Here is a 57243-nt window from a genome sequence, read left to right on the forward strand (position 1 = left end):
GTATCTCCGGGGGTTCCGTGTACTCGAAGAAGTGTCGCCACTCGCCGTCTTCGGTGAGCATGATCTGGGTGTCTTCCTCGAACAGCTGTTCGCCGTCCTCGGCGATTTCGGTTTCGACGGCGACTAGCGCGGCCTCCTCGCCCTCGAGGTGTTCGTCGAGGTCGACGTCCTCGAACCAGAACTCGGCGTACGGGTGGTCGTGGACGTCTTCGGGCTCGTACGCTTCGTCCGCGAGTTTGACCTCGTAGTCGACGATCTGGTCGCCCTCGAACGTAAACGTGGTGTCCTCGTCCTCTTCGGCCGCTTCGGCCATTTCGAGGGGATCGAACGGATTCGCCGTGTGCGTCAGTTCGGACACGGTCTCCAGATCTTCGTCCTGGGCGGCGTCCATGTACGACTCGAATGCGCGCACGGCGTCGTGTTTCTCGTCGCCGGTCCCCTCGTCGTCCGTCCCGTTCTCGTCGCCGTTGTCATCGTCGCCGTTACCGTCGTCACCGTTTTCGTCGTCATCGCCCGTTCCTAGCTCGCTGACACAGCCTGCGAGCGCAGTTGCAACAACGGTTCCGCCGACCGCAATGTATCTTCGACGGTTCATATTTCGAACCAGTTCGCCTTCCACTGTAAGTATTATCTTGTGAGAAATTAGGAGTTTGCAACTATCGATAGTATTGTTACTATCGAAACTATCATGGGTATCTCGCGGGCTATCCGTCAGTTCGAATCCTCTTTCTGTCCTTCACCGTGGCGAGAGCCCGACGCCCTCGGCCAGCAACTCGTGTGACCGCAGCGTGTCGTCGGGATCCGCGATCTGGCTCTGGACGACCACTTCGTCGACGTCGACGGCGAGCTGATCGGTGAGTTCCTCGAGTAGCTCTCGAACCGTCTCCGGGCTCCCCGAAATCGCTCGCGGCCACTCGCCGGGTTCGATCGGCAGCCGCGTCGGTTCGGGGACGCCGCCGAGGAAGTCGATCGCTTCCTCGACGGAGCGGACTGGCAACCGGTCGATCCGGCCGCTGCGGAGCAGTCGCGAGGAGGCTTCGGTCGTCGCGCGAAGCCGGGCGGCCTCCTCGTCGGTCTCGGCGCAGGTGACGTTCATCGACAGCATTCCCGTCGGCTCGTCGGGGCCGGCGCCGTGTGGCGAGGATTCGAAGTGGTCGCGATACGTTTCGAACGCCTGGACGGCCGGCTCGGGGCGGATGAACGCGGCGAAGCAGTACGGCAGCCCGAGTTCGCCGGCAACCTTCGCGCTGGCGGGGCTCGAGCCGAGCACCCAGATTTCGGGGACCGACTCCGCGGAGCGGGTGATCTCGAGGTCGGCAAAGGGGTGGTCGTCCGCGAAGCCGCCGTGGAAATACTTCACGACCTCCTCTATTTTCTCGGCGTGATCGGTGCCGGTGCGTCGGCGCTCGCTGCGGTCGTCCTGCAAGGCGAGGTCGCTCGCCGGATTCCCCGTCGCGCGGCCGAGACCGAGATCGATCCGGCCGGGCTCTAGGGCGTCGAGGACGCCGAAGGTTTCGGCGACCTTGTAGGGGCTGTAGTGGTTGAGGAGGACCGTCCCGGAGCCGACGCGGATCGCGTCGGTTTCGGCGGCCACGTAGGGGATCAGCGCCTCGGGGGTCGTGCTCGCGACGGAGTCGGTGAAGTCGTGGTGTTCGGCCACCCAGAACCGCGAGTAGCCGAGTTCCTCGGCCCGCTGTGCGCGTTCGACCGTGTGTTCGAACGCCTCGGTCGCGGAGCCGCCTTCGGGGACCGGTGCGAGGTCGACGATCGAGAGGTCCATACCGACGGAAGGGACTCGGATGGGAAAGGGATAGTCATCCGGATTCGACCTCGATCACGGGCCCAACCTCGAGTTACTTCCGGCGCGAGTCCGCCGGCGAGCGCGCTCATGACGGGCCAGCCTTCACCACGCTGGCCGACGGCAGTCAACGTATGACCGACACCACCCTCGAGGACGTCGAACGAAACCTCGACCGCGCGACCGATCTCGAGACCGAGGAGGCCGTGTCCGTGCTGCGAACGACGCGCCAGGACGTCGAGAATCTCGCCACCGACGCCGACGTCGACGAGCAGCGCCGCACGGAACTCGAGGAACGCCTCGACCAGCGAATTCGAGAGGTGCAAAACCGCGACGCCTACGACAGCGGCCTGGGCGCGGCGATGAATCCGGAAGACGGCGACGCGCCGTAGCCGTATCGCTGTTTCAGTAGCGAAAGACAGTGACGAGACACCGACCTGACCGCCGGCGACGTCCGAAAACCCGGCGAGAACGGCCGGGCTCCATCCCTTTTATTCGGGTGCCGTCCTGAGAGACTGGTATGCGCATCGCACTCATTGGCGGCACCGGAGACATCGGCCAGGGACTGTCCCTGCGTTTCGCACACGACACGGACCACGAAGTGCTCATCGGCTCTCGAGACCCCGAAAAGGCTCGAGACGCGGTCGAGACCTACGAGGAGGAGCTCTCGGAGCGCGGCGTCGAAGCGTCCGTCAAGGGCTTCGCCAACGAGATGGCGGCCGACCGCGCGGACGTCGTGGTGCTGAGCGTTCCGCCGTACCACGTCGCCGATACGGTCGAATCGATCGAGGGGAGGCTCGACTCGGAGACGATCCTCGTCACGCCCGCGGTCGGCATGCAGGGCGACGAGGACGGCCTGCACTACCACCCGCCGGGGACCGGTAGCGTCACCGAACTCGTCGCCGAGCGCGCCCCCGACGAGGTGCCCGTCGTCGGCGCGTTCCACAACCTCGCGGCCGACGCGCTCTCGAACCTCGACAACGACCTCGAGCTCGACACCCTCCTCGTTGCGGACGACGACGACGCGAAAGAGACCGTCCGCAACCTCGCGAACGAGATCGAGGGGCTGCGCGCGCTCGACGTCGGCCCGCTGGCCAACTCCGCGGAGGTCGAAAGCGTCACGCCCCTCGTGATCAACATCGCGAAGTACAACGAGGACCTCCACGACGTCGGCGTCACGTTCCACTAACCAACCTTTTGCGCTGTCGTTCGAGAGAGCGAAGCTCTCTCGTGATGACGAGACGCCTTCGGCGTCTCGAACCACGTGCGGTCGCTTCGCGATCGCACTCGGCAAAACGTTGATGAAAAGCACTCCTCCCTCCCCTCGGCTCGCGGCCTTCGGCCGTCTGCTCACGGGCACGAAGCGCCCGTTCGCATGGTCCGCGGGACCTTCGGTCCCGCGCTACTCGCCTATCCGCGGCGCGTAGCGCCGCGCTCTCCGGGTCGGTCGTCGGCCCGCTCGCTCCCTTCGGTCGCTCGCGGTGAGTACCCTCGAGCCGGCGGTTTTTGACCCCGCGACACCTACCACAGAGCATGCGAATCGTCACGACGCTCCCCTCGGCGACCGAGACCGTCGCCGCGCTCGGCCTCGAGCCAGTCGCTACCTCCCACGAGTGTGATTACCCGCCCGGCGTCGAATCGCTGCCGTCGGTCACCACCTCGAGGATCGACGCGAGCGCCTCGAGCGGCGAGATCGACCAACAGGTCCTCGACGCGACGGAAAACGAGGACGGCGTCTACGACGTCGACACCGAACTGCTCGAGGCCCTCGAGCCGGACCTGATCGTCACGCAGGGGATGTGTGACGTCTGCGCGGTCGACGAGGTCGTGATGGCCGAGGCCGTCGACGAAATCGATGCGGACCCGGAAATACTCACTACCGACCCCCACGGCGTCGCCGACGTCCTCGACGACCTCGAGCGGATCGGCCGCGCCACCGGACGGGAGGATCGCGCCCGCGAGGTACGCGCGGACCTCGAGTCCCGAATCGATGCGATTCGGGAGCGAACTGCTGACGCCGATCCCGGCGGCTCGAGCGCCGATCGCCCACGCGTCGCCATCTTCGACTGGACCGATCCCGCCATGATCGCGGGCCACTGGACCGCCGACCTGGTCGCGTGGGCCGGCGGCGAGTACGGGCTGGCCGCGTCGGGCGAGCGCTCGCGGCCGCGCGAGTGGGGCGAAATCCGCGAGTACGACCCCGAACTGATCGTCGTCGCCCCCTGTGGCTTCGGTCTCGAGCAGACCGCCGCGAACCGAACCGACCTCACCGAACGCAACGGGTGGGACGACCTCGCCGCCGTCTGCGAGGGTCGCGTCTGGGCGATGGACGGCCACCACTACCTGAATCGGCCCGGCCCGCGGCTGGTGGACACGCTCGAAGCGCTGGCGCCGATCGTCCGACCCGAGCTGTTCGACGAGGCGACGCCGTCGGTCCCGCTCGAGGAGGTCGCCGCGCCGCTCGAGACGCTGTCGGACCGCTTCGAGGGGCGTCCAGAGCCGGAGCCGTGACCGGTTCGACCGCCGAACTCGTCGTCCCCGAAGCGATCCGCGACGAGATCCTCGAGCGCGCCCGCGACGGCCGACCCGAGGAGATCTGCGGGATTCTCGGCGGCGAGTACGACCCCGCCCCCGACGGTCGGAGCCGCGTTCGGTCGCAGTACCCCGCCGAAAACGTCGCCGAGACGCCGCGGACCCGCTATCGGATCGCCCCCGAGGAGCAACTCGAACTCTTCGAGCGACTCGAGGGGCGAGGCGAGGAGATCGTCGGCTTCTACCACTCCCATCCGCGGGGGCCGCCGCGACCGAGCGAAACGGACGCGAAGCGGGCGACGTGGCCCGATCGGTCGTACCTGATCGTCTCGCTCGAGCCGCGCGCCGTCTCCGCCTGGCGGTGGCGAGCGGGATCCGAGTGCGACGCGACGGCGTCTCGATTCGAACGCGAACGGATCGTTCGCCCGGATCGGCGCCGCTGACGACATCGCCGTCGCCCGGCGGGCGGGTTGTTTGGTGGCCGTTTTGCGGCTGTTAGACGGCCGACGGCGCGCACGGAACGACGACCGTAACCCGGAATCGCGTTCGAGCGTCCTGGCTCGAGCCGACGGTGTGGGACGAGACGAAACGGGACAGCATGGGAAATACCCTTTATGCGGCGGGCCCTACGCTGTCGATAATGAGCGGTGGCGCGTTACGAAGTGATGTTGCGGGCGCGGCGCGGGCTCGAAAACAGGCGACCGACGAACGATACCGATTCCATGGGTACTAGACGCGAAACCGACGAGTCGACGCGGACGGACACGATGGCGAGACCGATCTCGAGTCGCACCGACGGAGGCAGGACGTACCGATGCGCGTAACCCTCCTCGGCACCGGCGATACGACCGGCACGCCCACGGTCGGCTGTGACTGTGACACCTGCGAGGCCGCCCGCGAACGCGGGGTCGAGCGGACGCGCTTCTCGGTCCACGTCGAGAACGAACACGTCGACGAGTCGCTGCTGATCGACTTCAGTCCCGACTTTCGTACCCAGTTCCTCCGGGAGGACGTTCCGCTTCCCGACGCGGCGATCGTCACGCACATTCACTTCGACCACCTCGACGGGATGGGCAACGTCTTTCGCGTCTTCGACTCTCTCGACGTCTACGCGGCCGACGAGACCGATCCCAAAACGGGCAAGAGCGTCGCCGAGACAATCAGCGACGACTACCACTACCTCGAGGCGATCGACGTCGAGCCGACGACGCCACTGGAGACGATTCACGTCAGCGGATTCAACGTCACGCTGGTCCCGGTCGAACACCCGCCGCTGGTCTGTTACGGGCTGGCGATCGAGGATCCGGCGACCGGCGCGAAACTCTCGATCACGGGCGATACGAGCTACAACGTCCCCGAGGAGTCCCGCGCGGTGCTCGCCGATCCCGATCTGTTGCTCGCCGACGCGATCGTCCCCGCCCACCTCTGTGAGTACCATCCCATCGGCGGCCGTCACGAGGGCGACGACGGCGTCCCCCGGACGTTCGGGACGAAACACATGACTCGAGAGGGGGCGCTCGCACTCGCCGACGAGTTGGGCGCCGACCGAACGCGACTGGTCCACGTCGCTCACTACTACCCGGCCGACGAGGCGTTCGAGGAGCCGTTGGCGGTCGACGGCGAGACGTACGAACTCTAGTGGCGGTCCAAGCCTGAACTGATGGGGCGAATCATGCGATGTTGTCCGATTCGCCCCATCAGTCGACGGTTGAAACGGTACTAGTAGCTTCCCAAGCCTGCACTGCTGAGCGAACTCATGCGGTGTGGTTCGATTTCGTTCAGCAGTCGACGCTTGGGAGGGTACTATAGTCGCCACTGCAAGTCAATGCACCCTGATCGCAGTACAGCGTTGCGATCAGTGTGTAAATCGTTTCAGTGGCTACTATATTGTGGTGGTTGTTTTCCGACAGCTGTCCTTCAGCGTGATAGTCACCGATAGCGGACTGTTAGCGGGCTCTCTCCCGACACGATAGGGATGAATTAATAACCGGGTGACCCATGGTGGAGTGTATGGATTATCGCGTCACCCCGATCAGTAGCGGGGTCGATGGTCTCGACGCACTTCTCAACGGCGGATTCGCCGCGGGCCGGATGTATCTCATTCAGGGGCAGCCGGGGACCGGAAAGACGCTGCTCGGAATGCACGTTCTCGAGGAGGGGCTGGCGAACGACGAGACGGTACTGTTCATTCACGGCGAGGAATCCAGAGACGAGATTCTCGCAAACGGCAGGGCAGTCGGAATCGACATCTCGGACGCCGAATTTCTCGACCTCGGGCCCGATTCCGACTTCTTCGTCGAAGACTACTCCTACGATCTGGTCGATCCGAGCGATATCGAACGCGACCGGTACACGCAGGACATCCACGAGGCGGTTCGAGATATCGACCCCGACCGGGCCGTCGTCGATCCGATCACGCAGCTTCGGTACGTCGAAGCGAACGACCACCAGTTTCGGAAACGTATTCTCTCCTTTATGCGGTTTCTCAAGCAGCGCGAAGTAACCGTCGTCACGACGGCAACGTCGTCGCCCGACCAGGAGTACGACACGGAGATTCGCTCGCTAAGCGACGGGATCATCGAACTCGATCGCGGCGTCGGCGGTCGACGCATTCAGGTGACGAAACACCGGGCGCTCGGCCAGATGGACGAGGACCACGGGATGGAGATTCGCACCGAGGGTATCGAAGTCTATCCGCAGCTGATCCCCGACCAGTCGAGTCACGACATCAAGCGAAACCAGATCTACTCCGGCATTCCCGAACTCGACGAGCTGATCGGCGGCGGCTTCGACCAGCGAACCGTGACGTTCATCAGCGGTCCGACTGGCGCCGGGAAGACGTCGACCGGGACGCAGTTCCTCCAGCAGGCGGCGGAAAACGACCTCACGTCGGCGATCTATCTCTTCGAGGAGGACCTGAAAACCTACGAGTACCGCTCGGAATCGATCGGCATGCCCGTCTCGGAACTGCGCGACGAGGGGGTGCTCTCGGTCACCGAAGTCGAACCCCTCGCGCGCTCGAGCGAGGAATTCTCCCACATGGTCAAAACGCAAGTCGAAGAACAGGACGCCGACGTGGTGATGATCGACGGAATCGACGGCTACACCGTCTCGGTTCAGGGAAACGAGACGGAACTGATTCGGGACCTCCACGCGCTCTCTCGCTACCTGAAGAGCCGCGGCGTGACGGTCCTGATCACGAACGAGATCAACGAGATCACGGGCATTTCCCGGGCGACCGACAGCAACCTGAGCTACGTCGCCGACAACATCATGTTCCTCAGCTACGTCGAAATGGACGGGAGCTTGCGGAAGGTCGTCGGCGTTCTGAAGAAACGCACCGGCGGCTTCGAACACAACCTTCGCGAGTTCGAGATCACGGGCGACGGCATCCACGTCGGCGAGTCGTTGACCGGTCTCTACGGGATCCTTCAGGGATCGCCGCGAGCGGGTGAGTACGCCGATATCGACCTTCACCGCGACGTCTGAGCACTTCGATCCAGTTTCACTCAGTATCCGCAACTCATGAGAGCCACCGAAGACCTGAGCACCGTCCAGTTACTCATCACCGAAGACGGGAACCGAGCCGCCGTCCGAGAGCTGCTGACGGGCTACTACGACGTCGAGACCGAGCAAGCCGTCGGCGAGGCCGATCTCTACCTCGTCGACGAACGTTCGCTGCCGGAATACCACGACGCTCTCCGCGAGCGCGTCGAGTCGAGCGATCCGGTGTTCTGTCCGGTCGTCCTCATTCGTCGTCGGGATAGCGCGCTCCGCATCAACCTTCCCGACCCCGGCGAACGCGAACCGCCCCTCCTCATCGACGACATCGTGGACGCCCCCCTCAACCCCCACCTCCTCTTTCGGCGCATGAACACCCTGCTCGTCCGTCGAAACCAATCCGAAGACCTCATCCACTACCTGACGAAACTCGAGGAGTCGAACCGATCGCTCGAGCAGTTCGCCTACGCCGCCAGCCACGACCTCCAGGAGCCCCTGCGGATGGTCTCGTCGTACCTGCAGCTGATCGACCAGCGCTACGGCGACGAGCTCGACGACGACGCCGACGAGTTCCTCGCGTTCGCGATCGACGGCGCCGAGCGAATGCGGCGCATGATCGACGGCCTGCTCGCCTACTCTCGAGTCGACGAGGAGGGCGCCCCCCTCGAGCCGACTGATCTGAACGCGGTCGTCGAGGACGTCCTCGACGATTTGCAGGTGCAGATCGACGAACAGGAGGCGGTCGTCTCCGTCGACTCGCTGCCGCGGGTTACGGGTGATTCGGACCAGTTGCGACAGCTGTTTCAGAACCTGGTGAGCAACGCGATCGAGTACAGCAGGGATCGGCCACACGTCGATATCGAGGCCGAACGCGACGGGACGGAGTGGCAAATATCGATCCACGACGACGGAATCGGCATCGAAGACGGCGATCAGGAACGGATCTTCGACGTCTTCCAGCGCCTGCACAGCCACGACGAACACTCCGGGACCGGCATCGGACTGGCACTCTGTAAGCGCATCGTCGACCGCCACGGCGGGCAGATCTGGGTCGAGTCCGAGCCCGGCGACGGCTCGACGTTCGTCTTTACGCTTCCCGACTCGAGCGTGGCCGACGTCGATCCCAACCCCGAAACCTGATCCGTCGTCGTACCAACCGGCGTCTCTCGGCGGCCGTCGACGCGTTCCTCGCCGGGACGACACTCATGCGCCTCGAGGCCGCACGGACGCGTATGGACTGGACCAGACGGCGGCTCCTCGCGAGCGGTGGGACGGTCGCGGTGGCGGCCGTCGCCGGCTGTCTCGACGATGGCGGTGACGGTGCGGACGCGGACGGCAGCGACGATACAGACGCCGACGACGGCGGCGGTGCGGACGCAGGTGATAACGGCGGTGAAACAGACGTCAACGGAGGCGACGACGGTGGCGAGAACGACGACGGTGCAACCGACGCCACCGATGTCGACGCCGCACTCGAGAACGCCGACATCGAGGACTACACCGGCCGGGACGAGGTCGAGATCACGGTCGATCCCGAGGACGGCTTCGAGCCCGAGGCGGTCGAAATCGAGACCGACACCGTCGTCCGGTGGAACTGGACGGGAACGAGCACGGAGGTGTACCCGCTGGATATCCCCGACGAGTGCGTCTGGGACGAGGAGGTCGACGCGGAGTCGGCCGTGGAGAACTCGAGCGGCGACGACGCGGACCGTCTCTTCTGGGCCGACGGCGCCTACCTGTACGGCAGCCGAAACGCCGACGACGGGGCGTTCACCGGCGTCTTGCTGGTGACCGAACGGGGACAGGAGGACAACGAGAACGGCGAAGACGACACTGACGCCGACGAGAGTGCGTGAGCGTGGCGACTGGCGACGGGAGAATCGACGAGCCGAACCGAGTCCCCGGCGCGCTCACTCGAGCAGCGAACAGACGAGGACGCACCATCAGCGCCCGCCTCGAGCGAGTGCGAGCAGCGGCTCGAACTCCCGCGTCGACGGGTCGTTGCTCGCACGATCCGTTCGACGCGCGGGAACACGAAAACATCCCTCCATTCAGTCGCTCGAGCGTGAGGCAACGAGACGGAACAGAAGGTGGCTGGAATCAGAATGCGAAGGAGACGGACCGAATCAGGAGTCGTCGGACTCCTCGAGCAGCGGCCGCGCGGAGTTGCCGACGATCGCCGCCGCGCTGATCACCAGCGCGGCGGTCGTGAGCAGCGGGCTCAACAGTCCCGCCAACGCGATGGGGATCACGATCGCGTTGTAGGAGAGCGCCAGCCGAAGGTTCCGAACCAGTCGCCGGCGGGCGGCGCGCGCGAGCGCGAACGCTCGTTCGACGGCGGCGAGGTCGTCCTCGACGATCGCGAGGTCCGCCGCGTCGGCGGCCAGCGCCGTTCCGCCGCCGAGCGAAATCCCCAGATCGGCCGCCGCGAGCGCCGGCGCGTCGTTGGTGCCGTCGCCGACCATCGCGACCCGGTTGTCGGCTCCCAGCCGTCGCACCGCGGCCGTCTTGGCCGCCGGCGAGGCGTTCGCGAAGACGCGACTCACGTCGGAATGGGCCCGAAACCGTCGCGCCGCCGCGTCGTCGTCGCCGGTGAGCACGACGACCTCGACGCCGGTTTCCGACAGCGCCGACACCGTTTCCGCCCAGTTCTCGCGCGGCTCGTCGCCGACGATCACGACCCCCTCGACGCGACCGTCACGCCCGACGAGCACCGGGAGTCGCCCGGTCGCTCGAGCCTCGTCGATTCGTGCGTCGAGGGAGTCCTCGTCCTCGAGCGTCCACCCCCGTTCGCGAAAGAGGTCGGGATGGCCGACGAGGACGCGCCGACCGTCGACGGTGGCCGAAGCGCCCATCGCGTGGCGCTCGAACTCGCGGATCGACCGTGGAGACGGCGCCTCGGTCGAGCGATCGTCGGCGACGCCGCCGTCGGGTTCGGGCCGGATCGAGGACGCGCTCGAGTCGCCGTCGGCAGCCCCCGATTTCGCGTAGGCGTCAGCGATCGCCGCCGCGGCCGGGTGCGAGGCGCGTTGCTCGAGCGCGCCCGCGGCCCGCAGCACGTCGTCGGGCGCGTCGGCCTCGAGGACGCGCATCTCGCCCGTCGTCAGCGTCCCCGTCTTGTCGAAGACGACGACGTCGACGCCGCGAAGCCGTTCGAAGACGCTCTCGTCGAAGACGACGATCCCCGACTCGAGGGCGTCGCGGACGCTCGAGGCGATCGAACACGGCGTCGCGAGGCCGAGCGCCCACGGGCTGGCGACGAAAAGCGCCAGGAGGACGACGCTGGCGGTCTCGAGGGCCGTTGCGCCGAGAAGAACCGAGCCGCCACCGGCGAGGAGGGCCGCCGCGGCGACGAGCGGTACGAATGTCCCGGCGAGCGCGTCGGCCCGACGCTGAACGCCGTGGTCGACGCTCTGGAGGTTCCAGACCGTCCGCGTCAGGTCCTCGATGCTGCTCGCCGTCCGGTCGGCCACGTCGACGACGGCGGCGTCGCCGGTGACGATCGAGCCGCCGACCACCGCGTCGCCCGCGCTCTTCGAGACTGGCAGCGACTCACCGGTGACGACCGCCTCGTCGACCGTACACGCCCCTTCCGCGAGCGTCCCGTCAACCGGGATCCGCTCGCCGGCGCGGACGAGCAGCCGGTCGTCGCTCGAGACGTCTTCGATGGGTTTCTCGGCCGTCGTCCCGTCCTCCTCGAGGACGCGGGCCGTCCCGACCTGCGAGACGGTGAGGTCGGTTAGCCGGTTCAGCGCGCGGCGCTTGATCGTCTCCTCGTAGAAGACCGCCGCCATCACCGTCGCGGCGACGAGGATCGTCAGGTCGTAGTAGATGTCGGGTCGCTGGGCGACGAAAGCGAGCGTGCCGTAGGCGTAGGCGGCGACGATCGTCGTCGCCGCGAGCAGGTGCGTACTCGGCCGCCGCAGCTTCAGACTGATGTACGCGCCGCGCAACAGCGGCATCCCGGCCAGGTAGAGCACGACGCCGGTCAGAGTGAAAAACAGCGGCAGGAACAGGTAGCCGTCGAACGTCGCGAACGTCTCCTCGTAGAGTCCGAGCAGCCAGTAACTGGAGTAGTCGGCGAGGTACACCGGGTAGAACACCGTGAGATACGGCACCAACAGAAACGAGCCGAAGACGATGCCGACGACGTACCGGATCTCGAGGACGTCCTCCGAGCGGCGCTTTCGCATCCCGCGCATCTCGCGGGCGCGAGCCGTCGCACTCGCACTCGAGTCGGCTGCGGCTGTGGTCGAGTCGCCGACTGCACCCGCGCCATCAGCTTCGTCCGCGGCATCCTCGCGCCGGTAGGCCGTGTAGCCGGTCCGGCTCAGCGCGTCCTCGAGTGCGGCCGCAGACGTGCGTTCGGGATCGTAGTCGACGCGGATCGCCTCCGTGACGTAGCTGGCCGCCGCGTCCGCCACGCCGTCGCAGTTCTCGGCGAGCGACTCGAGGTACCCCTCACAGAGCGCCGAGTGCATGCCGTCGACGCGGAAGAACGTTCGCTCGAGTGCGTCTGCGTCGTCCTCAGTTGACGTCGACGCGTCGTCGCCCGTCGGTGGCGCGTCCGCCGGCGCGCCGAGCGCGGCGGCGATCTCGCGACAGCCACACGAGCAGAACGGTCCGCCCGCGTCCGACTCTTCGGCCGTCGCGGCCCCGTCGGTGTCCGTCGCAGGCACGCCCTCGAGGTCGTCGCCGGCGGCGTTTTCGGCGGGGTCCGGGGCACCCGCCGAGTCGAGAGCCGACCCGCAGAGCCGACAGCACTCGTCCGATCGGTCGCGCTCGCTCACTAGATTGTCTTCTGTCGGCGAGCAGTATAACAGTGGTCCGGCGGACGTTCGGGCGAGCCATCACGCGCACTCGAGGACGGCCCCCGACTCGCCCACCGCGACCGTCCGATTCGCCTCGAGCGAGACCGCGAGCAGCGGGGCCTCGAGTTCGACCGCGGATCGGTTCCAGTCGACCGCCGCTCCCTCGCGCTCGTAGACCCGGCCGTCGTCGGCCGCCGCCGCGGTTCGCTCGCCGTCGCGGGCGATCCCCGAGAGCGCCCCCTCGAGGACCCGTTCGGGCGTCCACGTCGTCCCGTCGTAGCGGTGGACGACGCCGTCGTCCGCGCTCACCAGACAGTTGCCGCGACCCGTCGTCGCGACGCCGGTGAGCGTTCCGTCGGCGCCCTCGAGACCCACGCGCTCGAAGGTCTCTCCGCCGTCGACCGTCTCGTAGACGCCGTCGTTGGTGTCACAGCAGTAGCCGACCGCGGTCTCGCCGTCGCCGCCGCCGTCACCGAACAGCGCGATTCCGCTAAAACTCGAGCCGCTGCCGGGTTTGTCGGGTCCGGTCCACTCGAGGTCGCCGTCGCGGTACTCGCCGCGCAGGACGGCCCCGGAGCCGTTGATGACGAGAATCGTTTCCGCGCCGCCGGCACCCGCGACGGCGACGCCGAGCCAGTTGTCGGTGACGTCCGCGGGTGCGGTGTAGTCCGTGTGGCGACCCGTTTCGGTGTCGATCCGACCCAGCGCGCCGCTGTCGCCGGCGACCCAGACCGCCGCGCCGTCGTCGGTCGCGTCGACGCCCCGAAGATCGTTCGACCCGGTAGCGGGGCCGTCCTCGAGGACGACCGTCCATTCGGGGTCGCCGTCTTCGGGACCGTCGCCATCGCCACCGTCGTCGGCGAGGACGGCCCCGCCGTCGCCGACCGCGTAGGCTCCCGTCGGTCCGGCGACGACGTCGCGAAGCGTCGCGTCGGTTGGAACGTCCACGGCGCGCCACTCGGGAGGCTCGACGTCCGGCGTCGGTGCTGCGTCCGGCCCGCCGTTCTCGTTTTTGCCCGGCTCCTCGTCTCCGTCTGGCGAATGCTCGACCTCGACGGCCGGCTCCTCGGCGCCGTCGTCCGGTTTCGCCGTCGTCGCTTCGGCGTCACTCCGTTCCGCATCATCGGCCGGTTCGTCGACGGCGCTCGAGTCGCTCCCGACGGATTCGCCAGTCGACTCCGAACCCGCCGTCGACACCGATTCGGACGGTTCCGGTTCCGCTTCCACCGGATCAGCCGTTTCCGACGTCGATTCCGCCGATTCGGACGGTTCCGGCTCCGATTTCGCCGTCCCGTTTCGATAGCGCAGGTACAGCGCGACCGGCGGCACGACGTACGACGCCAGCGCCAGCGCGGCGAACCAGTTGTTGACGAACGTCAGCGTCCCGAATGCGGTCAGGCCGGCCGTCGCGACGGCGTGGATCCACGTCCGCGTGTAGGAGCGAAAGAACGGGCCGAACCCGTCGGTCTCGAGTCGGGACTCGAGGGCCGTCATCGGCGGGCATCACCGACTGCGAGTCGCGACATCGAACGGTCCTGGGATCGGCGGGCTCGGTTCGACAACTCGGGCTATCGTATCGGACTGGCGGCCAAAAACGTGCTGCAGGCACGCGCTCGACTCGAATCGGGGTCAGAAGCCGTGCTCGCCGTCGTCGATCAGGACCGGTTGCGTCCGGTCGACGACGTCGTCCCGCGTGTAGTAGTCGTCACATCGAGGCGCCTCGTCACATCGAGGCGCCTTTCGACGGACGGGCGGATCACTCACTGGCCTGCCCGTGATGTGGGCTCCTCACGGTCTCCGATCCGGGGCTACGACCGACGGACGTGAACGCGGGGAACCGTCTCGAGCGAGACGCTGAGGACGCCGTTGTTGTAGACGGCGCGGCGGTCGTCGCCGAAGGCGCGCCGATCGGGCGCCGAGAGCGTTCGCTGGGCGCGCTCGCCGCCGCGTCGAACCGTCAGTCTGAGGCGACTCGCGCTTGCTTCGACGGTGAGTTCGTCGACGTCCGCGGGGAGGACGTCGACGGCGACCTCGAGTCGGTCGGCCGCGCGGTCGTGGACGAGTCGAACGGGGAAGGGAAACGCCGCGCCGTCGGCGCCGGAGGGACTGGTCGCGGACATACCGCGGCGTTTCGACTCGAGCGGGAAACGCGTCCGCGTGTACGACTTGTCGTTTGATAGGCACCCTCACTGTGTCGGCCGGAGAGGCAGTAACGGACCGCTCTAGAGGTAACCCAGATCCGCGAGCCGATCTTTGGTTCCCTCGCGCATCTCGACCGACTCGGATGCGCCGGCCGTCTCGAGCGGCTCGAATCGGTCCTCAAGCCGGGCGCGAAGCTCGCTGACCCGCTCTGGCTTGCGGTCGGAAATATCCGTCCACTCTTCCGGATCCGATCGAACGTCGTGGAGGCGCTCGAAGCCGTCGTCGCCGCGGACGTACTTGTACTCGAGCGTGCGGACGGCCCGAAGCCGGCGGTCGTAGTCGTAGACGTGATCCGGAATCGTCTCGAAACGCGCCTCGAGTCGGTCGATCGAGGGCTGGGGGGCGACGTACTCGGCGAAGATCGCGTCCCGCGGCTCGGCGTTCGCCGTCGACGCCGGATGAAGCGAGCGGCCGGCGCTTTGCTCGCGGAGTTTTGGGTCGTCGATTCCGGCGGTCTCGAGCAGCGTCTCGGGGAGGTCGAGCAGCTGGACGAGGTCGTCTCGACGGTCGCCGTCAGCGAACGGCCCGCCGTGAACCACCAGCGGAACGTTGATCAGCGTGTTATAGAGGTTGTACTGGTGACCGAAGAACCCGTGTTCGCCGATGTGCTCGCCGTGGTCGCCACAGACGACGAACAGGGTGTCGTCCCACTCGCCGCTCGCCTCGAGGGCCGCGCGAAGCTCGCCGAGCTGGTCGTCGACGTAGGCGAGTTCGGCCCGGTAGAGCCCGCGGAGCATCTCGAACTTCCGGTCGGTGATAGTGTAGTCCTCGCAGTCGTAGGCCCGCGGATCCTGGCGTATCGCGGTCGCGTCGTCGTAGGTCGCGCCGTCGGGGAGGAACCGCTCGGCGTACTCCCGCGGTGGATCGTACTCGACGTGAGGCTCGATGAAGTTACAGAACAGGAAGAACGGATCGTCCCGGTCGCGCGTCTCGAGCCAGTCGCCGATCCAGTCTGTCGATCGGTCGGCGCCGTCGTCGCCTGCGGGCTGGAGTACCTCGCTGTAGAGGATGTTCGCGGCGTTGACCAGCGGGTTCCCCTCGAAGAGTCGGTCGCGGGTGGCCTGCAGTTTCTCGCGGACGTCCTCGCCGCGGACGACTGCACCCATGTCCGCGTCCGACTGGATGTACTGCCAGCCTTTCCGCAGATCCTCGAAGCCGCGGTCGAAGCCGAACTCTTCGGTGATCCAGGTGTTGTTCGAGACGCCGATGGTCTCGTAGCCGGAGTCAGCGAACGATTCGGGCAGCGTCCGTAGCTCCTCGTCGAGGTACGTGTAGCCGCCGTGGGCGCCGTGTTCGGAGGGGTACGTGCCGGTAAACAGCGAGGCGTGAGAAGGAAGGGTCCACGGCGCGGCCGCGTACGCGTTCTCGAACGCCGTTCCCTCCGACGCGAGTCGGTGCAACGTGGGCGTCGTCTCCGGGCCGCAACTCGTCGCTCGAGCGGTGTCGAGAACGACGAGGACAACGTTTCGAACGGTCGAACTCGAGTGTGAGTCCGAATCACGCTCGTTATCTGACGCCGCCGAAGTATCGGTGGATCCCGCCATGTCTGGCCCTACCTCCACCCCTTGGGACCATGGTCACGGCCCCCGATTATGCAGGTGAGTCATCGCGTTGTACACTCCGAACGGAACGATAGTCCGGACTGAGAGAGACTCACCGTCCTGAATCACTGCGAACGCTTACTCCCGTCGTCGCCGTACCACGGGACCATGGAGCCGCCGAACATCGTCCTCGTTCACTGTCACGATCTGGGGACGTACCTCGGGTGTTACGGAGCCGCCGTCGAGACGCCGCGAATCGACGCGCTCGCGGCCGACGGCGTTCGGTTCGACAATCACTACGTCACCGCGCCGCAGTGTTCGCCGAGTCGCTCGAGTCTCATGACCGGGCGCCACCCCCACCAGAACGGGATGCTGGGACTCGCCCACGCGGAGTGGGAGCTCGGCGACGACGAACGCGTGCTCCCCGACCTCCTCTCGGCGGCCGGCTACGAGACCCACCGCTTCGGACTCCAGCACGTCACCGAGTACCCCGAGCGGCTCGGCTACGATCGGCTCCACAGCGAGGAACCACTCACAGCCGACGCCCCGCCGTCCGTCCACGAAACCGCCCGCGCTCGAACCGTCGCCGACGACGTCGCCGCGATGCTCGAGTCGGGCGACCACGACGACCCGTTCTTCGCCTCGATCGGATTCTTTGAACTCCACCGCGTCGAGGAGGACGACGGCTACGGCTTCGAGGCCAACCGCTACGAGACGCCAGACCCGGAGACGGTCGAGCCGCTTCCGTTCCTCCCCGACCGACCCGGAATCCGGTCCGACATCGCCGAGATGCACGGGATGGTTGGAGCGATCGACGACGGCGTCGGAACGATCGTCGACGCCCTCGAGGACGCCGGACTCGCCGAGGACACGCTCGTCGTCTTCACGACCGAACACGGGCTGGCGATGCCCCGCGCCAAGGGCTGTTGCTTCGAGGCCGGCATCGAGGGCGCGTTGCTCGCCCGCTGGCCCGGCGTCCTCGAGTCGGGTCGAACCGTCGACGACCTCGTGAGTAACGTCGACGTCTTCGCGACCCTGCTCGAGATCGCTGGCGTATCGATACCCGACGTCAACGAGGCTGACGGCGACATCGCCGGCCGGAGCATCGCTCCGCTGTTGCTCGAGGATGCGGCCAGCGGAGGCGAGTACGAGCCCCGCGAGCGGCTCTTCGCCGGCATGACCTGGCACGATCGCTACAACCCCGTCCGGGCGATCCGCACCGAGCGCTGGAAGTACGTCCGCAACTGCTGGCATCTCCCCGGCGTCTACATGACGACAGACGTCTACTGCAGCGCGGCCGGCCGGGAGGTCTGCGAGGAGTTCTACGGCGAGCAGCGACCCTACGAGGAGCTGTACGATCTCGCGAACGATCCCCTCGAGCAGCGCAACCTGCTCGGACCGAACGTCGGCGCGATCGTCGACCGAGAGCCGTCGCCGACCGGCGTCGATCCCGAGTCGGCGTCGGTACCGGAACCCGACGAGGCCGAGATCGAGGCGGTTCACGGACGCCTCCGGGAGGAACTGTGCGACTGGATGCGCGAGACCGACGATCCGCTGCTCGACGGGCCGGTCCTTCCGAGCGACTGGGACGTGGTCGACGTCGTCCCGGGCGACGGCCCGGACTAGTCGCCGACCGTTATTACCGTGGCCCCCGAAGCGCGACACGAAACGCGATGCCCGACGTCGTCAGCTTCGGGAGCATCAACGTCGACCGCACGTGGACGCTCTCGACGGACCGGATCGGTGTCCTTGAGCAGCGCTACAACTGGTTTCCCGCGGCCGGGGAGACCGTCCGCGTCGACGGCGACGACCGGACCGAACTGACCGCACTCGAGGAACGCCTCACAGCAACCCTGTCCGCGGACCGTCAGCGAACGACCATCGGTGGAAAGGGTGCGAACCAGGCCGTCGCCGCCGCTCGAGCGACGGGCAAGGGGGCGGCGATGTTCGGCTGCGTCGGCGCCGACGCGGCCGGCGACCGCGCCCGCGAGGCCCTCGCGGACCGCGGCGTCGACGCCGATCGAATCGGCGTCACCGACCGACCGACCGGAACGGCGTCGATCTTCGTCGACGAGGTCGGCGAGTCGCGGATCGCGATCGTCGGCGGCGCCAACGACGCGGTCGATTCGGACTACGTCGACCGCCACTTCGAGCGACTCCGGCGGGCGGACGCGCTCCTCCTCCAGAACGAGATTCCGGTCGCGACGGCGACGTTCCTGCTCGAGCGGCTCGCGGACCGAACTGACGGCAGTCGGCGGCGGCCGACGGTGATCTGCAATCCGGCGCCGGCCGACGGCGCCGCGTCGCTGCTCGCACACCAGTCCCCGCTCGTCGACGTCGTCGTGGTCAACGAAACCGAGTACGCGACGCTCGAGCGCTCCGTCGACGCGTTCGACGGCACCGTGATCCGAACGCAGGGTCCCGACGACGTCGTCGTGCGCGGCGACCGATCCGATCGCGTCTCGCCGCCGACGGTCGACCCCGTCGATACGACCGGTGCGGGCGACGCCTTCTGTGGCTACCTCGCGGCGTTTCTGGCCGACGGCGTCGGTCTCGAGTCCGCGCTCACGGCCGCGACCGTCGCCGGTTCGCTGACGACCGAGACGGTGGGTGTCCAGGAGGCGATTCCGGACCGGGAAACGGTGCTCGACGTACTCGAGCGATAGTGCAACTACCGCAGTCGTCAGGCTCGCAGCGGCTCACTTCTCGCTTTCCGCCCGCTCGCTCTCCGCCCGTTCACGAAGCCGCCGTTTCTGGCGTCGCTCCGTGACGTGATCGACGCCGTCGGCCAGTTCGTCCCGGACGTCGTCCTCGAAGCCGTCGACCGACGTGAGAAACTCCGTCGAGAACTCCTCGACGAGTTCGAACGTCCACTGGTCGCTGATCGCTCCGGCGGGGAGGTGTTCGTCGCGCAGTTCGTCGGCCCACTCGTCGTGTCCGGCGTCTCGAAGCGCCGCCTCGGCGTCGCTCATCCGGTCCATCGCGTGGCCCAGGTCGTGGTGGAACTCGAGCAACGTACCGTAGGCCCGGTGGACGTACTCGATGCCCAGCTGTAGCTCGTGGAGTGCCTGTTCTTCGGCGTCGCTCAACTCGAGGTCGTCGGGATCGGTCGACATAGCGATAGCTGGCGGTCCACGATTACGAAAAAAAGCCTTGCAAGTGCGCTACTGACCGCCGATTCTCGAGTGCGATACTGGGGCCACAACACTCTCGTCGGTCGACTGGAAACCGACTCGTGAAGCGATGGCGATACTCGACGACCTCTCCGGCTACGAGTTCGAGGATCTGATGGAGGACGTGTTTCGACACCTCGGCTACGAGAACGTACGACAGTCCCGACGAACGGCCGACGAGGGCCGAGACATCCTCATGGAGGAGGTCGTCGACGGCCGCCGCCGCGCCGTCGTCGTCGAGTGTAAACACACCGAGACGGTCAGTCGCCCGGTCATCCAGAAGCTCCACTCGGCGGTCGCCACCTACGACTACGACGGCCCCGTCAGGGGGATGGTCGCGACGACCGGCCGCTTTACCGACCCGGCCCGGGAGTACGCCGCCGATCTGGGCGCGAACCGGGACGGCGGCGTCGAACTCCTCGACGGTCGGGACCTCAGAGAGATCGGCGACGAGATCGGTATCGACCTCTACAACGGCCGCATCGAGATTCTCTGTACGGAGGCGCTCCGGCCAACCCACCCCACCGCCGGCCGCGACGGCCCCGTCTTCGAGGCCGTCGGCGAGATCGACAACCTCGAGCCGGCGACGATTCCGACGCCCGAGACGGGCGTGTCACTCGAGCCGACGGTGACCGTCCGCGCCGAGACCGACGCGACGTTCGAGACCTCCGTGGGCGTCATCCACCGGATCGACGAGGCGAACGAACTCGTACTCCACGCCGATCGGGACGCGCCACGAGTCGCGGACGGCGAGGTTCGAGACCTCGTCACGACGCCGGCCGCGACTCGGATCGATCTGGCGGACGCCGACCTCGAGTCGACGTTCGACAGCGTCGAGCGGCGCCGATTCGGGCAGACAGAGACCGAGTACAAGGAGTGGGCGATCGACCGCCTTCGACAGGCCCACACGACGACGGTCCACTACACGGGCGACAACAACGTCGACTACGAGAAGACCTGCCAGCCGTCGCGCTCGGACGTCTCGATCCGCGAGATCGACCCCGTCTACGTTCCCCACGTCCGGTCGCGGCTCTCGCTCGGCGAGCACGACTACCGGTACGCCTACTACGCCGCCGGCCCCTCGCGGACGACCACGACGAACGACCTCCACGAGTGCGTCCACTGCGACGCCGCGGGGACGAGCGAGACCGTCACCTACTGCGACAACTGCGGCAGCATCAACTGCGAGGAGCACACGAAGACGGAACGTCTCGAGGGCGACCCCGTCTGTACGGGCTGTGCCGTCACCGAGCGCTTCGCCCTGAAGATGAAGTACTTCTACGACCGGGAGAACCTCGAGGCCTTCCGCGCGGAGTACGACGAGATGGCGATCCACGAGAAGGCGATGGAGAACGTGCCGCTTGCGGTCGGAACGGTGCTCTGTGTGGTGTTCGCGCTGTTCGTTATCGCGAGTTCGGTCGGAGTCGTCTAACGCTCGACTCCCACACTGAAAACCGTGAGTGTGAGTCCGTTGCCGACGCGACTCGAGAACTGAAACGGAGCGATCGTCGTCGCTATTTTCCGGTCGGCGTCACGTTGTTGCTGACGGCCTGTTTGACCTGCAAGGCGGCGCTCGCGGCTAGTCCGCGGGCGACCTCGTCGCGTTCGTCGTCCGTGATGAGGTCCTCGCCGGCCACGAACTCCTCTACGTCGGGCGTGAAACCGGCGCTGACGGCGTGGCCGACCGGCGGCCGAACCGCCACGGTGACCTGCGGCCCGGCCATTCCCTGCGAGACGTCGGCGTCGACGGCGTACTCGTCGGGGAGAAACTCCCGGGTCCGGGCGGCGATTCGCGAGACGTCGCGGTGTAAGGTTCGCTTCTGAGTCCTCGAGAGGTCCGGAACGTCCGCCGCGGCACGCTGACCAGCACCCGTTTCTCCCGGCAGCCCGGCGTACGGCGTATTTCCGTTCATGAGAAGTGTGTACCCACTATAACGCACTGACGCATCAAAAGGGTTCGCTTTCGGGAAATATTACACGCAATCAACAGATCGGCGTGCTCTCGCCGTAGACGGCCAGAACGACCGCGGTCGTGTGTTCGCCCGACTCGGCTTGCTCGCTCTCGACGACGACGTTCGACTCGCCGAACTCCCAGTCCCGAAGCTTCTGACCAGCTTGCAGCCCCTCGCGGACGCGCCGCTCGACGTCCGCCCGGTCGGTTTCGCCGGAGGTTTCGTAGAACAGTCCCGGTCCGTCGTCGACCGATTGTGACCACGCCAGCGCAGCGCTGACCTGTCCCGGGCCGACGGTCGTGGCTCGAGCCTCGACGACGGTCAACCGTTCGCCGGCGGGGCCGAGATCGGGCGCGGTGCCGACGGCCTCGACGGCGGTGTCCGCGGGAACGACGGAGGAGACCGAGACGAGATTGTAGTTCTCGACGCCCGCCTCCGCGAGCGCGGCGTCGTAGGAAGCCATCTCGGTCGGCGCCGAGGCCGACCCCCAGACGACTCGAATCGTGCTCATAGTCGCGTTCGGGGACCGAGCGCGTAAGGGCTTGCGATCCGCGGCCGAACCGGTTGGTGTCGTATTCGAGTGTGTCATACGTGGCGTTCGTTAGCGTCCCGCCAGCGTCCATGTTCGAACACGAGTCGCCGAGCACGCGCCACCTCGCGCGGATCGCTCGTCGTTCGTCGTTCGTCGCTCGTCGCTCGGATCGTCGACGCCGACCGACTCGAGGCGTCCAGCTGCCGCTCCGAACCGGCACGATCCAGTTTCGAACCGAATTCACCGCAGAATACACACTCCGACGGCAAGTAACCGAAACCGATCCCGCGCTACTGGTAGAAGTATCCCGCCGACGAAATCACGTCGCTCGAGTCGTCTTCCTCGATCTTCGCTAAGGCTTCCACGAAGTCCTGGTGAGTGACCTCGTCGCGGTCGTTACGGATGGCGAACATACCGGCCTCGGTGGCGAGGCTCTCGATTTCGGCGCCGGAGTAGCCGTCGGTGTCGTCGGCCAGGTCGCCGAAGTCGACCTCGTCGGCGACGTTCATGCCGCGGGTGTGAATCTGGAGGATCTGCTCGCGGCCGTCGCGGTCGGGTTCGGGAACCTCGATGAGGCGGTCGAACCGGCCCGGACGAAGAATGGCGCGGTCGAGCATGTCGAAGCGGTTGGTGGCGGCGATGATGCGGATCTCGCCGCGGGCCTCGAAGCCGTCCATCTCCGACAGCAGTTGCATCATGGTGCGCTGGACCTCGGCGTCGCCGGAGGTCTTGGACTCGGAGCGCCGCGTCGCGATGGCGTCGATCTCGTCGATGAAGATGATGGCCGGTTCGCGCTCGCGGGCCATCTCGAAGAGGTCGCGGACGAGCCGCGAGCCCTCGCCGATGAACTTCCGGACGAGTTCGGAGCCGGCCATCTTGATGAACGTGGCGTCGGTCTCGTGGGCGACGGCCTTCGCGAGCATCGTCTTGCCCGTCCCGGGCGGCCCGTAGAGGAGCACGCCGCTTGGCGGCTCGATGCCGACCTCGTCGAACAGTTCGGGTTCGGCAAGCGGCTGCTCGACGGCCTCGCGGACCTCGCGAACCTGCTCGTCGATGCCGCCGATCTCGCCGTAGGTGACCTCGGGGCGCTCGGTGATCTCCATCGACTGCGCTCGCGCGTCGGTCTCGGCGTTGAGCACCGTCTGGATCGCAAAGGAATCGTTGACCGCGACGCGGTCGCCGGGCTCGACCTGATCGACGATCCGCGGCGAGACCTCGGTCAGCACTTCCTGGTTGTTCCCGTGCTGTTTGACGACGACCTCCTCGCCGTCCATGACGTCCTCGACGGTGGCGATGTACAGCGAGGAGCTCTTGAGCGTCTCGTTTTCCCGCTCAATGCGGTCGACGCGCTCGCGGAGGCGCTGGCGGCGGTCCTCGGCCTCCTCGAGTTGCTGCTCGAGCTGTTCGTTGACGTCCACGAGGTCTCCGTGGTGGCCGCGAAGAGCCTCGAGTCGCTCATCGTCGGGGAGATCGGGATCGATATCGCGATGAGGTCGGTCGGGAATAGACGGGCTTCGAGACATCCTGACGTACGTCGGTAAGTCCCCGACGATAAATGTGCCTTTGGGTCCCGGTCGGTTTTCGTATCCACGTCTCATAAGGTAACGCTCGCGGTATACGGGTCACTGGCCCCTCGAAAGCGGCGGTGGCGACGTTGGTACCGGACGATTTCAGGCGGGACGGACTCGACTCTTCACCGATCGTGACGTCGAACGATCCCGTATGAGCCAGTTTCAACGCCGGACCGCGCTAATCCTCGGATCGGACTGCTCGTCTTCGCCGGCGCGTTCGTCGTGGTCACACCGGTCGCGGTCGTCTCGATCGTGATTGATACCGCGATCGCCGTTACCGTCTCGCAGCGATCGCTACGGGTTGATCGAGTCTCTTGAACGCGTACCGGCGATCGAAACTCACCGATCGGAGCGGAATCGAGACGGCGAAAATGAGGGGACAGTTCGGGACACGCCCGGTCTCGCGACGAGAGCCTACTGCATCAGGGCGTCCATCTCCTCGAGTCGCTCGCCGTAGCTCTCGAGGGCGCGATCGATCGGGTCGGACGTGCTCATGTCGACGCCGGCGATCCGGAGGAGTTCGAGCGGGTACTCCCGGGAGCCCCGGCGGAGGAACTCGAGGTAGTCCTCGGCGGCCTCGCGGTTCGGCTCGCCGCCGGCGCCCTCGGGGAGAACGTCGTCGACGATGGCCAGCGCGGCGGAGATGCCGGTCGCGTACTGGTAGACGTAGAACGCGCGGTAGAAGTGCGGAATGCGCATCCACTCGCGGGCGATGCGGTCGTCGATCACGGCGGGCTCGTAGTACTCCTCTTTGAGTCCGCGGTAGACCTCGTCCAGTCGGTCGGCCGTCAGCGGTTCGCCGTCCTCCTCGAGTCGGTGGGCCTCGTGTTCGAACTCCGCGAAGAGAGTCTGCCGGTAGAGCGTCGAGCGCACGCGCTCGAGGAACTCGTTCAAGACGTGCTTGCGGAACTCGGGGTCGTCGACGGTCTCGAGGAGGTGACTCGTCAACAGGGCCTCGTTGACCGTGCTGGCGACCTCGGCGACGAAGATCTCGTAGCTCGAGTAGACGAACGGCTGTTCGTCTTTCGTGAGTTCGGAGTGCATCGAGTGGCCCAACTCGTGTGCGAGGGTGTACATCGATGAGATGTCGTCCTGGTAGTTCATCAGGATGAACGGTTGGGTGTCGTAGGTCCCTCCGGAGTAGGCGCCGGACTGCTTGCCCTCGTTCTCGTAGACGTCGACCCAGTTCGACTCGAGGCCGTCGGCGACGCGGGACTGGTACTCCTCGCCGAGCGGGGCGAGGGAGTCGACGACGTACTCGGTCGCCTGACCGTACTCGACGTCGGGGCCCTCGTCGCCGGTCAGGGGCATGTAGACGTCCCACATCTGGAGGTCGTCGACCTCGAGCGCCTGCGCTTTGAGCTCGGTGTGGTGGTGGAGTTTGTCGAGGTTGTCGTGGACGGTGTCGACGAGCGTGTCGTAGACGTCGACGGGGACGTTGGGACCGTCGAGGGCGGCCTCGCGGGCCGTGTCGTAGTGTCGCGCCTGGGCGGTCTTGACGTCGGCTTTCACGCTGTTCTTGTAGGCCGAGGCGACCGTGTTACGAAGCGAGGACCACTCGTCGTAGTAGTGCTCGTAGACGCGCTGGCGAAAGTCCCGGTCGGGGCGTTTGAGCAGGTTGACGAAATTGCTCTGGGTGATCTCGACCGCCTCGCCGTTGGGGTCTTCGACGGTCGGAAACTCCATGTCCGCGTTCGAGAGCATGTTGTAGACTTCGCCCGTTGCCCCCGTGACCTCGCTCAGGTCCGCCAGCAGCTCCTCGACCTCCGCCGAGCGCGTGTGGGGTTTCATCCGCAACACGTCGTCGACGTAATGCTCGTAGGTCTCGAGTTCGGGTTCGGTGTCGACCAGTTCGTCGAACTCCTCGCGGCTCAGCTCCTGGAGTTCGGGTTCGATGAACGACGCCGCGGATTGGGCGTCGGCGGCGAGCGACTGCGCGCGGGCGGTCAGCGCCTGATACTGCTGGTCGGTCGTGTCCTCGTCGCGGCGCATCCGCGCGTAGGCGGCGACGGTCGACACCTCGCGCATGATCGCGTCGCGAAGCGCAAACACGTCCAGAAGGGTCGCCGCGTCGTCGGTCACCTGTCCCTCGTAGGCGGCGAGTTCGTCGACGCGCTCGGCGACGGCCTCGTAGGCTGCCTCCCAGTCGTCGTCGGTCGCGTAGATGCTCTCGAGGTCCCAGGTGTACTCCTCGTCGACCTCGGAGCGTTCGGGTACGGAACTCATACCACGGCGTTCGGAACGGAGGTGGTAAAGCGTGTCGGAGGGAGAAATCGCCCGAAACGGCGGCCGCTGGGGGGTCCCGCGGTCGTATCGTCCCGTGTATTGTGGCCCCGATACCTATCCTTTTCGAGTCCGAATCGGGCGGTATGGAACGCGGGGACGCGGACGAGAACGAACGCACGGACGGATTCGACGAGCGCGAGCGACGACTCGAGCAGGCGCTCGGACGCGCGTGGACGGACGATCGGCCGTGGCGGCTGCTGACGCGACTGACCGAACTCCCCCACCGGATGGGGGGATCGCCGACGGAGCGGCGGGCGGCCGAATTCGTCCGCGAGGCGTTCGCGGACGGCGGACTCGAGGACGTGCAGATACGCGAGTTCTCGATGCGGTACTGGGAGCGCGGCTCGACGGAGTTCGCCGTTGTCGGCGGCGAGACGACCGGCCCGAGCGGCACCGACGCGGCCGACGCGACGACGGGCGACTCGAGTCGCATCGACCGATCCTTCGAGGCGATCGCGCTGCCGTACGCGCCGGCCGGCGACGTCGAGGGCCCGCTGGTCGACGTGGGCCACGGAACGCCCGCGGAGATCGCCGAGGCCGACCTGCAAGGGGCGATCGCCGTCGCCTCGACCACGACGCCGCCGGGACAGCGGTTCGTCCACCGGATGGAGAAGTTCGGCCACGCGGTCGCCGCGGGGGCGCAGGTGTTCGTCTTCGCCAACCACGTTCCCGGCCAACTGCCGCCGACGGGCGCGCTGAAGTTCGACGCCGAGGCGGCCGTCCCGGGCGTCGGCGTCAGCGCCGAAACCCACGACTGGTTGACCGAGTACGCCGACCGCGGGGCGCGGGCTCGGGTCCGCGTCGACGCGACGACGGACGCCGGCTCGAGTCAGAACGTCCACGGCGTCGTCGGCCCCGAGACGGACGAGGAGCTGCTCGTCGTCGCCCACTACGACGCCCACGACATCACGGAGGGCGCCCTCGACAACGGCTGTGGCATCGCGACCGTCGCGGGCGCCGTCCCGATTCTTCGCGCGCTCGAGGACGACCTCGCGTGTCGCGTTCGGATCGCGGGCGTCGGCTGCGAGGAGATCGGTCTCCTGGGTGCGGAGGCCCTGGCCGAGGAACGCGACCTCGAGTCGATCCGCGCGGTGGTCAACGTCGACGGCGCGGGTCGGTTCCGGAACCTGACGGCGATGACCCACGGCTCGGAGCGACTCGCCGAGATAGCCGCAGACGTGACCGACGCGGCGGGCCAGCCGGTCGTCCACGAACCGGACCCGCACCCGTTCAGCGATCACTGGCCGTTCCTGCGGGCGGGCGTGCCGGCGCTGCAACTCCACAGCGAACCGCCGGAGGGCGGCGAGCGCGGCCGCGGCTGGGGCCACACGACGGCCGACACTCGCGACAAGGTCGACCCGCGCAACCTGCGCGAGCACGCCATGCTGACGGCGCTGCTAATTCGGGAGCTGACGCGGACCGACGTTCCGCGGATCGACGACGGTACCCTGCGCGAGCAGTTGCGAGATCAGGAGTACGAGCCGGGGATGCGCGCGGCCGAAATCTGGCCGGACAGCTGGGACTGAACGGACCGGGAGACGGAAGAACGGACGGGGAGTCGCTCGAGCCGGTCGGTTCGGCGATCAGAACGGCACGTCGTCGGAGATGTGGCGGTTCGTCCCCTCCGAGAGGCCGTCGAAGCCCGTACTGACTGCGACGGTGTCGATCGCCTCGACGTCCCGCGGGAGTCGCTGTTTGATCGCTTCCGTCGTCATCGAACTGACGCCGCAGCCGTCGCAGGCGCCGCTCAGCGTGATCGCGACGTGGCCCTCCTCCAGATCGACTTCGGTGATCGAGGAGTCGCCGCCGTGGGCCTGGATCTGCGGGAAGTTCCGCTGGAGGAACAGCGATACCTCCTCTCGGACCGCGTCTTCCTGCTCGTCGGTGGACTGGGCGGACTCGCTCATGTGCGGGACAAGGGAGTGGACGGATATATCTCTGTTCACCGCGGGGGCGCTACCCAAGGCGATCCCCTCGAGCGGTTACCCCCGCATCTCGGCGTCGACGGCGGTCCGCACGGCGCGAGCCACGCCGATCATCGCGACGTAGGTGCCGGCGAGGATCAACGCGAGTAACAAGAAGACCGCGATGCCGATCGCGCCGACGGTCGGTCCCGACAGCAGCGGCGAGAGGAGTCGGTAACCGAAGACGACGATCGAGACGCCCGCCGCGACGAAGATCGACGATCGCCAGTAGGCTCCGTACTCCTCGGGTGACAGTTCCATCGTCCGACGCATCGGTCGCGACCCTCAAAAGCGCTCCTCCCGGCGTCGGTGGTTCCCCGCGCTCGAGTGTGAACGAATCCCGTATCCCGTCGCTGCCGCCGCCAGCGAGACGACCGCTGGTTGACAGGAATACGACCGGTCGCGGAGGCAGTACGTTTTTTATGGTGTGACTGGCTACGGAAGGACGATGGCCCTTCGATGTTCGCTGCTCGGACACGACTACGGCGAGGCCGAAGTCGAACGCGAGCGCGAAGAACGGGGCAGCGAAGTCGTCGTGACCGTACAGGAGTACGAGGAGTGTGCCCGCTGTGGCGACCGCCACGTCATCAGCGAGAACACGGAAGTAACGAGTATCTCCGCCGAGACGGCCGCCGACTCCCTCCCCAACGACACCGGACTCGAGACCGAACCGCGCGACAGCGACGCTGTCGAGCCACCGACCGCCGACGGCGCCCCCGCCGCGACCGAGGTCGACTACGACGAGGGCGACGTCGGGACCGGCGTCGACACCGGCACCGACGCCGCGTTCGCCGACTCGGACGACGAAGCGACGGACGAGCCCGACATTCCGACCGACGAGAACGGCGACCCGATCACCGACGATGGCGAAATTCTCGAGGACGACGACGGCGACGAACCGGTCGATCGCGACCGCGACCACGGCGAGTGGCCCGACTCAGACGACGTCGGACCGCCGGTCGGCGCCGAGAACGAACCCGCCGGGTGGCCCGACTCCGAGTCCGGAGCCGACGTCGACGCCGGTGCGACTGGGAACGACGTCGACGACGCGGATACCGAGTTCGTCGACGCGGACAGCGACGCGGAGTTCATCGACGCCGACGACGGTGACGAGCCGGTCACCGACGATGCAGTCGTCCTCGAGGACGATTCCGGTGGGGCGCCCGAATCCGGGGCAGCCGCGGATGCCAGAGCCGGGACGGCGACGTCGATCGGCGCCGAGTCGGACCAGCACTCGACCGGTGCGGACCCACAGGCGACCGCCGAGAGCGACGACGCCGCGGGAACGGGAATCGAACGAGCCGGATCCGCCCCCGCGCCCGGCCAACACGACGGGCCGCGCGACGACACGCCCAGCGAGTTCTACTGTCCGCGCTGTGAGTTCGTCGCGACCGGCGACCGCGGCTCGCTTCGCGCCGGCGACATCTGTCCCGACTGCCGGAAAGGGTATCTCGGCAAACGAGAGCGTCGCTGAGACGGTCCGTCGCATCGACTTGGGGACGATCGCGACCGTTTTTCGGTTCGACGGTGAAGACCCACAGCGGTCAGTTCTCGAACACTCTCAACGCCGACCTCGAGCCGTCTGTCGGCTGCGTACGACGATGGCTATGAAAAGAGGTAAACACTCCCCCGTGTATCTCCAAGCCATGAAGGAGTACAAGATGCGCCGCGGTGAGTATCTCGAGGAGCGAATCCCTGATATGGAGTCGACGGTCGAAGACTACTTCGGCCCGATTACCGATACGGAGGAGTTCAAGGGAAGCGATCTCTTCGTCATCGGCGAGCCCGACAACCCCGTCTTCGAAAAGGTCGTCGTCGGGACCGTCGAGTACTCCGGCAAGAAGGACAAACTCGCCGTCGAGTTCTTCGAACGCGATCCGACCGAGCTCGGCCCCGACGAACTCGAGGCCGCCGCGGACGCCGTCGACGCGAAAAACGACTTCCTGCTCGAGGCGACGGGTCGAGACGCCAAGGCCCGCCGCGATTCGTTGAAACGCTCCGTCGAAGACGATCCGGACCACGACTTCTAACGCATTCGCGTCGCACCGTTTCGTCGATATCCGCTCGGCAGCGACCAGCTCGCGTCTGTTTTCGACTCGAGAGCGGCGCCATCGTCTCGCGTCCCGCTCGAGTCCGTCTCACCGCGATCCCACTTCGAGTGCGATCGACGACGGCAACGCGACGAGCGACCGCAACGCCGGCGTGACGCCGGTGGTGCCGTCACTCGCGTTCGTCGCGGTGTTCGTGGACGGACATCAGTCCGGCGCCCGAACTTCGGGAAACGATGTCGGCGATATCGCCGACTTCGACCTCGTTGAAGTCGTCGCGGAGGAACGTCGTAATGTCGCAGTCGCCGCCCCCGTTCGGCTCGCAGACTCGAATTCGGTAGCCGACGATTTCGTGGTTGGCGTCCAGCCGATCGTGGAGTTCCTCGGAGATACTAAGCGGCTCGTCCGGATCGAGGTACTCCTCGAGGTCCCGATGGTACTCCTCGGTGATCGATCCGCTGTCGGGATCGTACCGTCGGACCGCCGCTTCGAACGGTTCGCCGTCCCACGGATGGATCCGGACGGCCTTCTCGACGACCTTGACGCGGTCGGCGAACCCGAGCCGATTCGCACACCCCGCTATCAGAACCGATAGCGTCGCGCCGAGGAACGCGCGTCGTTTCACTACACGAGCATTACGTGGACGATACACCTGTACTTTTTCCCGCCGGCAGTTTCGTCAGCGATTAACAGATCGGTTTTCGGGAGAGTCCAGCCTGAACGCATATATTGTCATGAATTAGATATTAGACTGTTGGCAGTGTTTTTCGTGCTATGGGGAAGCATATCAATCGACGGCGCGTCATCGCGATCGCTGGGAGCGCTGGAGTCGTCTCGGTTGCAGGCTGTATCGGCGAGGACGCCGAGGAAGGACCCGACGAAGAAGACAACGGTGACCTCGAGGAGGCCGAACCCGAAGAAGGGGGCGAGGTGCTTGCCCTCCACGCCGGCGGAACCGAGGGAACGTACTATCCGTTGGGCGGCGACATGAAGTCCATCGTCGAGGCGCACACGCCCCACGGGATTCAGGTGCAGTCGACGGGCGCAAGCGTCGAGAACGCCGCCAGCCTCGGGCGGGAAGAGGCGGAACTCGCGTTGATCCAGAACGACATCGCCTACTTCGCCCACAACGGGGTCGAACTCGAGGAGTTCGAGGACCAGCCACAGGAGAACATCCGCGGGATCGCCTCGCTCTACCCGGAGACGATCCACATGGTCACGCAGGAAGACTCCGACATCGAGTCCGTCGAGGACCTCGAGGGCGCCTCGGTCAACACCGGCGACCTGGGAAGCGGCACGCAGGTCAACGCCCTGCAGATCCTCGAGTCCGCGGGGATCGACGACTTCAGCGAATCGAACACCGACTTCGGGACGGCGGCAGACCAGATCGCCGACGGCGACGTCGACGCCGCCATCACCGTCGGCGGCTACCCGCTCGGCGCCATCGAGGACCTCGCGACGACCCAGGACATCTCCTTCGTCGAAGTCGACGGCGACGTCCGCGAGCAGTTGCTCGAGGACGCGGAGTGGCTGGCCGAGGACACCATCCCCGGGGGGACCTACGACGGGGTCGAAGACGACGTCGAGACGATCTCGGTGCAGGCGATGCTCGCGACCTACGAGGCGATGGACGAGGCCGTCATCGAGGAGGTCACGGCGGCCATGTTCGACAACGTCGACGACTTCACGACCCAGTCCGAGTACATCGACCTCGAGACCGCACAGGAGGCGATGCCGATCGACCTCCACGCTGGCGCGCAGGCGTACTTCGACGACGTCGACGAGGCGGAGCCCGACGAGGACGAAGACGAGGACGCCGAAAACGGCGACGAGGACGACGAAGACATGGAGAACGGCGACGAGGACGCCGAAAACGGCGAAGACGAGGAGAACGGCGACGCGGACGACGAATAGCGCGATCCGACTCGAGCGACCGGAGCCACCGGTCGCGCCACTCCGCACCGACCGCTGATTCACCACCGTGGTATCACTCACCAGACGCCGACTCGTCGCCTCCGCCTTCGCGGCGTTCGGAGCGACCGCCGTCGCGGCCACGGCCGCGAGAAGCGACGAGCTGCTGGTCGTCGCGGACGCCGAGACGGGCGAACGCCTGCTCGAGGTTCCCGTCGAGCAGGGCCAGGAGGTGACGCTCGCCTACACGCACAGCGTCGAGCGAACGCCGGTCGAGGACGTCTACGTCGTCGACGGGGACGAACTCCGGGCCGATCGGTCGGTGTTTCGCTCCTTCGGGGCCGGCCTCCCCGTCGACGATATCGAGCGAACGGACGACGGCTACGTCGCCGACGGCGACGGATCGTACGACGAACTGTCCGTTTCGCCGGGCGATATCGCCGGTCATGAACTCGTCGTCGGCGACGACCGCTACGACCTCGTCGCCGCCGCCGACGGTCGGGTCGTGCTGTTCGTGACCGATCGGTCCGCGACGGCGGGACTCGAGCGCGTCGCCGGCCCGCCGAGAGACACCACGGAGCGAACCACTAGAACCGACTGACGCGAGCTATGAGCACCGATACCGACGACGCGGACGAACTCACCGAGGACGAGCAACAGGAGCTCATGGAGGAGGTCCAGCGCCGCCGCACCCACCGCGGACTGGCGGTCGCGATCGTCGCCGCGATCGCCATCGCCTTCTCGGCGTTCCAGATCTGGATCGCCGCCCGCGGGCGCACCTTCGGCGCGACGCTGCCGGTCGTCGGCGAGTTCGAACTCGTCGCGCTCCAGCAGCTACAGGTCAACGCGATCCACGTGGCGTTCGCGCTGGTGCTGGCGTTCTTGCTCTTCCCGACGAGTCGCGGCGACGGCTTCGTCGCTCGGCGACTCGGTCGAATCGAACCGGCCGTCAGGAGCCGACTCGGCGACGAACACCCCCTCACTCGAGCGACCGCGATCGTCGCCCGCGGCTTCCGGTGGGCGTTCCTCGATCCCGATATGAACCGGATCGCGCCGGTCGACGTCCTCCTGGCCGTTCTCGCGACGATGCCGGCGTACTACATCGCGACCAACTTCGAGGAGATCCGCCAGATCTCGGTCCAACGGTTCGAGGGGACGCAGGCGCTCCACGACGTCTTCCCGCTGCTCGAACCGCTCGTCGTCGGCCTCGCCGCGGTCGGCGTGCCGATCGACGAGGCCTCCGCGGCGTTCGTTCTGGGCGTCATGGGAATGCTGTTGGTCCTCGAGGCGACCCGCCGGTCGCTCGGCTTGCTCCTCGCCTCGCTGGTCGGGCTGTTCATCGTCTACGCCCGCTGGGGCTACCACATCCCCCGCGACTCGACGATCGGCGCGCTGGCCATCCAGCCCGATACGTGGGACAACATCGTCTACAACCTCTGGTACACCGTCGAGGCGGGCGTCCACAGCCAGCCGGTCTCCGTCAGCGTCCGCTTTATCTTCATCTTCATCCTCTTCGGCGCGTTCCTCGAGATGAGCGGCGCGGGCAGGTGGTTCATCGACCTCGCCTACTCGGCGACCGGCACCCGCGAGGGCGGTCCGGCGAAGGCGAGCGTCGTCTCGAGTGGCTTCATGGGCATGCTCAGCGGCTCCTCGATCGCCAACACGGTGACGACGGGCGCGTTCACGATCCCGCTGATGAAGCGGTCGGGCTACTCCCCGGAGTTCTCGGGGGCCGTCGAGTCCTCGTCGTCCTCGGGCGGCCAGATGCTGCCGCCCGTGATGGGCGCCGCGGCGTTCCTCATCGTCGAGTTCACTGGGACGCCGTACGCCGACGTGATCATCGCCGCCACGCTGCCCGCCATCGCCTTCTTCTTCGGCATGTGGGTGATGGTCCACTTCGAGGCCGTCCGGGGCGGCATCGGCGGGCTCTCGCGAACGCAACTGCCGAGCATTCCGGCCGCGCTGCGACGGGGCTGGTTCTACCTGATTCCGGTCGTCTTGTTGCTGTACTACCTGGTCGTCGCCCGGCTCTCGATCAACCGCGCCGGCTGGCTGACGATCGTCGCGGTGATCGCCCTGCTCGCGGTCATCGCTGCCTACGACGAGCGGACCCGACTCCCGCTGTTCGCCACGATCGCCGCCGTTGCGATCCTCCAGGCCTGGTCGTACGCGACCGTCGGCGGCGGACTCGCCGACGCGATACGGGCGTTCGCCGGCCTCGAGGCGGCCGGAACCGGGCTGGCGCCGAGCGCCGCCGTGTCGGCCACACTCGGCGACCTCGCGCTGATCGCCACGCTCGTCAGCGTCGCCTTCATCCTCCTGCGTCCGCGGGCCGAGGCGCCGCTGCTCGAGTTCGACCCCGCGGTCGACGAGGCGGCCGACCGGAGCGCCGACGCGATCGGTCGCCCCTCGCTGTCGAAAAACCGGGCCTACCGGTTCGGCGCGTTCGTCTTGCGATCGATGGACGCCGGGGCCCGCACCGCGACGACGGTCGTCGTCGCCGTCGCCGCCGCCGGCGTCGTCCCGGGCGTCATCAGCGTCACCGGCCTCGGCCCGAACCTGGCCGCGCTCATCAGCGACGTCAGCGGCGAGTCGATGCTGGTCCTGTTGACGCTGACCGGCGTCGCCTCGATCATCTTCGGGATGGGGATGCCGACGACGGCGATGTACATCATCCTGATCGCGATGCTCGAGGCCCCGCTCGTCGAGGCCGGCGTCATGGTGCTGGCCGCTCACCTGTTCGTCCTCTACTGGGGGCTGATGGCCGACGTCACGCCGCCGGTCGCCGTCGCCGCCTTCGCCGGGGCCGGCGTCGCGAAGGCCGACGAGATGAAGACCGCGGTGATCGCGTTTACCCTCTCGCTGAACAAGGTCCTCGTGCCGTTCGCGTTCGTCTTCTCGCCGGGCATCCTGTTGTTCCGGCAGGTCGACGGCGAGTGGTCGCTGATCGGCTGGGCCGACGTCGCGGACCTCGGGTACTTCGTCCCCGACGTGGTGATCCCCGTCGTCGGTATGTTCCTCGGAGTGTACGCGCTGGGCGTGACCATCATCGGTTACCAGTACGCGCGCGTCGGTCAGGTGCGCCGGGCGCTGTACTCGGTGGCCTCGATCTTTCTGATGGTTCCCGAGGTCCCCCTCCTCGTAGTCGAGGCGGTCCTCGCGCTCTTCGGAATCCCCTCCGCGCTGACCGTCTTCCAGGTCACCTTCCCGCTGCGGCTCGTCGGGCTGGCGATGCTCGTCGGCCTCTCCTACGAAAATCGGACGAGAGCTCCCGAAGACGTCGACGAACGCGACGATCCCGACGAACCCGCCGCGGCGACACCCGGCGACGTCTGAGCCGGACGGCGCCTCGAGATCACAGCGAGCGACTCGCCTCGTCGATCTCGGTCCGAACCGCCGCGCTTCGAAACGGCTATTGGGATCACGTCGAATCGCTCACACACGATGGATCTCACCGCGTTCCTCCTCGCGACGCTGGTCGCCCACATCGGGCTCGCGATCTTCGTCACCGCCCATGCCGCGCTCACCGGCGAAGACGCGGGCAACTGGCCCTACATCACGCTCGCGCTCGGACTGGCCGGCGTCGCCGGCTACTTCTTCTACGACGAGTGGCAGTAGCGCGGTGTCGTCGTCAGGCGGTCGAGAAGTGAAAACGGCCTCCACGACTGAAAACAGCCTCCGTATCGAACCTACCGAGCCGATCGACCGTCCCAACCGAACCGAGCCGCCGGGAACCGCGATCAGGCCAGGAAGACGTGTCGCGGCCGGTCCTCGAGGACGTCGCGACCGAACTCGACGGCCTCGGAGAAGGCGTCGCTGCGGAAAAACTGCATGGCGTCCTCGCGGGAGTCCCAGCGGCTGGCGATGAACATGTCGTTTTCGTCTTCGCGGTTGATCAGCAGGTCCGTCTTCCGGTGGCCGTCCATGTCGGCCAGCAGGGCGCCGGCGTCGTCGAAGGTGTCCGTAAAGTCCTCGCGGTGGTCGGGCTTGACGGTGTAGAACATCCCCATCGTGCCCCAGGAGTCGTCGTCATCGTCGCCGGCCTGGCGGACGACGTCCGGTAGATCCGCGAGGAAGCCCGCGGCCGTGTTGGCGGCGCGTTCGGTCTCCCAGAGGCTGACGACCGCGGCCTCGCTGTCGTCGTCTCGCGGTCCGTAGACGGCCGTCTTCACGTGCGTATCGTAGTGGTCGAAGTTCTGGCGCAGGCCGTCGACTTCCTCGAACAGTTCGTCGGTGTCGGCCGCCGAGTAGAGGACGACCGCGTGAACGTCCTCGCCGTGTGGCTGGCCGGCGTAGACGTCCATGTCGGCGAGTTCGCTGCGGATGTCCGTCTCGTCGTCGCCGTCATCGCCGTGCGGACCGCCGGAGCCGTGGTGGCCGCCGCCGCTCGAGTCCCCGCCGTGGGGATGCCCGCCGCTTTCACCGCTCGCGTGGGGATGCCCACCGGAGCCACCCTCCTGTGGCACGGGCTCGCCGTCGAGATACGCGCCGAGGTTCTCGGGCGGGAACCGCCGCGCCGAGAGGAACCGACCGAACTCGGCGAAGCGCGAACTCGAGGGGTCGAAGCGCATCTCGTAGAGCAGTTCCTTGACGTCGGTCGGATCGTCGCCGAAGAGGGTGATCCCCCACTCGAAGTCGTCGAGTCCGAGGCTGCCGGAGATGATCTGGGTAACCCGACCGGCGTAGCCCTTGCCGATCTCGCCGTGGTTGGCGAGGTAGTCGGCGCGCTCGTCGAAGGGCAGTTCGTACCAGTTGTGGTCGGGACCGCGCCGTTTGCTCATCGGGTAGAAGCTCAGGAAGTCGGCGTCCGGAATGTCCGGCTTGAGCCGCGACTCGATGTAGCGTTTCATCCCGGCGTCTTCCATCTCCGCGTCGTCGTCGAAAAAGTCCTGAGACATGTAGCCCGACACCTCGGTGACGGAGAGGTAGGAGTCGGCGCGCTCGGTGAACTCCGCGAGCGCGGTCCCCTCGAACCGCCGCTCGAGCGTGTCGAGGTGCTCGAGGGTCGGCCGCAGGTGCAAGAACAGGAGGTCCGCCTTGTGGCCGAGAACGGAGTACGTTGCCGACCCGCCCTCGTCGGCGTCGGCGACGCTCTCGGCGGCGGTCAGGTAGTCGATGCCCTCCTCGATTGCCCGCTCGCGACGCCGCTGTGGCGCGTCGCGCCAGGCGTCCCAGTCGATCGACCGGAAGTCGTGCAGGACGTACCAGCCCTCTTCGGTCTGTGGCGGCTGCCGTCGTTCCATGTGCGCGGGTTGGGACGGCGACGCTAAGAAGGACAGGGTTTCGATCCGCGATCGAATGACCGTCCAGTCACAGTCGTGTCCGCGTCCGCGTCCATCGGCGGAGCGACCCGACCGACGCCGGGGCTCGAGGCGCGGCCGAAGCCAGCCGAAACCCTTTACGTCCGCCCGATCAAGTGACGGCTCACATGCGGAAAAGCGGGCCGCCGAAGGGGCTTATCGCCTACCTCGTCCTCGAGTTGCTCGAGGAAAAGCCCCGATACGGCTACGAGATCTTAAAGGAGATCGGAGCGTTAAGCGGCGGTCACTGGGAGCCTTCCTACGGCTCCGTCTACCCTATTCTCTACAAGTTCGAAGAGGAGGGCTGGGCCGAACGGATCGAGCGAGAGGACGAGCCCGACCGGAAGTACTTCGAACTCACCGACGCGGGTCGGGAGGAACTCGCCGACCGCCGCGAGAGCTGCACCGAGAAGGCGCGCGACTTTGCTGACGTCATTCTCGGCTACTTCCACGTCTACGCGGCGTTCTCGACGGACGAGCGCTTCGACATTCCCGACCACGACGGCGAGTGGCAGTTCGACGAGGCGTTCAGCGAGTGGATCGTCGAACAGGTCGCCCGCCACCACGAGCGGTACTTCGAGACGACGTTCGAGCGACTCGAGGCGACGCCCGAGGAGTTCGACGCCCGCCACGGGATCGGCCGTGCGAGCGGAACGGACGACGCACGCGACCGAGAAGGAGAGCGAGATCAGGAGCGAGAAGACAGTGCGGCCGAATCCTAAACTGCGCCGGTCGGAGCGTTGGTCAGACGACGAACGGCATGATCAACACGACGAGGAAGCTGACGAGCATCGCCAGTCCCACGGTGGTCGTCACCGTCCGAACGTGGCCCCGCGTCGTCTCGAATGGGAGGCGGGAGACGACCGCCTCGGTGCTCGTGCGCAAGATATGGCCGCCGTCTAGCGGGAACGCCGGAATGCAGTTGAACAGCCCGAGCTGGACGTTGATCCAGCCGGTCCAGAACAGGATGTTCGCGGCGAAAAAGACCGTGCTGTCGCCGAGCATCGCCAGCGTTCCCTGCACCTCGTAGAAGTTCTGTACGCCGCCGGTAAAGCCGGCGAAGTTGAACGGCAACGCCCCGACGACGCCGATCACCGGAAGCGCGATCGCCAGCGCGGTCTTTCCGATGAACGAGTCGGCCAGCGCGCCGAAGCCGCTGTCGCCGTCGCCGCCGAGTATCGCCAGGTACTGCTCTGCGGGGTACAGCTGCACGCCGAGGTCGGCGACCTCGAAGCCGGACGTCCCCGGATTGATGAGCACGCCGAGGAAGCCGGTATCGTCCCGCGGATGCTCGTCGAGCGTCACGTCGTACTCCTGGCGGTCGTCGTCGTCGCCGACGTAGCCCGCGACGGTGACCGTCTGGTCGGGTTCGGTCTCGCCGAGCACCGACTCGAGGTCGGCCGACGACTGGACGCGCTCGCCGTCGAGTTCGGTGATGACGAACGGATCGTCGAGCGACCCGGTCGCCGCCTCGAGCGGTCCGTCCTCGGAGACGTCGGCGGCGGCTCCGATCGGCACCTCGCGTTCGTCCGTCTCGCCGTTGACGTCGACCGTCAGCGTGACGCGTTCGGCGTCGCCGACGGCGTTCTGAAAGCCGTCCTCGCTGGCGATCCGCTCGCCGTCGACGGCGGTGATCGTGTCCCCGGCCGCCAGGTCGCCGGGACCGTCTTCGATCGCCGCGGTGACCAACAGCGACCGATCGACGGTGGTGGTCTCTTCCTCGTTGAGTTCGATCTCGACGGTGTCACCGGATGCGGCCTCGAGGGCCGCGTCGAGTTCGTCGTTCGTTTCGATCGGCTCGCCGTCGACGGCGGTGATGCGATCGTTGGGTTCGATTCCGGCGGTCTCGGCCGACGAGTCGGGAGCGACGCCGCCGACGGCGGCGCCCGAGGCGACGGCGACCGAGCCGGCTATCGGACCGAACAGCAGGGCGAAGACGATGATCGTGATTGCGAAGTTGTTCGTCACGCCCGCGGCGAACATCCGCGTCTGCCCGCCCCGGGAGGCTTCCTTGCTCCCCTCCTGATCGGGTTCGACGAACGCGCCGATGGGGATCACCGCGAGCATCGCGACGCCCATCGATCTGATTTCGATATCCTCGACGCGACAGAGGAGTCCGTGTCCGCCCTCGTGGACGACCAGGCCGACGATCAGGCCGGCGACGATACCGGGCGTCGCCGACAGCGGGAGGAAGTCGTTGACGCCGGGAAACGGAACGACGTTTCGGGGCTGCTGGACGCCGCCCGTCGGCTGTGGCGACGTGAGCACGGAGATGCCCGCGAGGAGGAGGACGACGAACATCGTCGCCATCACGACGACGGCGATGCCGACGCCGACGTTCGCCCACGCACGCCAGAAGCGTTTGGGGCCCGACAGCCAGTCGAGAAAGTCCCGTCCGCGGGTGGTGTGGAAGGTCAAAATCGGTCCCTGCGTGCCGACGTAGGAGGGGAGGAGATCGGCGTTCCGGAGCGCGATGATCGCGACCCAGTAGGCCAGCAACCCGATGACGACCCACGTCAGCGTCTCCGAACCGTAGAGTTCGGGGACCGAGACGACAGCCGGGAAACCGTAATCCATTGCTCCTATCTCCGGGAGGGGCTCTCAAATGGCTTTTGTCTGTCTCGCTCACCTGATCGGTGACCGGCCGCGAGGTCAGTAACGGCGATACCGCCCTCGGCCCTGCCGTCAGCGCTCGCGTCGCAACCGCGTGACGACGAACTCGCGGTCGACCTTCGCGAGGAACGGACCGAGCTTCGGTCCCTGCTCCTCGTCGAAGAACAGGCGGTAGCCGGCGCCGAAGAAGTCGCCGACGTCGACGTCGTGACGCCTGGCGGTCTCGTAGATCTCGCCCTGCAGTTCCTCGGGATCGATCTCGTCGCTCGACTCGACGAAGTCGGCGAGTTCCTCGAGTGCGTCCTCGGTGGCCGCGTCGAAGTCGTGGGCGGGAATCTCGGTGCGCTTGAGTTCGTAGTCGAACTCGTTTTCGGTCCGTCGCGCCCAGTTGCGGGCCTGTTCGACGCGCGCCAGCGCCCCCTCGACGGCCCACTCGGGGGCGTCGTCCGGAACGTGTCCTTCGCGTCGAGCGATCTCCTCGCGGAGGTCGGGATCGTCGGTCATGCCGAGGACCGCGGCGAAGGTGTACGGAAGCCGGATGCGCTCTTCGCGCGGTTCCTCGACGAGCAGCGGGTAGACTCGTTCGGCGAACGCCTCCTCGTCTTCGTCGGCCTCGATCTCGTCGAAGTAGATCGCCTCGAGGCGGTCGAACTCGTCGACCAGTTGGTCGAGGCGCTCGATGCTGAAGTCCCGCGCCTTCGAGGGGTCCTTCGCGAAGAAGTACCGCAGGACCTCGGGCTCTAACAGCTCGAGGACGTCCGAGACGAGGATGACGTTCCCCGCCGACGAGGAGAAGGGCTCGCCCTCGAGGGTGAACCACTCGTAGACCAGCGGAACGGGCGGCTCGATCTCGAGGACGTTGCGCGCGACGTCGTCGCCGCTCGGCCAGGAGCCCTCGGCGTGGTCCTTGCCGAAGGGCTCGAAGTCGACGCCCAGCACCTGCCACTGGGCGGGCCACTCGAAGCGCCAGGGGAGTTTCCCCTCGCGCAGGGTGGCGGTCCCCTCGTGGCCGCAGCCGTCGATCGTCTGGTCGCCGGCGTCCATGTCCGTACAGCGGTAGTCGACGGTCGCCGGCTCGCTCTCTAGATCCACGCTCGTCACGGTCTCCGTGATCTTGCCACACTCCTCGCAGATCGGGTTGAACGGGACGTAGTCGCCGTCGGCGTCGACCGTGTCCTGGTACTCGGAGAGCACTTCGCGTGCGCGCTCTCGGTTTTCGAGGACGTACTTCGTCACGTCCTCGAACGCGCCGCGCTCGTAGAGGTCGGTGTTCGAGACGAGGTCGATCGGGACGTCGACGGCGTCGGCGCTGTCCGCGATGATCGTCGAGAAGTGATCGCCATAAGAGTCACAGCAGCCGAAGGGATCCGGAATGTCAGTGTACGGGGCGCCGAGGTTGCGTCCGAGTGCGCCCGCGTCGACCTCGCCTAAGTCGACGAGGTTCCCATCTAAGTCACAGAGCGTCCGCGGGAGTCCGCGCAGCGGGTCGCGGTCGTCGGTGGTGAACACCTGCCGGACCTCGTGACCCCGCTCGCGCAGCACCTCGGCGACGTAGTAGCCGCGCATGATCTCGTTGACGTTGCCCAGGTGGGGGACGCCCGACGGCGAGATACCGCCCTTGACGACGATCGGTTCGTCGCCCCCCCGCTCGGCCACGCGCTCCTCGACGCGGTCCGCGACGGTATCCGCCCAGAACGCGTGTCGCTCGTCGTCGACCTCGTGCTGGAGCGTGTACGGGCTGCTCTCGTCGCTCATTGCTCGTCAGCGGCCCAGTAGGTCGGTTCCTCGCCCGCCCCCTCGGGGATCACGTCGGTCCCCTCGTGGTCGCCGTGGCGGACGGCGCGAGCGATCCGGTCCGGATCGGTGCCGTCGAGAACGATCGTCCGCATTCCCGAGCGCTGGATGATCTTCGCCGCCAGCAGGTCGACCGGGGCCGAGGCGCCGGCGTTCATCTCGAGGCCGGCGATGGCGTCGACCAGATCGGTCGCGGAGAGTTCGTCGTACTTGGTCGCATCGTCAGTTTCGTTCGGGTCGGCGCTGTAGACGCCGGGAACGCTCGTCGCGTAGACGAGCAGGTCGGCGTCGATGTACTCCGCGAGCGCGGCGCCGACGGCGTCCGTGGTCTGGGCCGGCGCGACGCCGCCCATGACACAGATGTCGTCGCGGCGCAGCGACTCGCTTGCTTTCTCGTAATCTCGGGCCGGCGCGGTGACCGACTCCTCGCCGAGCGCGGCGATGAGCAGCCGTGCGTTCAGTCGCGTGACGTCGATCCCCAGCTGATCGAGTTCGATCTCGTTTGCCCCCAGATCGCGCGCGGCGCCGATGTACTCGCGAGCGACGCCGCCGCCCCCGACGACGGCACCGATACGACAGCCGTCCGCGGCGAGGTCTTCGACGACGGCCGCGTGCTCTGCCACCCGATCCGCACCCGGCTCGGGGACGAGTACGCTTCCGCCGATAGAAACGACCACTTTCATGCTACAGCGGTCTAACCGGGTTGCTATCTTAAGGGTTGCCAACTCCGGGCCAGCGCGCCTGTTTCCCACCAGCACGCGAACAGTTCCCGAGGCGCCGACCGCGCCGACCGACGGGCCCGAGTCACGACTCGAGGGGCACCACCAGCGCCTCGCCGTCGCGCTCGAACGTCGTTCCGAACGGCTCGGACAGGGCACGCATCCGTCGCCGAGACCACGCGGCCGCGTCCGGACTCGCCTCGTGGACCGCACAGCCGTCGATCTCGGTCGGCTCGAGCCGGAGGTCCTCGAGCGTTCCGTCCGAAGCCACGGCCAGCACGAACAGGAAGCTCCGATCGTTTCGCAGGTCGTCGTCGACCGCGTAGTCGTCGACGAAATCGCCCGCGTCGTAGAGTATCGGCGCCCCTTCGTCGACCTCGATCCCCTGGAACACGTGGGCGCTGTGGCCGTGGATCACGTCGACGCCCGCCTCGACCAGCCAGCGGCCGAACGCTCGGAACGACTCGGGCGGCTCCGTCACCATGTTCGGTCCCCAGTGCAGCGAGGCGACCAGCAGGTCGGGATCGGTCTCCCGGGCGCGCTCGAGCGCCTCGCGAACCCGCTCTCGGGTTTCCTCGTTCTCGCGGTCGATCTCGATCCAGGCGGTCCCCGGCGACGTCGCGTCGGCCGCGTACTCGGGCGTGTTGTCGGTGAACGAACACACGGCTACCTCGAGGCCGTGGGCGTCGCCGCCATCTCCGCCGCCGACCGTCACCACCGCCGGCTCGAGCGCTTCGTCGATCGTCTCGCCCGCGCCGCTCCGTTCGATACCGGCCGTGTCCAGGTGCTCGAGCGTGTCCCGCAGCGCCGCTTCTTCGTAGTCGAGCACGTGGTTGTTCGCGAGCGCACAGCCGTCCACGCCGGCGGCCTCGAGCGCGGGCACCGCCCAGTCCGGGTTCGCTCGGAAGTGAAAGGGGCGACGGGTTCGGCGCCACTTCTTCCCGCGCGTCGAGAGCGCACACTCGAGGTTGATCACGAGCGCGTCGAGTTCCCGCAGGCGCTCGAGGACGGTTCCCCAGACTGCGTCGACTGACCGACTTCGCTGGCGGTCGTCGACCAGCCGCCCGAGCATCACGTCGCCCGTGAAGCCGATTCGAAGGGCCATACGGAACGTATGCGGGCCATGGTGAAAATGCCGACACCGCTCGCCCCGAACATCAGCAATCGACGCTGGTCGGCTTTCGTTCCCCGAACGAGGCCGACCGAGGCACGCAGCGACTCGGGAACTCGTCTTCCGCCGTTCGATAGTTGACCGCCCTTTCGTTCCCGGGCGGGACTGAAAGGGGCCACGAACGCCGGTCCCAACCGGCGTTCGTGGGGGGTTTCGTCGACAGCTACAAACCCCGACGCCGCCATGTGACAGGTATGTACGTACTCGGTATCTGCGACCGCGGGGCCGACCGCGACGCCGTCAAGCGCGCGGTCGATCGAACGGTCGACTGTCTCGAGCGACGCGGCCGCGTCGGCGTCGTCAGCTACGACGCGACGATCGCCGACGGCCAGGCCATCCACGAGTCGAACGTCGTCGGCGGCGACGTCAGCTACGAACTGGGCGCCGACGGCGACTGGGCGGCGTCGGGAACGGGGCTGAACGTCGCCAACGCGCTGGATCGGCTGGCCGTCGAGTGCGAGTACGCGGTCGTCACCGGCATCTCAGACCTCCGCTATCCAACGGTTCTCATCGGCGACCGGGCGAGCGACCACTCCGACGACGACGTGCTCGCCGCCGTCGACGCACCCGGCGACCTCGACGTCGACGCCGTCGCCGACGCGCTCGAGGAAACCGAGCCACACCGAACCCTCGAGTCGCTGGTCGCTCGCGTCAAGCGCTCGCCGAACGCCGACCGCTCGGGAGCCATCGCGACCTTCACGGGACGCGTCCGCGCGAAAGACGACCCCGACGACGCGCGAACGGAGTACCTCGAGTTCGAGAAGTACGAGGGCGTCGCCGACGAGCGAATGGCGGCCCTCGAGGCCGACCTCGAGGAACGTGAGGGCGTCCTCGAGGTGGAACTCCACCACCGAACCGGCGTCGTGAGAGACGGCGAGGACATCGTGTTCGTCGTCGTCCTCGCGGGCCACCGCACCGAGGCGTTTCGGACCGTCGAAGACGGGATCAACCGCCTGAAAGACGAAGTTCCGCTGTTCAAGAAGGAGGTTACCGTCGACGACGAGTTCTGGGTCCACGAGCGCACGTGAGCGTGTCGGCGACGGCGCGCTCGAGTTTCGAACATATTATATTCCATGACCTATCGATTCAAAATACTCCACTGGACGGATCCCACGACAGTCTATTGCCGATGGTAGTCCAATCGGAGATAATGAATTAGCTCCGGCTATAAAACGTCTCGAGCGATTTTAGCAACTAGTGAACGATATCGAAACTGAGAATAAAACGTCCATTACCCCCCAGATCCCTGAACACAAACGAACTCCCACTAACCATCCTCCCTTTATAACATATCCCCGCCACAAGCGGCAGATGTCGATGAGCACGACAGCCCAACCCTCCACGGAACACAAAGAACAACGCCTGAAAGCCTACCTCCGCGAACGCGCAGAAGACGGAGAGCTGTACTTCAAAGGCAAGTTCATCGCGGACGACGTCGGCATGTCGCCCAAAGAGATCGGCGCGCTGATGGTCAAACTCTCGGAGTCGGCGACCGACCTCGAGGTCGAGAAGTGGTCGTACACGAGCGCGACGACCTGGCGCGTCGAGCCGGCGTGATCGCTGTCGTGTTTCGGCGCGAACGATCACCACGGTCACACGCCATCCAACACACACGCACACACTGACCGTACCCTGAACGCACGCTGAACCGTTGACGCGACGGATCTCCGATCCGTCCGACGACAGGCACGCCGGACTCCAGTGGGTCCGCGTCGCCCCCAATTGGTCCCTTCCTTCCGCGATGGGCCGACTGCGGTGTCGGCCCCGCAACTTCGTCCGAGTAGTCGCGACCTCGACGACAGCCGATTTATACTGCGGGGCCCTGACTCACCGATGATGGAGGACCCCGAATCGGCCGGAGTCGGGACGTCGCAGTCGACGGAGCCGGGATTCCGGGACGGACCGCCGCTCGAGCGCATCGAGTCGGTCTTTCGAGTCTACGAACGACGGACTGACGGCGAGCAATTGCTCTACTACGGCGACCCGCTGGTCCACCCCGAACGGGCGATTCAGGAGCTGTGGCCCGTGTTCCGCGAAAACGGCTACGAAGCGCGGCTGACGAGACGCCACGGCGAGATCGTCCTCGTCGCCGAACCGGTCAGTATCGGCGTCGACGGGATCCCGTGGACGAACGTCTTCCTGTTGCTGGCGACGGTCGTTTCGACGATGTTCGCCGGGGCGCTGTGGTACCAGATTGACCCCTTTGCGAACCCGACCGACGTCTGGCGCGCCTGGCCGTTCACCGTCGCGGTGCTCGGCGTTCTCGGCGTCCACGAGTTGGGACACTACGTTATGAGTCGCTACCATCAGGTCGACGCCTCGCTGCCGTACTTCATTCCCTTCCCGACGATCATCGGAACGATGGGCGCCGTGATCAAGCTCAAGGGACAGATGCCGAACCGGAAGGCGCTGTTCGACATCGGCGTCGCCGGACCGCTGGCCGGGCTCGTCGCCACGGTCGCGGTCACCGTCATCGGGCTACACCTACCGCCGACGACGGTTCCGGAGGCGGTCGCACAGGAGGGCGAGGGCGCGATTCAACTCGGCATCCCGCCGATGCTCGAGTTGATCGCGGCGGCGACCGATCAGCCGCTGTACCTGGACGATCCGACGACGAACGTCAACCCCGTCGTCGTCGGGGCCTGGGTCGGGATGTTCATCACGTTCCTCAACCTGATCCCCGTCGGACAGCTCGACGGCGGGCACATCCTCCGGGCGATGGCCGGCGAGTACCACGCGACGATCAGTTCGCTCGTCCCGGGCGTCCTGTTCGTCCTCGCCGGCTACCTCTACTACGTGGCCGACTACGGCCTGCAGACCGTCTTCATCTGGGTCTTCTGGGGGTTCCTGACGGCCGTTTTCGCCGCCGCGGGAGCCGCGCGGCCGATCACGGACGAACAACTCGATCCCGGTCGGTACGCCGTTGGCCTGCTCACGTTCGGACTCGGCGCGCTCTGTTTCATGCCCGTGCCGTTGCAGGTGGTCTAAGTCTAAGCGCTCGCCGCCGATCGTGCCCCGGGCTACGCGGTGCCCTTACTCTCCGTGCGTATACCCGCAGTCTTCGAGTTCGTCGCCGTCGAGCGTGACCCCCGCAGCCGGGTCCGTGACCGTTCCGAGCACCGAGAGTTCGACGTCGATCGCCGAACGAACCGCCTCGAGCGCATCGTCCGGAACCGTCGCGACGAGTTCGAAGTCCTCGCCGAACGTGGTCGCTCGCTCGAGGACCTCGGTCTCGTCGTCGACGAGGTCCTGGAGCGTTTCGGAGACTGGAATCGGCGCCGATTCGATCGCGAACCCGCAGTCGCTGGCGGCCGCGAGCTGGTGGAGCGAGCGGGCGAGCCCGTCGCTCGAGTCCATCAGCGCCGTCGCGTGGGGGGCGAGCGCCCGACCCGCGGCCACGCGAGGTTCGAAACAAAAACAGTCGTTCGCTCGCTCGAGGGCGTCGGCATCGCCCTCGACGGCGTCGCCGTCTCGAGCCCCGCGTTCGAACAGCTCGAGGGCGGCGGCGCTGCGGCCCAGGGTTCCGGTCACGCAGACGAGATCCCCGGGTTCGGCCCCGCTACGGGGGACGGGATCGTCGGTTCGCCCGATCGCGGTCGTCGTGACGGTGAACTCCTGGTGGTCGTCCAGGTCGCCGCCGACGTACTCGGCTCCGACGCGTTCGCAGACGTCGGTCGCGCCGCGAACGAACTCGAGGAGTTCCTCGCGGTCGAACTCGGGGGCGGCGTAGGCTGCGACCGCCGCGGTCGCCTCGGCGCCCATCGCGGCGACGTCCGATAGCGACGCGCCGACCGATCGCCAGCCGGCCGTGTACCGCGTCGTCCCCGCGGGAAAGTCCGTCCGCTCGTGGAGCATGTCCGTCGTAATCACGAGGTCGTCGACGACGGCGGCGTCGTCGCCGACGGGCTCGAGTTCGTCTTCCAGCAGCGCCAGCGCGGCGCGTTCGTCCATACTGCTGGGTTTCGGTCCCAGGACGAAAAACGACCCGGACCGCGCCGGAACCGTCACTGCCGTCGACAGATCGCGACCGGAGACGGGACGTCAGTACCGGCCGCTACCGAAATCGGCTCGCGGAGAGCGGGGCGGACGCAACGTCCGCCTTCGGCGCCAGCCGGACGCTGCGCGAGAGATACGATGGTCTTAAATGCCGCCGACGGGAACCAGACGCCAATGGCTACGATGTACGACGTTCCGGCGGACGACCTCATCGAGGCGCTCGCCGACGAACTCGAGGACCGACTCGACGAACCCGACTGGAGCAAGTTCACCAAAAGCGGCGTCGACCGCGAGCTCCCACCGGAACAGGAGGACTTCTGGGCCACCCGCGCGGCCAGCCTCCTGCGGAAGGTCGCCGACCGCGGTCCCGTCGGCGTCGAGCGGCTCTCGACCGAGTACGGCGGCTCCAAGAGCGGCTCGAACCGCTACCAGGTCGCCCCCGACAAGCGCGCCGACGGCTCGAAGAACCTCATCCGAACGATCCTCCAGCAGCTCGAGGAAGAGGATCTCGTCGAGACCGCCGAGGGCGAGGGACGACGCATCACCGCAGAGGGACAGAGCCTGCTCGACGACACCGCCGGCTCCGTTCTCGAGGAACTCGACCGTCCGGAACTCGAGCGCTACGCGTAGAGACGAGCACCCGTTTTCACGTCGCAGCAACCCGCGAGCACCGCCAGTAGCGACGCCGGTCCGTAATCATTTTCCGCCGGGCGACCCAACGTGGTCGTATAGCTATGAGCGGCGCACCTGACGAGGAGAAACTCGAGGAACTGCGACAGCAGAAGATGGAAGAGCTCCAGGACCGCGCGGAGGGTCAGCAGGGCGACGCCGGACAGGAGGCGGCCAAACAGCAGGCCGAAGCCCAGAAGAACGCCCTCCTTCGCCAGCACCTGACCGACGAGGCGCGAAAGCGACTCAACACGGTCAAGATGAGCAAGCCGGAGTTCGGCGAACAGGTCGAACGACAGGTCGTCACCCTGGCTCGCAGCGGCCGCATTCAGGGCAAGATCGACGACGACAAGATGAAACAGCTCCTTCAGGAACTCAAGCCCGATTCCCAGAGCTTCGACATCAAGCGGCGCTGATGGAGCTCGGACTGCTCTACAGCGGCGGCAAGGACTCGACGCTCGCGGCCCTTCTCCTCGAGGAGTTTTACGACGTGACGCTCGTGACGGGACACTTCGGCGTCAGCGACGACTGGGAACACGCCCGCGCGACCGCCGACCGCCTCGGGTTCGCGTTCGAGCGCCTCGAACTCGACTCGGAGGTCGCCCGTGAGGCCGCCGACAGGATCCGCGAGGACGGTTTTCCGCGCAACGGCATCCAGCGGGTCCACCAGCACGCACTCGAGCGACTGGCCGCCGCGGAGCCCGGATACGACGCCGTCGCCGACGGGAGCCGACGGGACGATCGCGTGCCGACGGTCTCCCGAGCGCAGGCCCAGAGCCTCGAGGATCGCCACGACGTCGACTACATCGCCCCGCTCTCGGGGTTCGGTCGCACCGCCGTCGACCGGCTCGTCGAGGCCCGACTCGAGGTGACCGTCGGCCCGAGCGAGGAGATCGACCGAGCCGACTACGAGGCGGAGTTACGGCGCCTCATCGCCGACGCGGACGGCCCCCAAGCTGTCGACGAGATCTTTCCGGATCACACGCAGACGTACGTGACGGACGTCTACCGGTAAGCCGGTGAGACGCCGTCGCTGTTGACGTCGAGGGACTATTTATGCGACGCCGTCAGTTGGTGAACTCGAACCTGGCGCCGCCGCTCTCGCTTTCCGTGATCGTCACCGACCAGCCGTGGGCGTCGGCGATCGCACGAACGATCGCGAGGCCGAGTCCGGAGCCGTCCGCCGCGGTGGAGTACCCCTGCTCGAGGACCATCTCGCGTTCGTCTTCGGGGATCCCCGGGCCGTCGTCCTCGATGAAGAACCCGCTCGAGCAGGGGCCGACGCGGATGTGGACGTCGTCGGAGCCGTGCGCTACCGAGTTCCGAAAGCAGTTTTCGAAGAGTCGCTTGGCGCGCAACGGATCGACCTGGAGCGTTCGGTGGCCGACGACTTCGTACGTCGCGTCCGCGGTTTCCGTCGCCGCCCAGGCGTCGCCGGCGAGTTCGGCGAGCGGGACGTCGTAGGTTTCCTCGACTTGCGTCCCGCTGCGGGCGACCGACAACGATTCCTCGATCAAGTTGTCCATCCGCACCAGCGCCGCGTCGACCTCCGTCAGATGTTCTGCCTTCCCGGTCTGGAACGCCGCGTCGAGTCGCCCCTGGGCGACGCTCAGCGGATTTCGAAGGTCGTGGCTGACGACGCTTGCGAACTCCTCGAGGCGCTCGCTCTGGCGGCGCGCCTCGCGGGTCGCGATCCGCTGTTTGATGTCGAAGAGGCCGGCGATCGTCCCGGCGCCGACGCCGAGCGTTCCGCCCATCAACAGCAGGTACAGCGGGGAGTGAGCGCCAGTTCCCTCGAGGTAGGCCACGTAGAGGTGAAGCGACGTGACGACGAACGCGGCGAGAAAGCCCCCGAGCGCGTACGCGAAGACGGTGAGGCGATCCCTGATCGAGATACCCTGCGCGACCAGAAACCGATCGGCGAGGACGACCGCAGTCGCCGTCACCAGCGGAAAGATGCTCTCGAGGAGCGCCTGCGTCGTCACGCTCTCGCCGGCGATTCGAACGCCGATCGTCGCCGCGAGAACGAATCCGAGCACCGAAAGCGGAGAAACCGGCAACTGATCACCGATCTCCGAAACCCAGTCGTCGACCACACCTTGCACGAGCAAACGCAGTACGTAGAGAGATATCAACGTATGGGAATATCCCGTCAGCGGAGACGTATTACCAACCTGTCGCTGGGTCGAACGAAATTACGCGGCGACTCGTCGACCCGGACGGCCAGCGTCGCGGTCAATAACAGCATAGAAGTTCGCCCTGCTCGAACGACCCTGTATGTACGATCGGATCAAAGGGTTTCGTGACTTCTATCCCGGCGAGATGGGCGCCAGACGGGCGACCATCGACACGATAGAGGACGCCGCCCGTCGGTACGGCTTCCGCGAGATCGGGACGCCGGCCCTCGAGCGCGCGGAGCTGTGGACCGACAAGAGCGGCGACGACATCGTCGAGGAACTCTACTCCTTCGAGGACCAGGGCGGCCGTCACGTCACGCTGACGCCCGAGCTGACGCCGACCGTCGCGCGGATGGTCGTGGCGAAACAACAGGCGCTCTCGAAGCCGATCAAGTGGTTCTCGACGCGGCCGTTCTGGCGCTACGAGCAGGTCCAGCAGGGCCGCCAGCGCGAGTTCTACCAGACCAACGTGGACATCTTCGGCTCCGCGGAGCCCGAAGCGGACGCCGAGATCCTCGCGTGGGCCGCCGACGCGCTGACGAGTCTGGGGCTCACCGACGAGCACTTCGAGTTCCGCGTCTCCCACCGCGACATCCTCGGCGGCGTCTTCGAAAGCCTCGAGGCCGACGTCGACGTCGACGACGCGATCCGCGCCGTCGACAAGTCGGACAAGCTCTCGACCGCCGAGTACCACGACCTGCTGATCGGCGCCGGGCTCTCCGCGGACCAGGCCGTCGAGGTCGACGATCTGATCTCGAGCGGCGACCTCGAGGCCGTCGAATCGTTCGCCGACACCGAGCGCGTGACGGCGGCGATCGAGAACCTTCAGAACGTTCTCGACGCTGCGGCGGACTTCGGCGCCCGCGAGCACTGTACGATCTCGCTCGAGACGGCCCGCGGACTCGACTACTACACGGGCGTCGTCTTCGAGTGTTTCGACTCCACCGGCGAGGTCTCGCGGTCGATCTTCGGTGGCGGGCGCTACGACGACCTCATCGAGTCCTTCGGCGGCCAGCCGACACCCGCGGTCGGCGTCGCGCCGGGACACGCCACGCTGGCGCTGCTCTGTCAGCGCGCGGGCGTCTGGCCCGAGGAGGCGGTGTCGACGGACTACTACGTGCTCCAGATCGGTGACACGCGCTCTGAGGCGGCTCGGATCTGTCGCGAACTGCGCGAGCGGGGCCACGTCGTCGAGACCGACGTCGCCGGTCGCTCCTTTGGCTCGCAGCTGAACTACGCGGACTCGATCAACGCCGAGACGGTCGTCATCGTCGGCGAACAGGACCTGGCCAACGACGAGGTCACGATCAAGGACATGGACTCCGGCGACCAGACGCAGGTTCCCGTCGACGAGTTCCCCGGGGAGCTCGAGCGACCGACGTTCGACGAGTTCGCCTGATACGGTTTACTGTCCGTCAGGTCCGGCGCACCCGCGACCCGGGCGGCGGGTGCGCCGGGACATCGGGACATCGGGACAGCAATCCGTATGAGTCACTCGACTCGTCTGCATTGCCCGAGAGACGACGAGAGAACGGCACCGGCTCGCTGCATCGGATTCTCCGCTCTCGGGAGATATCACGAGCTATTTTTTGTCGGTCACGAAACGAACGCCCATGGCAACGGCCGTGGTCGTTCGACTCCCGCTTGCCGAGATTCCGCTCGGGGCGGTACTCGAGCGCGATTTCGCTCGTCGGATCGAATTCGAACGCGTCGTCCCGAGCGACGGAGATACCGTCCCGTTCTTCTGGCTCTGGGACGTCGCCGACGACGGCGTCGAGGAGGCGATCCGCGAGACGGAGATGGTCCGCTCGCTCGAGGAGATCTCTCGGACCGCGGCGGGGCGACTCTACCGGGCCGAGTGGAGCGAATCGATCGAGGGGTTCGTTCGGAGCGTCGGCGAAATCGGCGTCACGATCACGGCGGGGAACGGAACGAGTTCCGGCTGGGAGTTCGAACTCCGATTCGCGGATCGCGAGCAGGTTCGAACGTTTCAGACCTACTGCGAGGAGCGCGGCGTTGACCTCGAAATCGTTCGGATCTACACCGTCCGCGAGGGGACGCCCGGAGCCGGAACCGGAAACGGGAACGGCGCGACCGACTACGGGCTCACCGACGAGCAACGCGAGACACTCCAGCGGGCGTACGCCGAGGGCTACTTCGACCGGCCGCGTGGCGTCACGCAATCCGAACTCGCCGAGGAGTTCGGGGTCGGCCAGCGCTCGATCTCGAGCCGGCTCCGTCACGGACTCGGAACGCTTGTCGGGTCCACCGTCGCGGCGGGCCTCAAGGAGGGGGAGGACGGCGACGGTTCGGAGTGAACGAGCCCGTCCGGAACGATCGAGCCGCGACGGTGGCAGGTCCGAGTCGCAGGGCCCATCATTAACTACCGCGTCGGCGTACGACGCCCGATGGCCGACGCCGACAGCCGTCCGAACGTTCTCTTCGTCCTCACAGACCAGGAGCGATACGACTGCAGCGCGCCCGAGGGACCGCCGGTCGAGACCGAAGCGATGGATCGGCTCTCGAGCGAAGGGATGCGCTTTACGCAGGCGACGACGCCGATCAGCATCTGTACGAGCGCCCGCGCGTCGCTCATGACCGGACTGTTTCCCCACGGACACGGGATGTTAAACAATAGCCACGAGGCCGACGCGATCCGCCCCAACTTACCGCCGGAGCTGCCGACGTTCTCGGAGCTGCTGGCCGACAGCGGTTACGACCTGAGCTACACCGGAAAGTGGCACGTGGGCCGCGATCAGACGCCCGAAGAGTTCGGCTTTTCCTACCTCGGCGGCAGCGACAAACACCACGACGACATCGACGAGGCGTTCCGCGAGTACCGCGCCGAGCGGGGCGTTCCGGTCGACGAGGTCGATCTCGAGGACGAACTCTACACGGGCGACGATCCGCGAGACGACAGCGAGGGAACGTTCGTCGCCGCGAAAACGCCGGTCGACGTCGAGGGAACCCGCGCGTACTTCCTTGCCGAGCGGACGATCGATGCAATCGAGGCGCACGCGGACGCGGCGGACGGGGCGGGGGAACGCGAAGACGGGGACGACGCTCCGTTCTTCCACCGCGCCGACTTCTACGGTCCCCACCACCCCTACGTCGTCCCCGAGCCCTACGCCTCGATGTACGATCCCGACGAGATCGAACCGCCCGAGAGCTACGCCGAAACGTACGACGGGAAACCGCAGGTCCACGAAAACTACCTGCACTATCGCGGTGCCGACGGCCTCGAGTGGGACCACTGGGCCGAGGCCATCGCGAAGTACTGGGGGTTCGTCACGATGATCGACGAGCAACTCGAGCGGATCCTCGAAACGCTCGAGGACCGCGGGCTGGCCGACGAGACGGTCGTCGTCCACGCCGCCGATCACGGCGACTTCGTCGGCGCTCACCGCCAGTTCAACAAGGGACCGCTGATGTACGACGACACCTACCGGATCCCGCTGCAGATTCGGTGGCCCGGCGTGACCGAACCGGGAACGACCTGTGAGGCCCCCGTCCACCTCCACGATCTGGCGTCGACGTTCCTCGAGATCGGCGGCGTCGACGTCCCCGACTCGTTCGACTCGCGGAGTCTGGTCCCGCTGCTCGAGGCCGGCGGCGACTCGACTCGCGTTCCGGCGGCGTGGCCCGACGCCACCTTCGCCCAGTACCACGGCGACGAGTTTGGCCTCTATACGCAGCGGATGGTCCGGACGAAGCGGTACAAATACGTCTACAACGGGCCGGACGTCGACGAACTGTACGATCTCGAGGCCGATTCCGCCGAACTGCAGAATCTGATCGACCATCCCGCGTACGGCGACGTCCGCGAGGAAATGCGCGAGCGACTGATCGAGTGGATGCGCGAAACGGACGACCCGAATCAGGGCTGGGTGCCGGACGTGCTTCGGTCCGCGACGTAGCGTGGACGCGTACCACCGGCCGGCTCGTGTCGGAGCGACGAAATGACGAAAAGTCCACAACTGATCGGTGGTTCAAACACCGCCTGGATATAGCCATCACAGATAAATGACTTCACATCCGAGGACGAACGGCTATTCCTTCTCAGGTTCACGAATGAAAAGAATCTACGAATGTTCGCTATATCGAACGGAGATAGCCAGTCGGGCCGTCGTCGACTGACGGCAGTCGGCGTGCTCGCACTGCTATTTATCGTGTCCGTTGGTACCGTAGTGGGGCCGATTGCCGCGGGTGGACTCGGCGGCGCTGCCGCCGTGTCGGATCAGCCGGACGAACACGCAGTCGAGAACGCCCCGCTCGAGACGGCAGAACACCAGTCAGCGACGTCTGAAACGCTCGCATCGGCGTCGACTGGCGAATCGGATTACGAAGTCGTGCCGTCGAACGCGAGCGCAGCGCCGGGGGAGCGCGTCACGGTAGACATCGACGCTCGCACGCTGATCGACGACCACGACGATGCGGACATTACGGGATACGACCTCCACGTCGAGTACGACGACGACCACCTCGCCTTCACGGGCGCCGAAACGTACCTCGACGACGACGAGGAACTCGAGGTCGATTCGGGAGACGGTACGGCCGCCGTCGAGTGGACGCCAAGCGGCTTCGAGATCATCGGGGACAGCATCGTCGGCGCGATAACCGGCGGCGACGCGTCGCCGAACATGGACGTCACGCTCGTCACGCTCGAGTTCGCCGTGGTCGGCGACCCCGGCGAAACGGCCGCCGTCGACGTCGACGACGCCTCGACGATGTGGAGCGGCGTGACCGGCCTCTCCGAGTACGACAATGACGACGTCAGGTGGGGCTCGAGCACCGTCACGGTCGAGGGCGAGCCGAGCGACGGGGAGAACGGAGACGGCGAGAACGGGGAGGACGACGATGAAAACGAGAGCGACCAGCGAGGGCACGCCGAATTCACGGCTACCGGCCAGGGCGGCTACATCTCGTTCGACGAAGCGAGCCAGAGCGACGCCGAGAGCGAGGGCGTCGCGTTCCCGAGCGAAGCCGACGGCGAGACGATTCAGATGGAGGGGATCGTCCTCGAGGACGGAACCTGGGAGTCGACCGGCGTTTCGTTCCCGACGCTCGATGCCGGTCCGGTCGACGCCGAAGTAGAGGCCCGCGACGGTCTCTCCGGGGAGATCGACCGGGAGACGGGGGCGATGACGCTCGAGGGCGAGTTGACGGTTCTCGTCGACGGTGACGAGGATCGGCAGTTCAGCTTCGATATCGCCGGAACGACGGGAGACAGCGGCGAACTGCGCGGCGCCGGCGAGGTCGACGGCGACGAGTTGGCGGTGACGCTCGTCGACAACGAGTTCCTCGTCGAGGACACGACCGGCGATACGGTTATCGACAGCGCGCTCGGCTTGCCGTCGACCCAGGCGGGCAACAACTGGTTCGAACTCGATCTCGACCTCGACGTCGACGAGACCGAATCGCCCACCGGAACGGTCGAGGGCGTCGTCGCGGACGAAGACGGCGAGCCGATCGACGGCGCAACCGTCGAGACCGAAGATGGGCTCACGTCGACGCAAACCGACGCTTACGGGACGTACGACCTCGTCCTCGATCCGGGGACCGCCGAACTACAGGTCGACGCAGAGGGGTACGCCGAGACGACCGTCGAGATCGACGTCGCCGAAGCCGAGACGACCGAGCGAGATATCACGCTCGAGGCGGCCGACGCCGAGTTCGACGTCTCGGTCGACGCCGAGGACGCGAGCCCCGGCGAGACGGCGACGGTAACCGGGACCGTCGAGAACGCCGGCGACGGCGCCGGAACGCAGGACGTCACCGTCTCGGCCGGCGACGAATCGGTCACCGAGACCGTCGAGCTAGGGCCCGGCGAGTCGGAGACCGTGACCCTCGAGTGGGACGTCGAGGACGACGTCGACGAGTACACGGCCGGGATCGAAAGCGACGACGACAGCGCGACGACTGCCGGTGACGTCGTCGACTCCGACGGTGGTGACGCCGACGATGGCGACGGAGACGACGGCGACGAGGTCGACGTCGACGAGGACGACGACACGTTCGTCGCTCACAGTCAGGGCGGGTTCATCTCCTTCGCCGAAGATGCAGACCGCGACGAGGCGCTCGCGGAGGGCCTCGAGTTCCCGACCCAGGGTGAAGACGACGAGCACATCCGGATCGTGGGCGTCGTCGACGACGGCGAGTGGGAGTCGACCAGCATCGTCTTCCCGAACCTCGAGACCGATTCGGGTATCGAAGCCGAAGTGTCCGCGCCGAACGGTCTCGAGGGCGAAATCGACGAGGAGAGCGGTGAGATGACCGTCCGCGGCGAACTCGAGGTCGCGATCGAGGGCGATTCCAGCAGGCAGTTCGCCTTCGATATCGACACGACGACCGGGACGAGCGGCGCTCTCGATGGCAGCGCGGAGTTCGACGACGAGGGCGAGAACGCGGCGGTGACGCTCGTCGACAACGAGTTCCTCGTCGAGGATACGACGGGCGACAGCATCATCGATTCGGAGCTCGACCTGCCCGCGGACGACGCGGGAACGAACTGGTTCGAACTCGATCTCGATCTCGAACTCGACGTCGACGAGGAGACGGCCGAAGAGGCGAGCGAGGGCGGCTCCGACGAAAGCGACGGATCTGACGACGAACCCGAAGCGCCGTCGACCGGGAGCGCCTCGACCATCGTGACCGGAATCGGCTACATCGTCGGGGCACTCGGCGCGGTTTCGGCCGTCGGCGCGCTCGGTGTGGGACTGTTCCGACGATTCGCCGCTGGTGCATCGTCAGACAGCGTCGAGTTGACCCGTTACGACTAGGGAATTGAAGCGGGAAACGGCGGATGCTCTCTGTCCACCATTTCCCGCTTCTCCGGGACGTCGTGACGGTAGCTCCAAGTGCTGTTGGTGGTCGAGGCGAATCCGCCGCCCCGCAGGGTGGCAGCGGATTCGCCGACTACGCCGTCGTCTCGTTGCATCTGAGACCGTCTTCTCGGTGAGTAAGCGTACGCTTGGAAAGGCGT

The 57243-nt window shown here is 66.8% G+C and carries 51 protein-coding genes and 1 pseudogene (1 of these 52 only partly in view); 30 read left to right on the forward strand and 22 right to left on the reverse strand.

What is annotated here, in order from left to right:
* Positions 1 to 595: the 5' portion of a hypothetical protein gene (locus C493_RS13085; RefSeq protein ID WP_007259926.1), read on the reverse strand. Its footprint begins 296 nt before the window's first position; only the first 595 of its 891 coding nucleotides appear in the window; the start codon lies at positions 593 to 595; its stop codon lies off the left edge, out of view.
* A 141-nt stretch (positions 596 to 736) separates the two neighbouring features.
* Positions 737 to 1780, reverse strand: coding sequence for an LLM class flavin-dependent oxidoreductase (locus C493_RS13090; RefSeq protein ID WP_007259927.1), 1044 nt, complete (start codon positions 1778 to 1780; stop codon positions 737 to 739).
* Between the two features lie 152 nt (positions 1781 to 1932).
* On the opposite strand from C493_RS13090, the gene C493_RS13095 reads away from it, so the two are divergent.
* The 8 genes from C493_RS13095 to C493_RS13130 all read left to right on the forward strand — a co-directional run bounded on the left by C493_RS13095 (position 1933) and on the right by C493_RS13130 (position 9687).
* Complete coding sequence (locus C493_RS13095; RefSeq protein ID WP_007259928.1) at positions 1933 to 2190, forward strand: hypothetical protein; 258 nt, start codon at positions 1933 to 1935, stop codon at positions 2188 to 2190.
* 128 nt (positions 2191 to 2318) lie between these two features.
* Positions 2319 to 2987 carry an NADPH-dependent F420 reductase gene (gene npdG / locus C493_RS13100; RefSeq protein ID WP_007259929.1) on the forward strand — a complete coding sequence of 223 codons (669 nt, stop codon included), beginning with the start codon at positions 2319 to 2321 and terminating at the stop codon, positions 2985 to 2987.
* A 344-nt stretch (positions 2988 to 3331) separates the two neighbouring features.
* Positions 3332 to 4309, forward strand: a complete 978-nt coding sequence (locus tag C493_RS13105) for an ABC transporter substrate-binding protein (RefSeq protein ID WP_007259930.1) — start codon at positions 3332 to 3334, stop codon at positions 4307 to 4309.
* Positions 4306 to 4773 (forward strand): desampylase, encoded by a 468-nt coding sequence (locus C493_RS13110; protein WP_007259931.1) that lies wholly within the window; start codon positions 4306 to 4308, stop codon positions 4771 to 4773. The genes C493_RS13105 and C493_RS13110 overlap by 4 nt, the downstream gene beginning before the upstream one ends.
* A gap of 371 nt (positions 4774 to 5144) precedes the next feature.
* Positions 5145 to 5969 (forward strand): MBL fold metallo-hydrolase, encoded by an 825-nt coding sequence (locus tag C493_RS13115; RefSeq protein ID WP_007259932.1) that lies wholly within the window; start codon positions 5145 to 5147, stop codon positions 5967 to 5969.
* 371 nt (positions 5970 to 6340) lie between these two features.
* The gene (locus C493_RS13120; protein WP_007259933.1) at positions 6341 to 7819 is read left to right on the forward strand and encodes an ATPase domain-containing protein; all 1479 of its coding nucleotides are present in this window, start codon (positions 6341 to 6343) and stop codon (positions 7817 to 7819) included.
* A 36-nt stretch (positions 7820 to 7855) separates the two neighbouring features.
* Positions 7856 to 8971, forward strand: coding sequence for a sensor histidine kinase (locus C493_RS13125; RefSeq protein ID WP_007259934.1), 1116 nt, complete (start codon positions 7856 to 7858; stop codon positions 8969 to 8971).
* A 92-nt stretch (positions 8972 to 9063) separates the two neighbouring features.
* Positions 9064 to 9687, forward strand: a complete 624-nt coding sequence (locus C493_RS13130; RefSeq protein ID WP_049889358.1) for a hypothetical protein — start codon at positions 9064 to 9066, stop codon at positions 9685 to 9687.
* Positions 9688 to 9957: 270 nt separating this feature from the next.
* On the opposite strand, the gene C493_RS13135 is transcribed toward C493_RS13130, so the two are convergent.
* The 5 genes from C493_RS13135 to C493_RS13150 form a co-directional block, all read right to left on the reverse strand.
* A complete protein-coding gene (locus tag C493_RS13135) occupies positions 9958 to 12621 on the reverse strand; it encodes a heavy metal translocating P-type ATPase (protein ID WP_007259936.1) in 2664 nt (887 codons plus the stop codon).
* A 60-nt stretch (positions 12622 to 12681) separates the two neighbouring features.
* A complete protein-coding gene (locus C493_RS13140; RefSeq protein WP_007259937.1) occupies positions 12682 to 14136 on the reverse strand; it encodes an ICP22 family protein in 1455 nt (484 codons plus the stop codon).
* Positions 14137 to 14271: 135 nt separating this feature from the next.
* Complete coding sequence (locus tag C493_RS24060) at positions 14272 to 14406, reverse strand: hypothetical protein (RefSeq protein WP_275039834.1); 135 nt, start codon at positions 14404 to 14406, stop codon at positions 14272 to 14274.
* A 44-nt stretch (positions 14407 to 14450) separates the two neighbouring features.
* Positions 14451 to 14762, reverse strand: coding sequence for a hypothetical protein (locus tag C493_RS13145; protein ID WP_007259938.1), 312 nt, complete (start codon positions 14760 to 14762; stop codon positions 14451 to 14453).
* A 102-nt stretch (positions 14763 to 14864) separates the two neighbouring features.
* Positions 14865 to 16388, reverse strand: coding sequence for a sulfatase (locus C493_RS13150; RefSeq protein ID WP_007259939.1), 1524 nt, complete (start codon positions 16386 to 16388; stop codon positions 14865 to 14867).
* Between the two features lie 165 nt (positions 16389 to 16553).
* On the opposite strand from C493_RS13150, the gene C493_RS13155 reads away from it, so the two are divergent.
* On the forward strand, positions 16554 to 18011 hold the full coding sequence (locus C493_RS13155; RefSeq protein ID WP_007259940.1) for a sulfatase family protein: 1458 nt from the start codon (positions 16554 to 16556) through the stop codon (positions 18009 to 18011).
* A 47-nt stretch (positions 18012 to 18058) separates the two neighbouring features.
* On the forward strand, positions 18059 to 19051 hold the full coding sequence (locus C493_RS13160) for a PfkB family carbohydrate kinase (protein WP_007259941.1): 993 nt from the start codon (positions 18059 to 18061) through the stop codon (positions 19049 to 19051).
* A gap of 33 nt (positions 19052 to 19084) precedes the next feature.
* Here C493_RS13160 and C493_RS13165 read toward each other — a convergent pair whose 3' ends face one another.
* Positions 19085 to 19501 (reverse strand): hypothetical protein, encoded by a 417-nt coding sequence (locus C493_RS13165; protein ID WP_007259942.1) that lies wholly within the window; start codon positions 19499 to 19501, stop codon positions 19085 to 19087.
* A 127-nt stretch (positions 19502 to 19628) separates the two neighbouring features.
* Between C493_RS13165 and C493_RS13170 the strand changes: the two genes are divergently transcribed.
* Entirely contained in the window at positions 19629 to 20990 is a 1362-nt protein-coding gene (locus C493_RS13170) for a restriction endonuclease (RefSeq protein WP_007259943.1), read from the forward strand.
* An 82-nt stretch (positions 20991 to 21072) separates the two neighbouring features.
* On the opposite strand, the gene C493_RS13175 is transcribed toward C493_RS13170, so the two are convergent.
* The 4 genes from C493_RS13175 to pepF form a co-directional block, all read right to left on the reverse strand.
* Positions 21073 to 21471 carry a DUF5811 family protein gene (locus C493_RS13175; RefSeq protein ID WP_007259944.1) on the reverse strand — a complete coding sequence of 133 codons (399 nt, stop codon included), beginning with the start codon at positions 21469 to 21471 and terminating at the stop codon, positions 21073 to 21075.
* Between the two features lie 70 nt (positions 21472 to 21541).
* On the reverse strand, positions 21542 to 22021 hold the full coding sequence (locus C493_RS13180; RefSeq protein WP_007259945.1) for a pyruvoyl-dependent arginine decarboxylase: 480 nt from the start codon (positions 22019 to 22021) through the stop codon (positions 21542 to 21544).
* Between the two features lie 311 nt (positions 22022 to 22332).
* Complete coding sequence (gene pan2, locus C493_RS13190) at positions 22333 to 23565, reverse strand: proteasome-activating nucleotidase Pan2 (RefSeq protein ID WP_007259947.1); 1233 nt, start codon at positions 23563 to 23565, stop codon at positions 22333 to 22335.
* A 462-nt stretch (positions 23566 to 24027) separates the two neighbouring features.
* Positions 24028 to 25839: an oligoendopeptidase F gene (gene pepF, locus C493_RS13195; RefSeq protein WP_007259948.1), complete on the reverse strand. Its 1812-nt coding sequence runs from the start codon at positions 25837 to 25839 to the stop codon at positions 24028 to 24030.
* A 143-nt stretch (positions 25840 to 25982) separates the two neighbouring features.
* On the opposite strand from pepF, the gene C493_RS13200 reads away from it, so the two are divergent.
* A complete protein-coding gene (locus C493_RS13200) occupies positions 25983 to 27425 on the forward strand; it encodes a M28 family metallopeptidase (RefSeq protein WP_007259949.1) in 1443 nt (480 codons plus the stop codon).
* Between the two features lie 57 nt (positions 27426 to 27482).
* On the opposite strand, the gene C493_RS13205 is transcribed toward C493_RS13200, so the two are convergent.
* Both C493_RS13205 and C493_RS13210 read right to left on the reverse strand, forming a co-directional pair.
* Complete coding sequence (locus tag C493_RS13205) at positions 27483 to 27806, reverse strand: NifU family protein (protein WP_007259950.1); 324 nt, start codon at positions 27804 to 27806, stop codon at positions 27483 to 27485.
* Between the two features lie 75 nt (positions 27807 to 27881).
* Positions 27882 to 28124 (reverse strand): hypothetical protein, encoded by a 243-nt coding sequence (locus tag C493_RS13210; protein ID WP_007259951.1) that lies wholly within the window; start codon positions 28122 to 28124, stop codon positions 27882 to 27884.
* Positions 28125 to 28311: 187 nt separating this feature from the next.
* On the opposite strand from C493_RS13210, the gene C493_RS13215 reads away from it, so the two are divergent.
* Both C493_RS13215 and C493_RS13220 read left to right on the forward strand, forming a co-directional pair.
* Positions 28312 to 29337 carry a DUF7093 family protein gene (locus C493_RS13215; RefSeq protein ID WP_007259952.1) on the forward strand — a complete coding sequence of 342 codons (1026 nt, stop codon included), beginning with the start codon at positions 28312 to 28314 and terminating at the stop codon, positions 29335 to 29337.
* 172 nt (positions 29338 to 29509) lie between these two features.
* On the forward strand, positions 29510 to 29893 hold the full coding sequence (locus C493_RS13220; RefSeq protein ID WP_007259953.1) for a DUF5611 family protein: 384 nt from the start codon (positions 29510 to 29512) through the stop codon (positions 29891 to 29893).
* Between the two features lie 190 nt (positions 29894 to 30083).
* Here the strand turns inward: C493_RS13220 and C493_RS13225 are convergent, their stop codons facing one another.
* Positions 30084 to 30536, reverse strand: a complete 453-nt coding sequence (locus C493_RS13225; RefSeq protein WP_007259954.1) for a hypothetical protein — start codon at positions 30534 to 30536, stop codon at positions 30084 to 30086.
* Positions 30537 to 30685: 149 nt separating this feature from the next.
* On the opposite strand from C493_RS13225, the gene C493_RS13230 reads away from it, so the two are divergent.
* The 4 genes from C493_RS13230 (at position 30686) to C493_RS23455 (ending at position 35440) form a co-directional block, all read left to right on the forward strand.
* Complete coding sequence (locus C493_RS13230) at positions 30686 to 31825, forward strand: TAXI family TRAP transporter solute-binding subunit (RefSeq protein ID WP_007259955.1); 1140 nt, start codon at positions 30686 to 30688, stop codon at positions 31823 to 31825.
* Positions 31826 to 31892: 67 nt separating this feature from the next.
* Positions 31893 to 32423 (forward strand): DUF1850 domain-containing protein, encoded by a 531-nt coding sequence (locus tag C493_RS13235; RefSeq protein ID WP_007259956.1) that lies wholly within the window; start codon positions 31893 to 31895, stop codon positions 32421 to 32423.
* Positions 32424 to 32431: 8 nt separating this feature from the next.
* Positions 32432 to 35158, forward strand: coding sequence for a TRAP transporter permease (locus C493_RS13240; RefSeq protein ID WP_007259957.1), 2727 nt, complete (start codon positions 32432 to 32434; stop codon positions 35156 to 35158).
* Positions 35159 to 35266: 108 nt separating this feature from the next.
* The gene (locus C493_RS23455) at positions 35267 to 35440 is read left to right on the forward strand and encodes a hypothetical protein (protein ID WP_007259958.1); all 174 of its coding nucleotides are present in this window, start codon (positions 35267 to 35269) and stop codon (positions 35438 to 35440) included.
* A gap of 122 nt (positions 35441 to 35562) precedes the next feature.
* Here C493_RS23455 and C493_RS13245 read toward each other — a convergent pair whose 3' ends face one another.
* Positions 35563 to 37065: a heme-binding protein gene (locus C493_RS13245; protein WP_007259959.1), complete on the reverse strand. Its 1503-nt coding sequence runs from the start codon at positions 37063 to 37065 to the stop codon at positions 35563 to 35565.
* A gap of 185 nt (positions 37066 to 37250) precedes the next feature.
* Between C493_RS13245 and C493_RS13250 the strand changes: the two genes are divergently transcribed.
* Positions 37251 to 37844 (forward strand): PadR family transcriptional regulator, encoded by a 594-nt coding sequence (locus C493_RS13250; RefSeq protein WP_007259960.1) that lies wholly within the window; start codon positions 37251 to 37253, stop codon positions 37842 to 37844.
* A 22-nt stretch (positions 37845 to 37866) separates the two neighbouring features.
* Here the strand turns inward: C493_RS13250 and C493_RS13255 are convergent, their stop codons facing one another.
* The 4 genes from C493_RS13255 to C493_RS13270 form a co-directional block, all read right to left on the reverse strand.
* A complete protein-coding gene (locus C493_RS13255; protein WP_007259961.1) occupies positions 37867 to 39699 on the reverse strand; it encodes a site-2 protease family protein in 1833 nt (610 codons plus the stop codon).
* A gap of 108 nt (positions 39700 to 39807) precedes the next feature.
* A complete protein-coding gene (lysS, locus tag C493_RS13260; protein WP_007259962.1) occupies positions 39808 to 41490 on the reverse strand; it encodes a lysine--tRNA ligase in 1683 nt (560 codons plus the stop codon).
* A complete protein-coding gene (gene pyrH / locus C493_RS13265) occupies positions 41487 to 42212 on the reverse strand; it encodes a UMP kinase (RefSeq protein ID WP_007259963.1) in 726 nt (241 codons plus the stop codon). Before pyrH ends, lysS begins: the two co-directional genes overlap by 4 nt.
* 121 nt (positions 42213 to 42333) lie before the next feature.
* On the reverse strand, positions 42334 to 43353 hold the full coding sequence (locus C493_RS13270; protein WP_007259964.1) for a CapA family protein: 1020 nt from the start codon (positions 43351 to 43353) through the stop codon (positions 42334 to 42336).
* Positions 43354 to 43613: 260 nt separating this feature from the next.
* On the opposite strand from C493_RS13270, the gene C493_RS13275 reads away from it, so the two are divergent.
* The 3 genes from C493_RS13275 to C493_RS13285 all read left to right on the forward strand — a co-directional run bounded on the left by C493_RS13275 (position 43614) and on the right by C493_RS13285 (position 46407).
* Positions 43614 to 44447, forward strand: coding sequence for a molybdopterin synthase (locus C493_RS13275; protein WP_007259965.1), 834 nt, complete (start codon positions 43614 to 43616; stop codon positions 44445 to 44447).
* 283 nt (positions 44448 to 44730) lie between these two features.
* Complete coding sequence (locus C493_RS13280) at positions 44731 to 44976, forward strand: DUF7123 family protein (protein WP_007259966.1); 246 nt, start codon at positions 44731 to 44733, stop codon at positions 44974 to 44976.
* Positions 44977 to 45255: 279 nt separating this feature from the next.
* Positions 45256 to 46407: a site-2 protease family protein gene (locus C493_RS13285; RefSeq protein ID WP_007259967.1), complete on the forward strand. Its 1152-nt coding sequence runs from the start codon at positions 45256 to 45258 to the stop codon at positions 46405 to 46407.
* A gap of 45 nt (positions 46408 to 46452) precedes the next feature.
* Here C493_RS13285 and thiL read toward each other — a convergent pair whose 3' ends face one another.
* Complete coding sequence (gene thiL, locus C493_RS13290) at positions 46453 to 47370, reverse strand: thiamine-phosphate kinase (RefSeq protein ID WP_007259968.1); 918 nt, start codon at positions 47368 to 47370, stop codon at positions 46453 to 46455.
* 219 nt (positions 47371 to 47589) lie between these two features.
* Here thiL and C493_RS13295 point away from each other — a divergent pair, with 219 nt between their 5' ends.
* From C493_RS13295 to C493_RS13305, 3 genes are all read left to right on the forward strand, one after another.
* Positions 47590 to 48045 carry a 30S ribosomal protein S19e gene (locus C493_RS13295; RefSeq protein WP_007259969.1) on the forward strand — a complete coding sequence of 152 codons (456 nt, stop codon included), beginning with the start codon at positions 47590 to 47592 and terminating at the stop codon, positions 48043 to 48045.
* Positions 48046 to 48149: 104 nt separating this feature from the next.
* Positions 48150 to 48500, forward strand: a complete 351-nt coding sequence (locus C493_RS13300; protein ID WP_007259970.1) for a DNA-binding protein — start codon at positions 48150 to 48152, stop codon at positions 48498 to 48500.
* Positions 48500 to 49099 (forward strand): DUF7411 family protein, encoded by a 600-nt coding sequence (locus C493_RS13305; protein ID WP_007259971.1) that lies wholly within the window; start codon positions 48500 to 48502, stop codon positions 49097 to 49099. Before C493_RS13300 ends, C493_RS13305 begins: the two co-directional genes overlap by 1 nt.
* A gap of 52 nt (positions 49100 to 49151) precedes the next feature.
* Here C493_RS13305 and C493_RS13310 read toward each other — a convergent pair whose 3' ends face one another.
* Positions 49152 to 50189 (reverse strand): sensor histidine kinase, encoded by a 1038-nt coding sequence (locus C493_RS13310; protein ID WP_049889356.1) that lies wholly within the window; start codon positions 50187 to 50189, stop codon positions 49152 to 49154.
* Between the two features lie 172 nt (positions 50190 to 50361).
* Between C493_RS13310 and hisS the strand changes: the two genes are divergently transcribed.
* The 5 genes and pseudogenes from hisS to C493_RS22710 form a co-directional block, all read left to right on the forward strand.
* On the forward strand, positions 50362 to 51660 hold the full coding sequence (hisS, locus tag C493_RS13315) for a histidine--tRNA ligase (protein WP_007259973.1): 1299 nt from the start codon (positions 50362 to 50364) through the stop codon (positions 51658 to 51660).
* A gap of 214 nt (positions 51661 to 51874) precedes the next feature.
* Complete coding sequence (locus C493_RS13320) at positions 51875 to 52579, forward strand: helix-turn-helix domain-containing protein (RefSeq protein WP_007259974.1); 705 nt, start codon at positions 51875 to 51877, stop codon at positions 52577 to 52579.
* Between the two features lie 90 nt (positions 52580 to 52669).
* A complete protein-coding gene (locus tag C493_RS13325) occupies positions 52670 to 54178 on the forward strand; it encodes a sulfatase-like hydrolase/transferase (protein ID WP_007259975.1) in 1509 nt (502 codons plus the stop codon).
* Between the two features lie 270 nt (positions 54179 to 54448).
* The gene (locus tag C493_RS13330; protein ID WP_007259976.1) at positions 54449 to 57040 is read left to right on the forward strand and encodes a carboxypeptidase regulatory-like domain-containing protein; all 2592 of its coding nucleotides are present in this window, start codon (positions 54449 to 54451) and stop codon (positions 57038 to 57040) included.
* Positions 57041 to 57070: 30 nt separating this feature from the next.
* Positions 57071 to 57198, forward strand: a pseudogene (locus C493_RS22710) (IS5/IS1182 family transposase); the annotation flags it as partial.
* Positions 57199 to 57243: the final 45 nt, after the last annotated feature.

This window comes from Natronolimnohabitans innermongolicus JCM 12255 (genome assembly GCF_000337215.1).
Classification (GTDB): domain Archaea; phylum Halobacteriota; class Halobacteria; order Halobacteriales; family Natrialbaceae; genus Natronolimnohabitans; species Natronolimnohabitans innermongolicus.

What these genes read in the sequence shown, in the direction of transcription:
- C493_RS13090 (WP_007259927.1), bottom strand. Translation starts at nt 1,780, where the DNA reads ATGGACCTCTCGATCGTCGACCTCGCACCGGTCCCCGAAGGCGGCTCC.
- C493_RS13095 (WP_007259928.1), top strand. Translation starts at nt 1,933, where the DNA reads ATGACCGACACCACCCTCGAGGACGTCGAACGAAACCTCGACCGCGCG.
- npdG (WP_007259929.1), top strand. Translation starts at nt 2,319, where the DNA reads ATGCGCATCGCACTCATTGGCGGCACCGGAGACATCGGCCAGGGACTG.
- C493_RS13105 (WP_007259930.1), top strand. Translation starts at nt 3,332, where the DNA reads ATGCGAATCGTCACGACGCTCCCCTCGGCGACCGAGACCGTCGCCGCG.
- C493_RS13115 (WP_007259932.1), top strand. Translation starts at nt 5,145, where the DNA reads ATGCGCGTAACCCTCCTCGGCACCGGCGATACGACCGGCACGCCCACG.
- C493_RS13120 (WP_007259933.1), top strand. Translation starts at nt 6,341, where the DNA reads ATGGATTATCGCGTCACCCCGATCAGTAGCGGGGTCGATGGTCTCGAC.
- C493_RS13125 (WP_007259934.1), top strand. Translation starts at nt 7,856, where the DNA reads ATGAGAGCCACCGAAGACCTGAGCACCGTCCAGTTACTCATCACCGAA.
- C493_RS13130 (WP_049889358.1), top strand. Translation starts at nt 9,064, where the DNA reads ATGGACTGGACCAGACGGCGGCTCCTCGCGAGCGGTGGGACGGTCGCG.
- C493_RS13140 (WP_007259937.1), bottom strand. Translation starts at nt 14,136, where the DNA reads ATGACGGCCCTCGAGTCCCGACTCGAGACCGACGGGTTCGGCCCGTTC.
- C493_RS13145 (WP_007259938.1), bottom strand. Translation starts at nt 14,762, where the DNA reads ATGTCCGCGACCAGTCCCTCCGGCGCCGACGGCGCGGCGTTTCCCTTC.
- C493_RS13150 (WP_007259939.1), bottom strand. Translation starts at nt 16,388, where the DNA reads ATGGCGGGATCCACCGATACTTCGGCGGCGTCAGATAACGAGCGTGAT.
- C493_RS13155 (WP_007259940.1), top strand. Translation starts at nt 16,554, where the DNA reads ATGGAGCCGCCGAACATCGTCCTCGTTCACTGTCACGATCTGGGGACG.
- C493_RS13160 (WP_007259941.1), top strand. Translation starts at nt 18,059, where the DNA reads ATGCCCGACGTCGTCAGCTTCGGGAGCATCAACGTCGACCGCACGTGG.
- C493_RS13165 (WP_007259942.1), bottom strand. Translation starts at nt 19,501, where the DNA reads ATGTCGACCGATCCCGACGACCTCGAGTTGAGCGACGCCGAAGAACAG.
- C493_RS13170 (WP_007259943.1), top strand. Translation starts at nt 19,629, where the DNA reads ATGGCGATACTCGACGACCTCTCCGGCTACGAGTTCGAGGATCTGATG.
- C493_RS13175 (WP_007259944.1), bottom strand. Translation starts at nt 21,471, where the DNA reads ATGAACGGAAATACGCCGTACGCCGGGCTGCCGGGAGAAACGGGTGCT.
- C493_RS13180 (WP_007259945.1), bottom strand. Translation starts at nt 22,021, where the DNA reads ATGAGCACGATTCGAGTCGTCTGGGGGTCGGCCTCGGCGCCGACCGAG.
- pan2 (WP_007259947.1), bottom strand. Translation starts at nt 23,565, where the DNA reads ATGTCTCGAAGCCCGTCTATTCCCGACCGACCTCATCGCGATATCGAT.
- pepF (WP_007259948.1), bottom strand. Translation starts at nt 25,839, where the DNA reads ATGAGTTCCGTACCCGAACGCTCCGAGGTCGACGAGGAGTACACCTGG.
- C493_RS13200 (WP_007259949.1), top strand. Translation starts at nt 25,983, where the DNA reads ATGGAACGCGGGGACGCGGACGAGAACGAACGCACGGACGGATTCGAC.
- C493_RS13205 (WP_007259950.1), bottom strand. Translation starts at nt 27,806, where the DNA reads ATGAGCGAGTCCGCCCAGTCCACCGACGAGCAGGAAGACGCGGTCCGA.
- C493_RS13210 (WP_007259951.1), bottom strand. Translation starts at nt 28,124, where the DNA reads ATGGAACTGTCACCCGAGGAGTACGGAGCCTACTGGCGATCGTCGATC.
- C493_RS13215 (WP_007259952.1), top strand. Translation starts at nt 28,312, where the DNA reads ATGGCCCTTCGATGTTCGCTGCTCGGACACGACTACGGCGAGGCCGAA.
- C493_RS13220 (WP_007259953.1), top strand. Translation starts at nt 29,510, where the DNA reads ATGAAGGAGTACAAGATGCGCCGCGGTGAGTATCTCGAGGAGCGAATC.
- C493_RS13230 (WP_007259955.1), top strand. Translation starts at nt 30,686, where the DNA reads ATGGGGAAGCATATCAATCGACGGCGCGTCATCGCGATCGCTGGGAGC.
- C493_RS13240 (WP_007259957.1), top strand. Translation starts at nt 32,432, where the DNA reads ATGAGCACCGATACCGACGACGCGGACGAACTCACCGAGGACGAGCAA.
- C493_RS23455 (WP_007259958.1), top strand. Translation starts at nt 35,267, where the DNA reads ATGGATCTCACCGCGTTCCTCCTCGCGACGCTGGTCGCCCACATCGGG.
- C493_RS13245 (WP_007259959.1), bottom strand. Translation starts at nt 37,065, where the DNA reads ATGGAACGACGGCAGCCGCCACAGACCGAAGAGGGCTGGTACGTCCTG.
- C493_RS13250 (WP_007259960.1), top strand. Translation starts at nt 37,251, where the DNA reads ATGCGGAAAAGCGGGCCGCCGAAGGGGCTTATCGCCTACCTCGTCCTC.
- C493_RS13255 (WP_007259961.1), bottom strand. Translation starts at nt 39,699, where the DNA reads ATGGATTACGGTTTCCCGGCTGTCGTCTCGGTCCCCGAACTCTACGGT.
- lysS (WP_007259962.1), bottom strand. Translation starts at nt 41,490, where the DNA reads ATGAGCGACGAGAGCAGCCCGTACACGCTCCAGCACGAGGTCGACGAC.
- pyrH (WP_007259963.1), bottom strand. Translation starts at nt 42,212, where the DNA reads ATGAAAGTGGTCGTTTCTATCGGCGGAAGCGTACTCGTCCCCGAGCCG.
- C493_RS13270 (WP_007259964.1), bottom strand. Translation starts at nt 43,353, where the DNA reads ATGGCCCTTCGAATCGGCTTCACGGGCGACGTGATGCTCGGGCGGCTG.
- C493_RS13275 (WP_007259965.1), top strand. Translation starts at nt 43,614, where the DNA reads ATGTACGTACTCGGTATCTGCGACCGCGGGGCCGACCGCGACGCCGTC.
- C493_RS13280 (WP_007259966.1), top strand. Translation starts at nt 44,731, where the DNA reads ATGTCGATGAGCACGACAGCCCAACCCTCCACGGAACACAAAGAACAA.
- C493_RS13285 (WP_007259967.1), top strand. Translation starts at nt 45,256, where the DNA reads ATGGAGGACCCCGAATCGGCCGGAGTCGGGACGTCGCAGTCGACGGAG.
- thiL (WP_007259968.1), bottom strand. Translation starts at nt 47,370, where the DNA reads ATGGACGAACGCGCCGCGCTGGCGCTGCTGGAAGACGAACTCGAGCCC.
- C493_RS13295 (WP_007259969.1), top strand. Translation starts at nt 47,590, where the DNA reads ATGGCTACGATGTACGACGTTCCGGCGGACGACCTCATCGAGGCGCTC.
- C493_RS13300 (WP_007259970.1), top strand. Translation starts at nt 48,150, where the DNA reads ATGAGCGGCGCACCTGACGAGGAGAAACTCGAGGAACTGCGACAGCAG.
- C493_RS13305 (WP_007259971.1), top strand. Translation starts at nt 48,500, where the DNA reads ATGGAGCTCGGACTGCTCTACAGCGGCGGCAAGGACTCGACGCTCGCG.
- hisS (WP_007259973.1), top strand. Translation starts at nt 50,362, where the DNA reads ATGTACGATCGGATCAAAGGGTTTCGTGACTTCTATCCCGGCGAGATG.
- C493_RS13320 (WP_007259974.1), top strand. Translation starts at nt 51,875, where the DNA reads ATGGCAACGGCCGTGGTCGTTCGACTCCCGCTTGCCGAGATTCCGCTC.
- C493_RS13325 (WP_007259975.1), top strand. Translation starts at nt 52,670, where the DNA reads ATGGCCGACGCCGACAGCCGTCCGAACGTTCTCTTCGTCCTCACAGAC.